Source organism: Moraxella ovis (assembly GCF_900453105.1).
Taxonomy (GTDB): domain Bacteria; phylum Pseudomonadota; class Gammaproteobacteria; order Pseudomonadales; family Moraxellaceae; genus Moraxella; species Moraxella ovis.
In genome coordinates, this window is sequence record NZ_UGPW01000001.1 from 2,133,242 (window position 1) to 2,190,602 (window position 57,361).

At 44.4% G+C, this 57,361-nt stretch carries 58 protein-coding genes and 2 pseudogenes (2 of these 60 cut by a window edge); 26 read left to right on the forward strand and 34 right to left on the reverse strand.

All coding sequences use genetic code 11. The features are described 5' to 3' along the window. A protein-coding gene (locus DYD54_RS10240) for a DUF1615 domain-containing protein (RefSeq protein WP_063514795.1) crosses the window boundary here: on the forward strand, nt 1–259 show its final stretch. Its footprint begins 893 nt before the window's first position; only the last 259 of its 1,152 coding nucleotides appear in the window; its start codon lies off the left edge, out of view; its stop codon occupies nt 257–259. A 2-nt stretch (nt 260–261) separates the two neighbouring features. Beyond that, nucleotides 262–1,284, forward strand: coding sequence for a CobW family GTP-binding protein (locus tag DYD54_RS10245; protein ID WP_063514796.1), 1,023 nt, complete (start codon nt 262–264; stop codon nt 1,282–1,284). An 84-nt stretch (nt 1,285–1,368) separates the two neighbouring features. Here the strand turns inward: DYD54_RS10245 and paeA are convergent, their stop codons facing one another. From paeA to ubiG, 4 genes are all read right to left on the reverse strand, one after another. Continuing rightward, nucleotides 1,369–2,694, reverse strand: a complete 1,326-nt coding sequence (paeA, locus tag DYD54_RS10250; protein ID WP_063514797.1) for a polyamine export protein PaeA — start codon at nt 2,692–2,694, stop codon at nt 1,369–1,371. 136 nt (nt 2,695–2,830) lie between these two features. Continuing rightward, the gene (locus DYD54_RS10255; RefSeq protein ID WP_063514798.1) at nt 2,831–3,604 is read right to left on the reverse strand and encodes a YciK family oxidoreductase; all 774 of its coding nucleotides are present in this window, start codon (nt 3,602–3,604) and stop codon (nt 2,831–2,833) included. A 134-nt stretch (nt 3,605–3,738) separates the two neighbouring features. Then, nucleotides 3,739–4,419: an HAD family hydrolase gene (locus DYD54_RS10260; RefSeq protein WP_063514799.1), complete on the reverse strand. Its 681-nt coding sequence runs from the start codon at nt 4,417–4,419 to the stop codon at nt 3,739–3,741. Continuing rightward, a complete protein-coding gene (ubiG, locus tag DYD54_RS10265; RefSeq protein WP_063514800.1) occupies nt 4,416–5,177 on the reverse strand; it encodes a bifunctional 2-polyprenyl-6-hydroxyphenol methylase/3-demethylubiquinol 3-O-methyltransferase UbiG in 762 nt (253 codons plus the stop codon). The genes DYD54_RS10260 and ubiG overlap by 4 nt, the downstream gene beginning before the upstream one ends. Nucleotides 5,178–5,583: 406 nt before the next feature. Here ubiG and DYD54_RS10270 point away from each other — a divergent pair, with 406 nt between their 5' ends. Beyond that, complete coding sequence (locus DYD54_RS10270; protein WP_370446617.1) at nt 5,584–6,180, forward strand: thiol:disulfide interchange protein DsbA/DsbL; 597 nt, start codon at nt 5,584–5,586, stop codon at nt 6,178–6,180. A 310-nt stretch (nt 6,181–6,490) separates the two neighbouring features. On the opposite strand, the gene yjgA is transcribed toward DYD54_RS10270, so the two are convergent. The 9 genes from yjgA to cysK form a co-directional block, all read right to left on the reverse strand. After that, nucleotides 6,491–6,997 (reverse strand): ribosome biogenesis factor YjgA, encoded by a 507-nt coding sequence (yjgA, locus tag DYD54_RS10275; protein WP_046697285.1) that lies wholly within the window; start codon nt 6,995–6,997, stop codon nt 6,491–6,493. A gap of 22 nt (nt 6,998–7,019) precedes the next feature. After that, nucleotides 7,020–7,898: an RNase adapter RapZ gene (gene rapZ / locus DYD54_RS10280; RefSeq protein ID WP_063514802.1), complete on the reverse strand. Its 879-nt coding sequence runs from the start codon at nt 7,896–7,898 to the stop codon at nt 7,020–7,022. A 9-nt stretch (nt 7,899–7,907) separates the two neighbouring features. Beyond that, nucleotides 7,908–8,759: a pantoate--beta-alanine ligase gene (gene panC / locus DYD54_RS10285; RefSeq protein WP_063514803.1), complete on the reverse strand. Its 852-nt coding sequence runs from the start codon at nt 8,757–8,759 to the stop codon at nt 7,908–7,910. A gap of 19 nt (nt 8,760–8,778) precedes the next feature. Continuing rightward, nucleotides 8,779–9,600 (reverse strand): 3-methyl-2-oxobutanoate hydroxymethyltransferase, encoded by an 822-nt coding sequence (gene panB / locus DYD54_RS10290; protein ID WP_063514804.1) that lies wholly within the window; start codon nt 9,598–9,600, stop codon nt 8,779–8,781. A 41-nt stretch (nt 9,601–9,641) separates the two neighbouring features. Beyond that, nucleotides 9,642–10,160: a 2-amino-4-hydroxy-6-hydroxymethyldihydropteridine diphosphokinase gene (gene folK / locus DYD54_RS10295; protein WP_063514805.1), complete on the reverse strand. Its 519-nt coding sequence runs from the start codon at nt 10,158–10,160 to the stop codon at nt 9,642–9,644. A gap of 29 nt (nt 10,161–10,189) precedes the next feature. Further along, nucleotides 10,190–11,992: a polynucleotide adenylyltransferase PcnB gene (gene pcnB, locus DYD54_RS10300; RefSeq protein WP_063514806.1), complete on the reverse strand. Its 1,803-nt coding sequence runs from the start codon at nt 11,990–11,992 to the stop codon at nt 10,190–10,192. Between the two features lie 104 nt (nt 11,993–12,096). After that, the gene (locus DYD54_RS10305; RefSeq protein ID WP_063514807.1) at nt 12,097–12,450 is read right to left on the reverse strand and encodes a ComEA family DNA-binding protein; all 354 of its coding nucleotides are present in this window, start codon (nt 12,448–12,450) and stop codon (nt 12,097–12,099) included. After that, nucleotides 12,434–13,261 (reverse strand): nucleoside triphosphate pyrophosphohydrolase, encoded by an 828-nt coding sequence (gene mazG / locus DYD54_RS10310; protein WP_063514808.1) that lies wholly within the window; start codon nt 13,259–13,261, stop codon nt 12,434–12,436. Before mazG ends, DYD54_RS10305 begins: the two co-directional genes overlap by 17 nt. Nucleotides 13,262–13,328: 67 nt before the next feature. Then, entirely contained in the window at nt 13,329–14,258 is a 930-nt protein-coding gene (gene cysK, locus DYD54_RS10315) for a cysteine synthase A (protein ID WP_063514809.1), read from the reverse strand. Nucleotides 14,259–14,443: 185 nt separating this feature from the next. Here cysK and DYD54_RS10320 point away from each other — a divergent pair, with 185 nt between their 5' ends. Beyond that, nucleotides 14,444–15,853, forward strand: a complete 1,410-nt coding sequence (locus DYD54_RS10320; protein ID WP_063514810.1) for a phosphohexomutase domain-containing protein — start codon at nt 14,444–14,446, stop codon at nt 15,851–15,853. On the opposite strand, the gene DYD54_RS10325 is transcribed toward DYD54_RS10320, so the two are convergent. Next, nucleotides 15,850–16,809, reverse strand: a complete 960-nt coding sequence (locus DYD54_RS10325; RefSeq protein ID WP_063514811.1) for a LysR substrate-binding domain-containing protein — start codon at nt 16,807–16,809, stop codon at nt 15,850–15,852. The genes DYD54_RS10320 and DYD54_RS10325 overlap by 4 nt on opposite strands. A gap of 231 nt (nt 16,810–17,040) precedes the next feature. Between DYD54_RS10325 and DYD54_RS10330 the strand changes: the two genes are divergently transcribed. From DYD54_RS10330 to DYD54_RS10340, 3 genes are read left to right on the forward strand one after another with little or no spacing between them, the layout of a single operon-like run. Continuing rightward, on the forward strand, nt 17,041–18,243 hold the full coding sequence (locus DYD54_RS10330; RefSeq protein ID WP_063514812.1) for an acyl-CoA dehydrogenase: 1,203 nt from the start codon (nt 17,041–17,043) through the stop codon (nt 18,241–18,243). Between the two features lie 17 nt (nt 18,244–18,260). Further along, nucleotides 18,261–19,493 carry a CaiB/BaiF CoA transferase family protein gene (locus DYD54_RS10335; protein ID WP_063514813.1) on the forward strand — a complete coding sequence of 411 codons (1,233 nt, stop codon included), beginning with the start codon at nt 18,261–18,263 and terminating at the stop codon, nt 19,491–19,493. Between the two features lie 60 nt (nt 19,494–19,553). Beyond that, nucleotides 19,554–20,549, forward strand: coding sequence for a TAXI family TRAP transporter solute-binding subunit (locus DYD54_RS10340; RefSeq protein WP_063514814.1), 996 nt, complete (start codon nt 19,554–19,556; stop codon nt 20,547–20,549). Nucleotides 20,550–20,650: 101 nt separating this feature from the next. On the opposite strand, the gene DYD54_RS10345 is transcribed toward DYD54_RS10340, so the two are convergent. The 7 genes and pseudogenes from DYD54_RS10345 to DYD54_RS10375 form a co-directional block, all read right to left on the reverse strand. Continuing rightward, on the reverse strand, nt 20,651–21,511 hold the full coding sequence (locus tag DYD54_RS10345; RefSeq protein WP_036366933.1) for an SPFH domain-containing protein: 861 nt from the start codon (nt 21,509–21,511) through the stop codon (nt 20,651–20,653). A gap of 54 nt (nt 21,512–21,565) precedes the next feature. Continuing rightward, nucleotides 21,566–22,012 carry an NfeD family protein gene (locus tag DYD54_RS10350; RefSeq protein WP_063514815.1) on the reverse strand — a complete coding sequence of 149 codons (447 nt, stop codon included), beginning with the start codon at nt 22,010–22,012 and terminating at the stop codon, nt 21,566–21,568. A 44-nt stretch (nt 22,013–22,056) separates the two neighbouring features. Next, nucleotides 22,057–22,719: pseudogene (locus DYD54_RS10355) on the reverse strand (YidX family protein). Nucleotides 22,720–22,836: 117 nt separating this feature from the next. Further along, nucleotides 22,837–23,445, reverse strand: a complete 609-nt coding sequence (locus tag DYD54_RS10360; RefSeq protein WP_063514816.1) for a lysophospholipid acyltransferase family protein — start codon at nt 23,443–23,445, stop codon at nt 22,837–22,839. A gap of 1 nt (nt 23,446) precedes the next feature. Further along, nucleotides 23,447–25,339, reverse strand: a complete 1,893-nt coding sequence (gene parE, locus DYD54_RS10365; RefSeq protein WP_063514817.1) for a DNA topoisomerase IV subunit B — start codon at nt 25,337–25,339, stop codon at nt 23,447–23,449. 411 nt (nt 25,340–25,750) lie between these two features. Next, a complete protein-coding gene (locus DYD54_RS10370) occupies nt 25,751–26,404 on the reverse strand; it encodes an NAD(P)H-dependent oxidoreductase (RefSeq protein WP_063514818.1) in 654 nt (217 codons plus the stop codon). A 61-nt stretch (nt 26,405–26,465) separates the two neighbouring features. Next, a pseudogene (locus tag DYD54_RS10375) lies at nt 26,466–27,527 on the reverse strand (NADH:flavin oxidoreductase/NADH oxidase). Nucleotides 27,528–27,709: 182 nt separating this feature from the next. Here DYD54_RS10375 and DYD54_RS10380 point away from each other — a divergent pair. Genes DYD54_RS10380 through DYD54_RS10410 form a run of 7 tightly spaced genes read left to right on the forward strand, consistent with a single transcriptional unit; the run spans nt 27,710 to nt 37,130 of the window. After that, complete coding sequence (locus DYD54_RS10380; RefSeq protein ID WP_063514819.1) at nt 27,710–29,254, forward strand: type I restriction-modification system subunit M; 1,545 nt, start codon at nt 27,710–27,712, stop codon at nt 29,252–29,254. Between the two features lies 1 nt (nt 29,255). Next, nucleotides 29,256–30,278 (forward strand): virulence RhuM family protein, encoded by a 1,023-nt coding sequence (locus tag DYD54_RS10385; protein ID WP_063514820.1) that lies wholly within the window; start codon nt 29,256–29,258, stop codon nt 30,276–30,278. After that, the gene (locus DYD54_RS10390; RefSeq protein ID WP_063514821.1) at nt 30,278–31,411 is read left to right on the forward strand and encodes a restriction endonuclease subunit S; all 1,134 of its coding nucleotides are present in this window, start codon (nt 30,278–30,280) and stop codon (nt 31,409–31,411) included. The genes DYD54_RS10385 and DYD54_RS10390 overlap by 1 nt, the downstream gene beginning before the upstream one ends. A 14-nt stretch (nt 31,412–31,425) precedes the next feature. Beyond that, nucleotides 31,426–32,556, forward strand: a complete 1,131-nt coding sequence (locus DYD54_RS10395) for an ImmA/IrrE family metallo-endopeptidase (RefSeq protein ID WP_063514822.1) — start codon at nt 31,426–31,428, stop codon at nt 32,554–32,556. A 4-nt stretch (nt 32,557–32,560) separates the two neighbouring features. Then, complete coding sequence (locus DYD54_RS10400; protein WP_063514823.1) at nt 32,561–33,067, forward strand: DUF4411 family protein; 507 nt, start codon at nt 32,561–32,563, stop codon at nt 33,065–33,067. A gap of 18 nt (nt 33,068–33,085) precedes the next feature. Beyond that, on the forward strand, nt 33,086–36,220 hold the full coding sequence (locus DYD54_RS10405) for a type I restriction endonuclease subunit R (RefSeq protein WP_063514824.1): 3,135 nt from the start codon (nt 33,086–33,088) through the stop codon (nt 36,218–36,220). A 16-nt stretch (nt 36,221–36,236) separates the two neighbouring features. Continuing rightward, nucleotides 36,237–37,130 (forward strand): LysR family transcriptional regulator, encoded by an 894-nt coding sequence (locus tag DYD54_RS10410; protein ID WP_063514825.1) that lies wholly within the window; start codon nt 36,237–36,239, stop codon nt 37,128–37,130. A gap of 46 nt (nt 37,131–37,176) precedes the next feature. Here the strand turns inward: DYD54_RS10410 and DYD54_RS10415 are convergent, their stop codons facing one another. From DYD54_RS10415 to DYD54_RS10425, 3 genes are all read right to left on the reverse strand, one after another. Further along, the gene (locus tag DYD54_RS10415; RefSeq protein WP_063514826.1) at nt 37,177–37,596 is read right to left on the reverse strand and encodes a hypothetical protein; all 420 of its coding nucleotides are present in this window, start codon (nt 37,594–37,596) and stop codon (nt 37,177–37,179) included. Nucleotides 37,597–37,683: 87 nt separating this feature from the next. Further along, nucleotides 37,684–38,277, reverse strand: a complete 594-nt coding sequence (locus tag DYD54_RS10420; RefSeq protein WP_063514827.1) for a hypothetical protein — start codon at nt 38,275–38,277, stop codon at nt 37,684–37,686. 176 nt (nt 38,278–38,453) lie between these two features. Further along, complete coding sequence (locus tag DYD54_RS10425; protein WP_228703558.1) at nt 38,454–39,245, reverse strand: LLM class flavin-dependent oxidoreductase; 792 nt, start codon at nt 39,243–39,245, stop codon at nt 38,454–38,456. A gap of 353 nt (nt 39,246–39,598) precedes the next feature. On the opposite strand from DYD54_RS10425, the gene DYD54_RS10430 reads away from it, so the two are divergent. Together DYD54_RS10430 and DYD54_RS10435 are read left to right on the forward strand one after the other, a co-directional pair. After that, a complete protein-coding gene (locus tag DYD54_RS10430) occupies nt 39,599–40,861 on the forward strand; it encodes an AAA family ATPase (protein WP_063514828.1) in 1,263 nt (420 codons plus the stop codon). Nucleotides 40,862–40,864: 3 nt separating this feature from the next. Further along, nucleotides 40,865–41,560: an RloB family protein gene (locus tag DYD54_RS10435; RefSeq protein WP_063514829.1), complete on the forward strand. Its 696-nt coding sequence runs from the start codon at nt 40,865–40,867 to the stop codon at nt 41,558–41,560. On the opposite strand, the gene DYD54_RS10440 is transcribed toward DYD54_RS10435, so the two are convergent. Together DYD54_RS10440 and DYD54_RS10445 are read right to left on the reverse strand one after the other, a co-directional pair. Next, the gene (locus DYD54_RS10440; RefSeq protein WP_063514830.1) at nt 41,557–42,207 is read right to left on the reverse strand and encodes an IS1595-like element ISMov1 family transposase; all 651 of its coding nucleotides are present in this window, start codon (nt 42,205–42,207) and stop codon (nt 41,557–41,559) included. The two genes, DYD54_RS10435 and DYD54_RS10440, sit on opposite strands and share 4 nt — an antisense overlap. 345 nt (nt 42,208–42,552) lie before the next feature. Further along, nucleotides 42,553–43,452: a zinc-dependent alcohol dehydrogenase family protein gene (locus tag DYD54_RS10445; RefSeq protein WP_228703559.1), complete on the reverse strand. Its 900-nt coding sequence runs from the start codon at nt 43,450–43,452 to the stop codon at nt 42,553–42,555. Between the two features lie 260 nt (nt 43,453–43,712). On the opposite strand from DYD54_RS10445, the gene DYD54_RS10450 reads away from it, so the two are divergent. From DYD54_RS10450 to arsB (DYD54_RS10460), 3 genes are all read left to right on the forward strand, one after another. Continuing rightward, a complete protein-coding gene (locus tag DYD54_RS10450) occupies nt 43,713–44,015 on the forward strand; it encodes an ArsR/SmtB family transcription factor (RefSeq protein ID WP_014550505.1) in 303 nt (100 codons plus the stop codon). Nucleotides 44,016–44,079: 64 nt separating this feature from the next. Then, entirely contained in the window at nt 44,080–44,484 is a 405-nt protein-coding gene (gene arsC, locus DYD54_RS10455; protein ID WP_005628499.1) for an arsenate reductase (glutaredoxin), read from the forward strand. Between the two features lie 3 nt (nt 44,485–44,487). Further along, nucleotides 44,488–45,504 (forward strand): ACR3 family arsenite efflux transporter, encoded by a 1,017-nt coding sequence (arsB, locus tag DYD54_RS10460; RefSeq protein WP_063514831.1) that lies wholly within the window; start codon nt 44,488–44,490, stop codon nt 45,502–45,504. A gap of 83 nt (nt 45,505–45,587) precedes the next feature. Here arsB (DYD54_RS10460) and DYD54_RS10465 read toward each other — a convergent pair whose 3' ends face one another. After that, on the reverse strand, nt 45,588–46,202 hold the full coding sequence (locus DYD54_RS10465; protein WP_039195096.1) for a cation diffusion facilitator family transporter: 615 nt from the start codon (nt 46,200–46,202) through the stop codon (nt 45,588–45,590). Between the two features lie 73 nt (nt 46,203–46,275). Here DYD54_RS10465 and DYD54_RS10470 point away from each other — a divergent pair, with 73 nt between their 5' ends. After that, entirely contained in the window at nt 46,276–46,674 is a 399-nt protein-coding gene (locus DYD54_RS10470; protein WP_063514832.1) for a Cd(II)/Pb(II)-responsive transcriptional regulator, read from the forward strand. 194 nt (nt 46,675–46,868) lie between these two features. Here DYD54_RS10470 and DYD54_RS10475 read toward each other — a convergent pair whose 3' ends face one another. After that, a complete protein-coding gene (locus DYD54_RS10475) occupies nt 46,869–47,597 on the reverse strand; it encodes an MBL fold metallo-hydrolase (protein WP_218563660.1) in 729 nt (242 codons plus the stop codon). A gap of 44 nt (nt 47,598–47,641) precedes the next feature. Then, nucleotides 47,642–47,890, reverse strand: a complete 249-nt coding sequence (locus DYD54_RS11635; RefSeq protein WP_218563661.1) for a hypothetical protein — start codon at nt 47,888–47,890, stop codon at nt 47,642–47,644. A gap of 232 nt (nt 47,891–48,122) precedes the next feature. Between DYD54_RS11635 and DYD54_RS10480 the strand changes: the two genes are divergently transcribed. Further along, on the forward strand, nt 48,123–48,821 hold the full coding sequence (locus DYD54_RS10480) for an alpha/beta fold hydrolase (protein WP_063514833.1): 699 nt from the start codon (nt 48,123–48,125) through the stop codon (nt 48,819–48,821). A 39-nt stretch (nt 48,822–48,860) separates the two neighbouring features. Here the strand turns inward: DYD54_RS10480 and DYD54_RS10485 are convergent, their stop codons facing one another. Next, on the reverse strand, nt 48,861–49,649 hold the full coding sequence (locus tag DYD54_RS10485; protein WP_228703560.1) for a TSUP family transporter: 789 nt from the start codon (nt 49,647–49,649) through the stop codon (nt 48,861–48,863). Nucleotides 49,650–49,654: 5 nt separating this feature from the next. Then, entirely contained in the window at nt 49,655–50,707 is a 1,053-nt protein-coding gene (locus tag DYD54_RS10490) for a hypothetical protein (RefSeq protein ID WP_063514834.1), read from the reverse strand. A 111-nt stretch (nt 50,708–50,818) separates the two neighbouring features. On the opposite strand from DYD54_RS10490, the gene DYD54_RS10495 reads away from it, so the two are divergent. After that, entirely contained in the window at nt 50,819–51,799 is a 981-nt protein-coding gene (locus DYD54_RS10495) for a LysR family transcriptional regulator (RefSeq protein WP_063514835.1), read from the forward strand. Between the two features lie 70 nt (nt 51,800–51,869). On the opposite strand, the gene DYD54_RS10500 is transcribed toward DYD54_RS10495, so the two are convergent. Then, a complete protein-coding gene (locus DYD54_RS10500; protein WP_218563662.1) occupies nt 51,870–53,183 on the reverse strand; it encodes an NtaA/DmoA family FMN-dependent monooxygenase in 1,314 nt (437 codons plus the stop codon). Nucleotides 53,184–53,403: 220 nt separating this feature from the next. Between DYD54_RS10500 and DYD54_RS10505 the strand changes: the two genes are divergently transcribed. The 3 genes from DYD54_RS10505 to arsB (DYD54_RS10515) are packed head-to-tail and all read left to right on the forward strand — an operon-like array spanning nt 53,404 to nt 55,210. Next, nucleotides 53,404–53,733, forward strand: a complete 330-nt coding sequence (locus DYD54_RS10505; protein ID WP_227713007.1) for an ArsR/SmtB family transcription factor — start codon at nt 53,404–53,406, stop codon at nt 53,731–53,733. Nucleotides 53,734–53,784: 51 nt separating this feature from the next. Next, nucleotides 53,785–54,195: an arsenate reductase (glutaredoxin) gene (arsC, locus tag DYD54_RS10510; RefSeq protein WP_063514837.1), complete on the forward strand. Its 411-nt coding sequence runs from the start codon at nt 53,785–53,787 to the stop codon at nt 54,193–54,195. 1 nt (nt 54,196) lies between these two features. After that, entirely contained in the window at nt 54,197–55,210 is a 1,014-nt protein-coding gene (gene arsB / locus DYD54_RS10515) for an ACR3 family arsenite efflux transporter (RefSeq protein ID WP_063514838.1), read from the forward strand. A 75-nt stretch (nt 55,211–55,285) separates the two neighbouring features. Here the strand turns inward: arsB (DYD54_RS10515) and DYD54_RS10520 are convergent, their stop codons facing one another. Beyond that, nucleotides 55,286–56,227 (reverse strand): alpha/beta hydrolase, encoded by a 942-nt coding sequence (locus DYD54_RS10520; RefSeq protein WP_218563663.1) that lies wholly within the window; start codon nt 56,225–56,227, stop codon nt 55,286–55,288. 451 nt (nt 56,228–56,678) lie between these two features. On the opposite strand from DYD54_RS10520, the gene DYD54_RS10525 reads away from it, so the two are divergent. After that, nucleotides 56,679–57,272: a glutathione S-transferase N-terminal domain-containing protein gene (locus DYD54_RS10525; protein ID WP_063514839.1), complete on the forward strand. Its 594-nt coding sequence runs from the start codon at nt 56,679–56,681 to the stop codon at nt 57,270–57,272. A gap of 71 nt (nt 57,273–57,343) precedes the next feature. Here DYD54_RS10525 and DYD54_RS10530 read toward each other — a convergent pair whose 3' ends face one another. Beyond that, a protein-coding gene (locus DYD54_RS10530) for an NAD(P)H-dependent flavin oxidoreductase (protein ID WP_218563664.1) crosses the window boundary here: on the reverse strand, nt 57,344–57,361 show its 3' end. It continues 723 nt past the right edge of the window; only the last 18 of its 741 coding nucleotides appear in the window; the start codon falls outside the window, past its right edge — the gene reads right to left on this strand; its stop codon occupies nt 57,344–57,346.

Below are 57,361 nucleotides of genomic sequence, written 5' to 3' on the forward strand. Positions count from 1 at the left end.
CATTAGCGAACGCCAAATCCGCAGCGACCTAAAAAAAGAAAAAACCAAAAGCTTTGAAGACACTCAAAGCTACCGCGCGATCAGTGAGATGTTCAAGAAAAAATACGGACGCGACCCGAGCTACGCCATCATGCCACAAGTCGTCATCTCAGGGCCGAAGCTAAGCCGAGATTATAATACCAACTGGTTCGCCACCCGAGTCGATAAGCGCTATCAGACGTGCATGGCGACCGCCAAACAGCATAAGATCGAGATCTAACCATGACCATCGTCGCACGCACACCAACCACGATCATCACAGGCTTTCTGGGCGCGGGCAAGACCACGTTTATTAATGTCTTGCTGACTCACAAAAACGCCTTGAACATGGCGGACAAATGGGCGATCTTGGTGAATGAGTTTGGTAAGATTGGCATTGATGGCAAGCTTTTTACCGATAATGATGTCGCAATCAAAGAAGTGAGCGGCGGATGCATCTGCTGTACCAATCAGCTACCGCTACAGATCGCCTTGGTTCGCTTACTCTTTGATCATAAGCCCAGTCATCTGATCATCGAGCCTACGGGTCTTGCCCATCCTGATGAGCTATTAAGTCAGCTGGGCGCACCGCATTGGCAGACCAGTCTTGACTTACGCGCCACCATTTGCGTCCTAAATGCCGCCCAATGGCAAGAAGCGCATTATCGCAATCACGATGGCTATCAAGTGCACGTCAAATTCTCAGACATCGTCGTCATCAACCGCACCGAGACGCTCAGCACTGATCAATATCAGGCGCTGAATGATTGGATCGGTAGCATTCACCCTGATGTGCAGATCATTGACATGAACACCACTTCTGCCGATGAGCTTATGACATTACTTGGCAAAATGCCAACGCCCAAGCTGCAGCCCATCAAAGTTGCCCTAAATCCTTTGGCTGTCAAGCCTGCAACCACAAACACAAACACAACCAACGACACAGACAGCACCGAGCTGCCCTATCGCTATCATGATAAGATGGCAAGCTTTCACGTGGGCGGATGGCGACTGCCAAAAGAATGGCGATTCGATGGTCATGAACTACAAAAATGGCTACTAAACCTCCCTCATTATGCTCGTATCAAAGGCATCATTCACACTCAAGATGGTTGGATTAGCCTAAACATCACCCAAGAGAGCATCAGCATCCAAGACAGCGATGCACAGGGTGACAGCCGTCTAGAGCTCATCCTACATCAAAAGATAGATTGGGATGAGATGGATAACGAGCTGACAGGATTGATAATCAGCTCAATCAAATGACTTAATAAGCCAACCAGAACCCAATAAAAAAACAGTCAAATCATGCCATTTGACTGTTTTTTGTTCGTAGTTATGTTTAAAGATTTACATCCAATCCCTATCTGCCGTCTCTTCAATGTTATCAGGCAGACGAGTCACTAGCACTTGGTCAATCTTATAATGGTCAATGTCCACCACTTCAAATTTAAGATTTTCATGCACAACAAAATCGGCAGGGCGCGGAATCTTACGCAAGCGATACATGATAAAGCCCGCCAGCGTCTCATAATGATCCCAATCTTCAAATTCCACCACATCAAGCGCATGCTTGACATCATCAATGGGCGTACTACCATCGATGAGCCAAGAATTCTCATCACGGCGGATGATCTGCTGTTCTTCTTCGATGGGCGACCCCCAGTCCCCCATGACCGTCATCATGATGTCGGACAATGTGATGACCCCGACCACCCACGCATATTCGTTGATGACGACCGCGAATTTTTCTTTACTGGCACGAAATTTATCCAAAAGCTCAGAAAGGGTCAGCGTATCAGGGATAATCAGCACGTTACGAATGGTAGATTCGTTTAACTGCACAAAAGACTGATTATTCAAGAATCTCACCAAAATATCCTTGGTATCAACATAACCAATCACTTGATCGATGGTCTCGCTACACACCAAGAACTTCGAATAAGGATACTCGGCGATTTTTTGGCGGATGGAATCTTCAGATTCCCCCAAGGTAAAATACACCACGTCTTCACGCACGGTCATTGATGACGGCACGGTACGCTCTTCTAGCTCAAACACATTTTCAATAAAATGCTGCTCTTGTTGTAGTACCACGCCCGCTTCTGCGCCTGCGTCCATGATGGCAGAGACGTCATCAAAGGTAATACTCTCTTCTCGCACAGTGTTAATCTTGAATAGGCGAAAGGTCACATTGGCAATGCCGTTAATGATCCACACCAAGGGCTTGACCACCTTAATCACCACCAGCATCGGATTAATGACCGCTAGGGCGACCTTTTCGGGGTTAATCATCGCGATGCGCTTGGGGATTAAGTCAGCATATAGAATAAAGACCAGTGTCACTACTGTAAAACTGGTAAAAAAGGCGATGCTCTCCGTCCATTGACCTTGATAAAAATATCCAATCAGCTCGGCAAAATAAGGACGAAGCGCCCCTTCACCCACCGAACCACCAAGGATGGCGACCGCATTTAGTCCGATTTGGCTTGTGGCAAAAAAGTCGGCAGAGTTTTTTTGTAGGTGCATGATCTTATCAGCGCGATTATCGCCACCTTCGGAGATGAGCTTTAATTTGATTTTTCTTGCCCCTGCCAAGGCAATCTCAGAAATTGAGAAAAAGCTTGATACCAAAATCAAGACCAAAATCATCAAAAGATGTTGTAATAACTCCACGGCAATTCCAATCATTGAAATTTAAAAATATGTGATAAATTTTATCGGGTGTGCGTACAAAATTCAAGTGCAGCCCTGTTTTCATTCGGCCTTAGCCAAAAGCACTAAAAAGACGGCATTCACGCCGCCTTTGGGTTTATTTGGGCTGACAGTGTACCACTTGCCCTTTGATGCCACTTGCCTCATCTGTCATCAGATAGACATAGGCCGGCATGATGTCTTCAGGTGTCTTTAGCGTATATGGATCTTCGCCTGGGAATGCATGGGCGCGCATGTTGGTGCGGGTCGCGCCAGGATTGATGCAGTTGAAGCGTAGCGCAGTCAGACGCTGTGTCTCTTGGGTGAAAATCTCGCTCATGCCTTCGATGGCTTGTTTTGATAACGCGTACGCCCCCCAAAATGCTCGCACTTGTGCCACGCCTGAACTTGTGAATACCACCGAGCCGCTTTGAGCGGTTTTTAATAACGGTAACAAGGCTTGAGTCAGCATAAATACGGCCGTGGTGTTAATATGCATCACCTGCTCAAAGGTGATCGGGTCATACATCTCCAAAGGCGTCAGCGCCCCAAGAATTGCCGCGTTATGCAGCACCCCATCCAAGCAACCAAATTCCTTCTCGATAAGCGTGGCAAGCTCATTCATCTGGGCAAAAGTTGCTTTCTCCAGATCCATCGGCAAGATGGCAGGGGTTGGCAAGCCTAGGTCCTCGATCTCATCGTACACCGCCTCAAGCTTAGCTTGGGTCTTACCTAATAATAATACCGTCGCCCCGCATTTGGCATAAGTTAAGGCGGCAACCTTACCAATGCCGTCGCCTGCGCCGGTTACTAGGATGATTTTATCTTGCAGACTGTCCGCTTTTGGCGTGAAATTTAAAATCTCTTCATGATTAATTTGTGCACTTTGCATGTGTATTCCGTATTGTTTTATCTTGATTTATCAGTAATAAATTTGGGCGACGACTCATTAGGTGTTTTTATACAATCTCCAAATGCCCACCCCGTTAGCAATGACAGGCTTAATTTATGATGCAATCCTAGCCGTCACACCAGTCTATTCAGTAGCACCGCCAAATCATCAGGTGTCGCCACCACAAAATCCGCATCCCATTCTCTCGGATCTTCCTCAGGGACGATATAGCCAAATGCCACCGCCACCGTCTGCATACCCGATGCGCGCCCTGCCTGTATGTCTCGGATGTGATCGCCCACATAGATGGCGTCTTTTGGGGTGATGCCAAGCTGATCACATGCCAGATGCATCGGCTCAGGGTCAGGCTTGGTGTTGGTCACATCATCAGGGCATACTAATACCGAACAGCGATCAGCAAGGTCTAATTTATCCAGCAGTTGCTCTGCCAAATAACGCGGCTTATTGGTAACAATACCCCAACAAATCCCCGCATCTTCAAAAGATTTTAACAGCTCGTCAAACCCATCGAACAGTCGGCTATCAACACAGATGTCCTGCTCGTATAGATCCAAGAATTCTTGACGATAACCAAGCAGCTTAGGATCGGTATCTGCCACCTCGCCCAACTCATCGCCAAACATCAGTCGCACCATCGCACGTGCACCTGCCGATACCTGCTCACGGATGGCCATGTCGCTTGGACAAGGATGGTTGTGCTTGGCGCACATGTCCTTGATGATGCGAATAAAATCAGGCGCGGTATCAATGAGCGTACCATCTAGATCAAACAGAACCGCCTTTAATGCACTCATTGTACCACCTTGTCAGCTGCTGCCTTAGTGAACGACATCATGTAATTGACATCAACATTGCGATTCGACAACCAAAAATGCTTTGTAATCGGATTATAATGCAAGCCTGTCATGTCTTGACGCTCAAAGCCTGCACGAATTGCCATCTGATCAAGCTCGGCAGGTGTGATGAACTTGTTATAATCATGCGTGCCTTTATCCACCAAGCGCAGTACATACTCCGCGCCCACAATGGCAAATAGGTATGACTTAGGGTTACGGTTAATGGTCGAGGTTACAAACACTCCGCCTGGCTTTAATAATTTAAAACACGCTTCAATGATCGCCGATGGATCAGGAACGTGCTCTAGCATCTCCATGCACGTGACAACATCATAGGTTTCTGGCTGCTCTTTTGCCAATTCTTCGATCGCCACACAGCGAAATGACAAGGTCTCACTCATGCCCGTCTTATTAGCGTGGATACTCGCTGCCTGTAGATTCTCATTGCCCAGATCCACGCCAAGCACATTCGCGCCACGCACCGCCATCGAATGCGATAAAATACCACCGCCACAGCCAACATCTAGGATGCTCTTACCCATCAAAGGCGAACCATAGCACTCATGCACGCGGTCTTCGATCCAGTTTAGGCGTAACGGATTGATGTCATGCAGTGATTTAAATGCGCCATTTCTGTCCCACCACTCATTCGCCAAGGTGGTAAATTTACCAATTTCATCGTAATCGACGTTCACATTTTGGGTGGTTGTTTGCATAATTTTTCGCTTATTTTGTCATCAAAAATTACTTGCTATCTTATCACTTTCACGCCAAATTTGCTATACAACCACGAACATAAGCAGCTGATTTTGATACAATGAACACCTTGTATCGCTAAGTTTTGCGCAATTTTTAAGATTATGGATCGATTTACAAAGATTTGTGCAAAATCAAAACACTTTGCAAGGCAAGCTTAATAAATCTGTTACCATTTCTGCCAAAAAATAGGCTAAACTATGGCATATTTTTATTTAAACATTTAAATCATGGCTCGTTTTTGGTAGAATTAGCCAAATTTAGCATTCATTTTAATCAATAGTACGAAAAAGCAAGCACGACTCGCTGCTTGTTGATGTGTTTTATAAGGATTTCATCATGAAATACACCCTAACATTCACCGCCATGGCGGCTGCCATCGGTCTTGCCAGCAGCGCTTTTGCCGCTGATTTCGTAGAAGGTCGCGATTACCAAAAAGTTGCAAATCCAGAAAATATCGCAGGCGATGTGATTGTGGTGCGTGAATTCTTCTGGTATGGCTGCCCACATTGCTACAACCTAGAGCCACACATGCAAGAATGGGCAAAAACCCGCGCCGAAGACGTGGCGTTTTTCCGCACGCCTGCGGCCATGAACCCTGTATGGGAAGTGCCTGCACGTGGCTTCTATGCTGCACAGCAGATGGGTCTTGAGAACAAAACCCACCAAGCTCTTTTTGATGCTGTTCACAAAGATGGCAAGCGTAACATCATCGCCAACCAAAACAACTTGGCTGATTGGTACGCATCGCAAGGCGCTGACAAAGCCAAATTCGACAGCTTCTATAACTCATTCTCAGTCAGCACTAAGATCGAACGCGCCAAGCAAGGTGCGGCTCGTTATCAGTTGACAGGCGTTCCTGCCATCGTGGTTCACGGCACTTATGTGGTGTCAGGCAATGGCGAGAAAGCCACGCAAGTTGTTGACTTCCTAGTTAATAAAGTCCGCGACGAAAAGAAATAAGCAAAGATAAGATTATTATCTTAAAAATCCGCACCACAGTGTGCGGATTTTTTTATCAAAGCGCAAGGCAGCCCATGTAAGCGATTGCTTACAAACATTGACGATATTGGCTAATTGCTGCGATAGGGCTGATTTGGCATAATACACCCAAGCAGCAAGGATACTGCAAATGGAATCGCCAACATGGATGAATGCTGTCACTATGGATGAAACGCATGGATTAAGTGCTTGCACTTAAAGCAAGGAACACCAAAAAAGCCACATGAGCAATCATGTGGCTTTTGCTTTTTGGAATTTATCCGATTAATCATTAGGTGGATAAGATCGCTACTTCTCTGACATAGCTTTCAAAGTCCGCCAAGCTCTCATCCAGCAGCTCATCATCCTGTAAATGCTCAGCATAGGCAATCCACAGCAGCAGCTGATACACGCTGTTAAATTCACTGGCATTGAACTGCTTCACGAATTGCTTGATCGTGCTTTCATCATGCAACTGCAAGCGGCTTAGCCATGTTTCGATTTTGGTTATCTGCTCTTTGGTGAACTTAATTTCAAACAGCGCGCGCGTCAGACTATGACGATCTTCTTCAATGATAAGCTTGCCCACACGCTTGATCTGGCGGTTCTTCGCTGCCGCGCTGGTGATGTCTGATAAGTGTTTTAATTCATCTAAGAAATAATCACTAACTGGCAAAGTAGCGAGTTGTTTTTTTGACAAATTTGCCAGTGGCGTAGCCAGTGCCTGCAAGCGCTCGTGTGATTTTTTGATTTCGGTGCGAGAGACTCGCATGTCTTGTTTTGACCAGTCAATATTCATAACATACTCTTGTATTAATGGGTTACCAGTGGCGTTTTTCACGGTGCTTGATGCGCACCTTTAGATGCTCAGGCAGTCCGAGAGCCAAGGCCTTTTCTATTTTTTCGCTAACGTAGACTGAGCGGTGTTTGCCGCCGGTGCAGCCGATGGCAACCGTCATGTTATGGCGGTTATTGTCTGCAAATTTGGGCAGCCATTTTAGAAGATAGGCCGTGATGTCCTCTGCCATCTCATCAACCTCGGGAGATTGAGCGAAGAAGGCTTTTACTGCGTCGTCCTGCCCCGTCAATATTCTTAATTCCTCGTGCCAATGCGGGTTTGGCAATATTCTCATGTCAAATACTAGATCAGCATCCAATGGCACGCCATACTTAAAACCAAAGGACAGTAGATTAACATTAATCTTATTTTCAAACCCAAGATAATCACGAACCTTTTCTTTTAATTCGTGAACATTTAGCAAACTTGTATCCATCTTAATGTCCGCCAGACTTGCGATGGGTTCAAGCAGTGCGATCTCGCTATGGATGGCGTTCGGTAGGTTACCTTTGGTTGCCATCAAAGGATGCACACGTCTCGTCGAACCAAATCGCGCCACCAGCACACGCTCTTCGGCGGTGGCATACAGCACCGTCACTGCCTGTTCGCCATATTCCTTGATGAGCGCTTGATGTAACACTGGGAAATTTGATAAATCTGCAAGCGGCAGACGGCTGTCAATCCCAAGCGCGATCTTATGAATGCTATCATCCAGCGTTAGCCGTCTAATAGCGCTATCCACCAACGACAATGGCAAATTATCAATCACATAATACCCAAAATCCTCTAGGATATTTAATACCGATGTCTTGCCCGAGCCTGAACGCCCCGAGACGATAACGATAGAGATTGAATCGCTCATGATCATCCTTTAAGTTAGGTGAATTTCGATATTATCCAACAGTCTTGCTTTGCCAAGGTTGCTTGCAGTTAGAATCACCAAATTTTTATCTTGATTGCTAGGCGGCGTCAGTCTATCGGTCAGCACCTCTAGATAATCCACCGTAAATCCTGAAGCATTGATCCGATCGCGATATTTTTGGGTGAGCTCGTTTAACCGCAGAATATTAAAATCAGCTCTTAATTCATCAGCAAAGTCACATAGCGCCTGATGCAGCCTTGGAGCGACGGCCAATTCATCAGCGGTCAGGTAGCCATTTCTAGAAGATAATGCCAAACCGCTATCCGCACGCACGATCTCACCGCCAATGATCTTGATGCCAAAGTTTAGCTCATCGTTCAGCTTACGAATGATGGCAAGCTGTTGATAGTCTTTTTTGCCAAAGATCGCCACATCAGGACGCACAATATTAAACAGCTTACTGACGACTAATCCCACACCGTCAAAGTGCGTCAGGCGAGTTTTACCACATAGAATCTTGGTAATCTCGCCAGAGAGCACCTGAATCTGCGGCGGGTAAGTAGGATACATCTCATCCACGCTCGGCGCAAAAACCATGTCGCACGCCACACTCCGAAGCTTAGCACAATCCTCATCCAGCGTGCGCGGATAACTGTCAAAATCCTCACCCACCCCGAACTGCGTGGGATTCACAAAGATACTCGCCACAACGATGTCAGCATGCTCCTTGGCGATATTTACAAGTGACAGATGACCATCATGCAGATTACCCATGGTCGGCACTAAGGCGATGATTTTGCCATCTTTGCGGCATGCCTGCAGAGCTGATTGTAATTCTTTGATATTGTGAAAAATGTGCATGTCGTTCGCTCCATACTAGCTAATTGAAACTGTGCTCAGCAGCTGGAAAAGACCCCTCTTTGACCTGCTTATGATACAACTCAAACGCGCCAAGTACGCCATTGTCGTTCGCATCATCACCCAAGAAGTCTTTGACAAACTTGGCAGGCTTACGCGTGTAAACGCCCAACATGTCATGCATGACCAATACCTGACCATCCGTATCAGCACCCGCACCAATGCCAATGACAGGGACATTCACACTTTGGGTAACCATCTTAGCAAGAGCGGCGGGCACACATTCTAATAACAGCATGCTTGCGCCTGCCTGAACGAGTTTCTGGCAGTCATCTAAGAGTTTTTTGGCCTGTTCATCCGTTCTGCCTTGTACTTTATAACCGCCAAATACATTCACCGCCTGCGGTGTCAGTCCCAAATGTGCGCACACCGGTACGCCATTTTTGGCAAGTACGGAGATGATCTGGCACAAGCCATCATCCCCTTCTATCTTAACCACATTCGCCCCCGCTTGCATCACCGCACGGCTACTATTGATGGCGTCTTCTAAAGTAGCATAACTCATGAATGGCAAATCAGCCATAATCAGGGCGTGGCTGTTACCTCGGGCGATGTTGGCAGTGTGATACACCATGTCGCCAAGCGTGACGGGCAGTGTGGATGACTGCCCCTGCACGACCATGCCAAGGCTATCACCTACCAAAATTACCTCAATGCCCGCTGTCCGCATGAGACTGGCAAAGCTGGCATCATAACAAGTCAAGCAGCTAAACTTCTCGCCAGAGGCTTTGTATTTATTTAAGGTTGATAACGTGATGGGTGCTGTTTGGGTCAGATAACTCATAAACATCCTTTTATTTTAATCGTCTGCACTTAAACACGCGCTTATAAATGAGACAAAGATCCGTTTGTGATTTTTGTCAATTCGGACATATCATGCGCCAATGCCAAATCATTGATTTTTTGCCCATTGATAACAAGGTCTTGGCTAAGCTCTAGCAGCGGCACCAAAACGAAACTTCTTTCAAAGATGCCTGCATGCGGTACGGTCAGTCGATCATTTTTGATAATTTGATCATCATAAAGCAGCACATCCACATCAAGCGAGCGCTCGCCCCAACGTCTAAGGCGCACTCGCCCCGCACTGCTTTCAAGACTTTGGCAAAAATCAAGCAAGCTCATGGGGTCTAAATTCGTCTTGGCAGACAATACCGCATTCACAAAATCAGGCTGATCAATCACGCCAAATGGCTTTGATGAATACAGCGATGACAATCTCACCTCTATAAAGCGATCATCACTCTGCAGACATTCGAGCACCGATAAAATATGACTCGTAGGATCACCAAGCTCATTGGCGATGTTGCCACCAAGTCCTAAGTATATCTGTACAAATTTACTCATCTGGTCAGCCTTATGACTCGTGCGCCCACCTATTCGCTCGCTCGCGGCTTGGCGTTTGATTTTTTACGCCGTCTGGGCTTGGGCGCATCCGCATGGCTTGATTGAGCTTTGGCGGTTTTTGGTTTTGATTTGGGTTTTGGTGTGCGTTTCTTGATAGCTGCCTGAGGAGCATCCTCTTCAGTCATGCCTTGCTCACGCTCTTTGATTGACAGCGTTGATGATGGGCGACGCTTACGATAGCGAGTCGCAGGAATGTACGGCTCGTCGTTATTGAGTAGCTTTAAGAACTCTGCCTCACCATAATTCACCTGCTCAAACACGGGAACGATCACATCACGACGGCGCGGAATGGGTCTATTAGCAGACTGCTCGGGTTTATTTGGCAAAAATTCATCAGCATTATCAACGACGAATAACGGCTTTGGCGTCTTAGAGCTGGGCTCTTCATCGCGGCTTGATAACTGCTGAAGCTGCAGTAGCTCATCGCTGGTATTGCCGCCACGATTACGTCTGCGTGATGACAATCCTGCCGCACTGCCACCACTGGCAAAGCTCTCTACCATCTGAGTGCGAGTGCCTGCATCGGCATCCTGATAGCGCGTCCACCACACGCCCATGTTATTGGTCGATTCGGACAGCTCGTGCCTATCATGCGCCTCACGCAGCACAAGAAAATCAAAAGCGGCACGGAATTTCGGGTGGCGCTCTAGATTGACGATGTCACGGACGCGTGGGTTGGCAAGCTTAGGCTGCATGAGCCAAATGCTGGTGATGAATTCTTCGGCGAACTTAGGGATGGCGGTTCTTAGGCGCTGCACATCGACCACTTTTGCGGCGGCTTTGCTCTGCGCCTCATGGAATGGCAAGCCTTTTTTCTTAAACTTGGCCAGCTGATACAGGTAATTTTCCCACAACAATACCGCATAAAAGAACGCAGGATTAGCACCCTTACCCATACCGACGCGCTTATCCGTATTGATGGCGGTGGCAAGCATTAGCGGCGTTGGCTCATTTGGCGCATACGCCATCAGATGATCCATCGCCCCATGCTCGAACAGAATCGGCAACAGCGGGGTCAGATAACCCCCTGAGAACATCTTCTGGGATTCGTCATACAGACGATGCGCCGATACCTGCTCAAGCAGCGCCCAATTATCCTCGTGGAACTGCGCGCCCAAAGCACGATCAAAATCAAAGCCCAACTTCGCCTTAAAACGCAGCGCACGCAGCAGACGTACGGGATCCTCTTCGATGCGAGTCTTAGCATCGCCTAACAGGCGCAGCGTGCGATTTTGGACATCGTCAATCGCGCCACAAAAGTCAAGTACTTCGCCCTTAATCGGCTGATAATACAAGGCATTGATCGAAAAATCACGACGGGCAAAATCTTGATTAATATCACCCCACACATTATCACGGGTAATCATACCCTCTTCGGTAGTGTGGGTGTCATCTTTGGGCGGGGCACGAAAGGTCGCCACCTCAATCATCTCACGCCCAGAATAGACGTGCGCAAGCTGAAAGCGTCGCCCAATGATACGGCAACGACCACCAAAAATCGCCTTAATCTCATGCGGTCGAGCGCTTGTCACTGCATCAAAATCCTTAGGTGCAAGCCCCAAAAGACTGTCGCGCACACCGCCCCCCACGATGTACGCCTCAAAACCCGCCTTATTTAAAGTGCTCACCACCTCAATGATACTGTGCGGCAAGGCAGATTTATTCAGCCCAAGCGCCTTATCACGATGCGTAACAAAGCTTTGGCTCTTTTTGGGCTTTTTATTTCTTGTGGATTTGCTGGATTTCCCAGAGTTCGCTGGCTGATGCGCCATGCTGAATTCTCCCTGTGGGCTGTAAATTTATTTTCTATGTTTAAACCATCTATTTTAACCGTTATTGTCAAAAAAAGCGAACATAACACACATTTTGTGATAATTTAGTCCGAAACGCTTAGTCGATGGCGATTTTTGTCAAGCGTCGCCTGCCCGATGCCTTTGACTTGCATCAGCTCATCCACGTGACGGAATCGTCCTATTTGGGTGCGATGCTTGATGATGCGCTCTGCCGTATTCACCCCAATCCCCTGCAATGTCAAAAAATCACTCGCGGTCGCCGTATTGATATTAATGCGTTCGCCAAGTTTCTTGGTATTTCTTTGCTCATTTTTCATCGCCTGATAAGCACTAACAGCATCAGCGTAGCAGCGATTGCCCACAGAATGCACTTGAGCGAAGCTCGGTAGCATCACCATCATCAATAGCAATATGGCACAGCTACTTATTTTCTGCATCTTTTGCCATATCCCAATAGTTATCCATCTCTGCCAAATCACTCTGTTCAAAGGTTTTGCCCTGCTCCATCAGCGACTTTTCCACAAAAGCAAATCGGCGTTTAAATTTGGCATTGGTATTTTGCAAAGCCATCTCAGCATCAATGTCCAAATGCCGAGCAAGGTTGGTCAAGACAAACAGCACATCGCCAAGCTCGCCTGCAATGTTGTCTTTTTGAGTTTTATCCAATTTATCTGTTTTATACTTAAAATCAGGCGTGGGTAATTCTGCTTGTAATTCGCCAAGCTCCTCTTGGAGCTTCTCCAACACACCGCCTAAATTATCCCAATCAAAACCAACCTTACTCGCCTGTTTTTGTAAGTTTTGGGCGGTCATTAACGCCGTACCTGCCTTGACATCGGATAATAGGCGTTTTGGGCGGTTTTGATTTTCAATCTCTTTAATCTCATCCCAACGGCGTTTGACGTCTTCGTCTGTTTTTAGATTTTCTTTGTCAAACACATGGGGATGTCTGCGGATGAGTTTTTCTTGTAAGGTATAAATCACGTCCGCCATATCAAACCGCCCTTGCTCGGCATACAGATGGGCATGAAAGACAATTTGCAAAAGCACATCACCAAGCTCTCCTTTGATGTCATCGGTGGCAAGGGGGCTTTTGTCGTCGCTTGCAATGGCTTCAATGAGTTCAAAAACTTCTTCGATGGCGTATTTTTGTAGGCTGTCGTTAGTTTGTTTGGCGTCCCACGGGCAATCGGTGCGAAGGCGTGCCATGAGTGCTAACAGGTCAGAGAATTGATTGGTTGGAGTCATGATTATTATCCAAAAATAAACCCCATTATACTAGATAATGGGGTTTTCCACATCGATTTTAGGCGGGTTACTGAGCCAAATCTTCAAACAAGGCTGTAGATAAATAACGCTCGCCCGATGACGGAATCACCACCACGATGAGCTTGCCAGCATTCTCAGGACGGCTTGCCACTTGCAGGGCTGACCATACCGCCGCCCCTGCACTGATGCCCACGAGTAGACCTTCTTTTTCTGCCATTTGGCGAGCGGTAGCAAAGGCGGATTCGGTGGCAACCGTGATGACTTCGTTATAAATGCCTGTATTTAAAATGCTCGGCACAAAACCAGGGGCAAGCCCTTGCAATTTATGAGCTCCTTTTTCGCCACCGCTAAACACAGGCGAATCAGACGGCTCTACCGCCACGATTTGTACGCTGTCTTTTTTGGCTTTTAACACTTCGCCCACGCCTGTAATCGTACCGCCCGTGCCAATCCCTGCCACCACGATGTCCACTTGCCCGTCTGTGTCTCTCCAGATTTCTAGGGCGGTGGTTTCACGGTGGATTTTTGGGTTGGCTAGGTTGTCAAATTGGCGTGGCATGAAATAGCCGTCTTGACTGGCAAGTTCGTTCGCCTTGGCAATCGCCCCGCCCATACCTTCTGATGCAGGAGTTAATACAAGCTCTGCCCCATACGCACGCAGCAGAGCACGGCGTTCTAAGCTCATGCTCTCGGGCATGGTGATGACAAGTTTATAACCCTTGGACGCACACACCATGGCAAGCCCAATGCCTGTATTACCCGATGTCGCTTCCACGATAACGGTGTCGTTATTGATAAGCCCGTCTTTTTCGGCTTCATTTATCATGGATAGGGCAATGCGGTCTTTGACCGAGCTTGCGGGGTTAAAATACTCTAGCTTTGCCACGACACGAGCAGGCAAGCCTTCTGTTAGGCGGTTCAATTCTACCAAGGGTGTGTTACCGATCAGGTCGGTGATGTTTTTGGCAATGTTCATAAAATTTCCCTTGTTAAAGGTTGTCGGTTTAAAATGTTACACGGTTAGCATACCAAATTTTTATAAAAATTTATAGGTAAAAAATGTTAAGCCTTATTCTATTTTGGCATTTAAATAATTTCACAATATCCACGGCTAAATCATGATAAAATTAAGCTGTTTCATGCTCATATTTAGGATAATTTATGACCGCTTTTAACCCCATCACCATCTCTTGCTTTAAAGCCTATGACGTGCGTGGCGAACTTGATGTTAATTTGGACAACGCCATCGCCTACCGTATCGGACGAGCGTTCGCCCAATATCTTAATGACGGCAAAGAAAATCCCGTCATCGTGGTCGGCTCGGACATCCGTCCGTCTAGTGAGAGCCTAAAACAATCCGCCATTGACGGCATCACGGACGCTGGTGTGGACGTGATTGATTTGGGGATGGTTGGCACCGAAGAAGTGTATTTTGCCACAAGCCATTACAATGCCATCGGTGGCATTGAAGTTACCGCAAGCCACAACCCCATCAACTATAACGGCTTAAAAATGGTGCGTGAAAGCTCTCGCCCCATCAGTGGCGATACGGGCTTGGCGGACATTCGTGCCATTGCCGAGCGTGGCGAATTTGTGGTGGCAGACAAAGGCAGGGTTACCCTAAACACCGACAAAACCGCCTATATTGACAAGCTCATGAGCTTTACCAACACCACTAAATTCACCCCCAAAAAAATCGTGGTAAACAGTGGCAACGGTTCGGCAGGGCCTGTGGTTGATGAGCTTGAAAAACGCTTGGGTGATAAGATTGAGCTTATCAAAGTTCATCACACCCCAGACGGCTCATTCCCCAACGGCATTCCCAACCCCATGATTATCACCAACCAAAAAGCGACATCGGAGGCGGTCATCGCTCATGGGGCGGATTTTGGTGTGGCGTTTGATGGCGATTTTGACCGTTGCTTTTTGTTTGATGAAAAAGGGAGATTTATTGAAGGCTCATACATCGTGGGCATGCTTGCCGAAGTGTTTTTGAAAAAACATCAAGGCGAGAGCATCGTCTATGACCCCCGAGTGATTTATAACACCGAGAACGTCATCGCCCAAAATGGCGGTACACCTGCCATCAGTAAATCAGGACATTCGTTCATCAAGCAAGTCATGCGTGAGACGGGGGCGATTTATGGCGGGGAAATGTCGGCTCATCATTACTTCCGTGATTTTGCCTATTGTGATAGTGGCATGATTGTGTGGCTACTGGTGATTGAGCTGTTATCAGTAACAGGTAAAACTTTATCCGAGCTTGTAAACGGCTATGTCAATGATTTTCCAAGTTCAGGCGAGCTAAATTTTCGCTTGGGACAAAAAACCGCCAGCGAAATCGGCGAGCTGTTAGAGCAAAAATACCATTCATCAAATCCTACCAAAAACACCCTAGATGGACTCAGCCTAGATTTTGGCAACTGGCGATTTAATCTACGCTCATCCAACACCGAGCCACTCATTCGCCTAAACATTGAAACCAAAGGCGATAAAGAGCTATTAAAAGAGCGAACCGATGAAATTTTGACAATACTAGATGAATGCGGTGCGGTGAGCGCCAATCACTAAGCCACGAAAAGACCCATAGTATTGGGTCTTTTTTGTAAATAGGATTTAACCCATTTGACAAAACTATCCACCATGGGTGAGATGTCTTGATTGGCGTGCACGATGTAATAGGCTCGATGACTGTCCAAAGTTTTATCGGATATAATAATGAGCTGTCTTGATTGCAGCTCCTGCTCGATGAGCATCTTGGGGATCAGTGCCATACCCATTCCTTGTGCTGCTGCCACTGCCAACATCGAGAACAGCTCATATCGCTGCCCACTAAAAGGACTATAATGATCGATATGATTCGCCAAGAACCATTCCTGCCAGATGGTCGGTCTGGTCGTCTGCTGCAATAGAGGCATTTTGGACAGTTCATTATCCGCCAAGTCACATTCGCCATTCGCCGCTATCACCGACTCTCCAAAACGCTCGATCAGCAATTTAGGCGATGCCACCAGCACAAGCGACTCATCCATCAGATGATGCGCCTGCACCCCTGGCCATTGGCGAATCTGCTGCGGCGTGCCTGCAAAAATTGCCGCATCGAACATGTTCTCACTAAACAAAAAAGGCTTCGTGCTCGTCTCTAGATGCAGATTAATCTTGGGATGTCGCTCATTGAAGTCGTGTAACTTTGGCAAAAGCCAGCGGTTCGCGAACGTCGGCACCACGCCTAATTTTAGAACGCCGCCAAGGCCTTTATGATTCATCAAATCAACTGTTGATCGCTCAAGCCCTAGTAGATGCGAAGTGACACTCTTTAGATACATTCTGCCTGCTGTCGTCAGCTCCACGCCATGCCTGGTTCTGGCAAACAGCGCCACACCCAAGTATTCTTCTAGCTGCTTCACCTGTCTAGACACCGCACTTTGGGTCATGAATAGTGCCTGCGCCGCATGTGTGTGGCTGCCATGTTTGGCAACTGCCTCAAAGCATAATAAGCTTTGCAAAGAAGGAATGGATCGCTTCATAAATTCGTCCGATGAATGATATGCCAAAAACACATACAAGAATATCTTCAATGTCTAAAGACCTAGTATTTATTTGTATTTTAGTCAAAATAATGGGTAAATACTAGGTTTTATCGTTTAAGATATGCATAAAAATCATATCTTGATGAAAATTACTCGTTTGAAATTTTTCGGTTTTCTCAATATTATAAAACTTCCAATCTCATATTCATCAATGCATCGGAGGCACACATGGCTAGCACAAAGGTCACATTCAACTGGGAAGATCCTTTCTTATTAGAAGCGCAACTCACCGAAGAAGAGCGAATGATTCAAAAAGTCGCGCACGATTACTGTCAATCAAAATTACAACCCAGAGTCCTAGAACAGTTCCGCCACGAAAAAACCGACGAAAGCATATTTCGTGAGATGGGCGAGCTTGGGCTATTAGGCCCTACCATCGGCGAACAATATGGCGGTGCAGGGCTAAATTATGTCAGCTATGGTCTGATCGCTCGTGAAATTGAACGCATAGATTCTGGCTATCGCTCTATGGCAAGCGTGCAAAGCTCTCTGGTCATGGTGCCTATTAATGAATTTGGCACCGAAGCACAAAAACAAAAATACCTACCAAAACTTGCCACAGGTGAATATATTGGCTGCTTTGGTCTGACCGAACCAGATCACGGCTCCGACCCTGGCAGCATGATCACACGCGCCAAAAAAGTCGATGGCGGCTACCGTCTAACAGGCTCAAAAATGTGGATCACCAACAGCCCGATCGCTGATGTGTTCGTCGTCTGGGCAAAGGAGGTCTCTGAGTCGGGTGCGGTAGGCGACATTCGCGGCTTCATCCTAGAAAAAGGATGGGAAGGTCTGTCTGCGCCTGCCATTCATGGCAAGGTTGGGCTGCGCGCCTCGATCACAGGCGAGATCGTGATGGACAATGTGTTTGTACCCGAAGAGAATGCTTTTCCTGACATTCGCGGCCTAAAAGGTCCATTTACCTGCCTTAACAGCGCTCGCTATGGTATCGCTTGGGGTGCGATGGGTGCGGCAGAATTCTGTTGGCACACCGCACGTCAATACACACTAGATCGCAAACAATTCGGTCGTCCTCTGGCTGCTAACCAGCTTATCCAAAAGAAACTGGCCGACATGCAAACCGAGATTACCTTAGGACTACAGGTTGCGCTGCGCTTCGGGAGGATGAAAGATGAAGGCATCGCTGCGGTCGAAGGAACATCGCTTATCAAGCGCAATAACTGCAGCAAGGCATTAGACATCGCCCGAACAGCACGCGACATGATGGGTGGCAACGGCATCAGCGATGAATTTGGTGTGGCGCGCCACTTAGTGAACCTTGAGGTGGTGAATACCTACGAAGGCACGCATGACATCCACGCGCTCATTCTAGGGCGGGCACAGACGGGCATCGCTGCGTTCTGTAATTAGTCAGCAAGGAGCTTGCCATGCATGCATTACAAGGGATTAAAGTACTCGACCTAAGTCGGGTACTGGCAGGGCCGTGGTGCAGTCAGATTTTGGCAGATCTTGGTGCTGATGTCATTAAAGTGGAGCGCCCATGCTATGGTGATGATACTCGCACATGGGGGCCACCTTGGATGCCTGACAACCAAGGCAATCAGACCCGTGAATCAGGCTATTTTCAATGCACCAATCGAAATAAGCGCTCTATCGCCATCGACATCACCCACCCTCAAGGTCAGGCATTGATACATGACATCGTCAACGACGTGGATGTGGTCATCGAAAACCACAAAGTCGACTCCCTCAAAAAATACAGCCTAGACTACGATTCATTGCGCCAAATTAACCCACAGCTTGTTTATTGCTCAATCACAGGCTTTGGGCAGGACGGTCCTAGAGCCGATGAGCCGGGTTATGATTTTATCATTCAGGGCATGTCGGGGCTAATGAGCGTGACCGGTGAGTCAGATGATGTGGCAGGCGGCGGCCCGCAGAAAGTCGGTGTGGCACTCGTGGACATCCAGACCGGGCTGTATGCCACGATCGCCATTCAGGCAGCACTGCTGGCACGGACTCACACGCAGCAGGGTCAGCATATTGATATTTCTCTTCTGGATGTGCAGGTCGCCACCTTAGCCAATCAGGGCATGAATTATCTAAGCTCTGGCAATGTACCAAAACGCATGGGTAACAAGCACCCTAACATCGTGCCCTATCAGACGTTCAAGGCAAAAGACAAATCATTCATCATCGCCTGTGGCAACGACAAGCAGTTCGTCGATCTGTGTTTGGCGGTTGGATTGCCCGAGCTTGTTAGTACTGATAAATACCTTAAAAACCAAGATCGGGTTAAGCATCGAGATGAGCTGATTGAACAACTCTCAGCGCATTTTTTGACCCAAAATGCCGAACACTGGGTTGATCGCATTCATGCCGCCAAAGTCCCCGTCGGGTTGATTAATAATATCGAAGAGGCGCTTAATGAGCCGCAGATTCATCATCGGGGCATGGTGGTTAATATACCGCATAACCTCAATAAGGACTTTAAAACCATTGGGTCGCCCATTCGCCTGTCTGGCACACCCGTGACTTATCGTCTTGCCCCGCCCCAGCTGGGTGAGCATACCTTTGAGGTGTTAGCTTCGTTTTGCAATCAGGATCAATTACATTCATTACAGGAACAAGGCATCATCGAGAATCTACGCAAGGATTGATGACAGCGTACTTTAAATGCTACAATGAAATCGCTTTATGAATTTTACAAGGAGTTAATCATGAAACTAATGACCAAACTTATCACCGTCGCTGTATTTGCCTGCTGCCTTGCTGCTTGCCAAGGCGAAAAAGGCGAATCCAACTCACAAACTGCCCAAAGCCAAAACGCCGATCAATTGCAAACCAAGTTTTTGACCATCGGCACAGGTGGTGCATCTGGTCCATTCAACATCATCGGGACTTCACTCTCAGAATTATACGCCCAAAAGTTTGGCGTCAATTCAAAGACCCAAACCACAGGCGCATCTGTTGAGAATCTTAATTTGATCGATCAAAAGAAACTTGAGATGGCGTTCGTGATGAACGACTCGCTCAATGATGCCGTGATGGGCGTGGGCAGCTTCCAGAAGAAAGTGGAAAATGTACGCTCAGTCGCAGCGCTATACCCGAACTACGTGCAGATCGTCGCATCCAGCAAAAGCAACATCAGCTCCATCGAAGACCTTCGTGGTAAGCGCATTGCTGTCGGTGCACACGGTTCAGGCGTGGAGCTGTCCACACGAACGTTGCTTGAGGGCTTTGGGATTACTTATAAAGACATCAGACCTGATTATCTTGGCTTTGCTGAAGCGGCCGATGGGTTAAAATCAGGCAAATTGGATGCAGCATTTTTTACCAGTGGCATGCCCAATTCATCCTTGATGGAATTGCAGCAAGGCTTTGATCTAAAGCTCATCGCCATCCCTACCGATAAGCTGACCGAAGTCGCCAAAACCAAGACTTTCTTTGTGACTGAGACGATCCCCAAAGGCATGTACGGTAATGACGAGGACATACCAACAGCCGCCATCTTAAACACGCTCGTGGTGCGCAGCGACCTAAGTGACGATGACGTCTATACATTAACCAAGGCTTTATTTAAAAACCTAAACAAACTTCAAAACGCCCATCAGGCCGCCAACGGCATTCAGGTTGAAAACGCACAGCAAAACCTCATCGCACCGCTACATCCTGGTGCACAGCGATACTATGATGAAGTGGCTGCAAACAAATAGCCCTAATTAATCAAGAATTAAAAATGGCCACAAGGGCTACCCTGTGGTCATTTTGTTTAGCTGCGATAAAATTAAAATCCAAAATCAGATAACTTTTGGCATTAAGATTTAAGTTTATCGCCCACCAAACCCTTAACAGTGTTTAGAATGTCGGCAGGCAGTACAACGGTTTTAGCATTGTCCGATTGTGCCATCTCGTTCATTGCCTTAATGTACTGCTCACCTAATAGATAGACCACAGGCATCTCTTTGCCATCCATCGCAGATGAGATTAGACGAATTGACTCTTCTGAACCACGTGCTAGGACCACCTGAGCCTCAGCATCACGGCGTGACGCCTCAAGACGACCATCTGCTTCTAAGATTGCCGCTTGTTTTTGACCGTCGGCGCGCGTAACCATGGCACGGCGCTGACGCTCTGCTGCTGCCTGCTCTTCCATCGCCATTTGCATGGTGGGTGATGGTTTGATGTCTTGGATTTCGACGGTTTTTAGGGTGATGCCCCAGTCGCTGATGTCGTCAGAGATGGCGTGTTTGAGTTGTGCTTTGATCTGATCTCGGCTCGATAAAGCATTGTCCAAGTCCATCTCACCGATGATCGAACGCAAGGAAGTCTGCACCAGATTGCGAATACCATGCTCATAATCCTCGATGCCGTACACCGCATGCGCAGGCTGAACGATATTGATGTACGCCACCGCATTGGCGATAATGACGACGTTATCGCGGGTGATGACTTCTTGGCTTGGCACGTCCAGCACGATGTCTTTGGTGGTGACTTTATAGGCGACACTATCAACATAAGGAATGATAAAATTAAGCCCCGGTTCTAGCGTCTGATGGTATTTACCCAGTCGCTGTACGATCCATTTTTCGCCTTGTGATACCATACGCACCCCTTTAAAGATGGTAAATACCACAAAAATAATCAATACAATCAACACACTGCCGAATTCAAACATCTCTCCATCCTATCTTTTTATTATCATAATTAGTGTTCCACGTGGAACTATTGCTTAGCGCTTACCGACAAACAGCTCATTGCCGACAATGCGCTTCACCACGGCACGCTCACCCACCGCGATAACTTCATCGTCATGAGTGCGACACATCCACTCGCTTGAACCAAGCTGTGGTATGTTGAAGCGAATCTTGCCACGAGTGCCGTCTGTAGGCTCGATGATGATGCCAATCTCACCAATGATGGTTGCGCCGCCAAGCCCTGCCTTGGTGCGATTCTTGATGCGTGGCTGAATAAATTTAAACCACAGGGCACAAAATAGCACCGACAACACCAACCACAGCAACACCGATACCGTCACAGACAGACCTAATAGCCAAGACAGCAGCGCCACAATAATCGCTGCCGCCCCAAACCACAACATAAAGAAAGTCGGCACAAACATCTCAGCGATCACCAAGATCACGCCAAATACCAACCAATGCCAAGGTTCTATCGTCATCATAAATCCTTAAAATTCATTATGTTGCGGCGGCTGATGCTCAATTACAACGCGCCCAATACCTGAACAGGGAGCGTCACCACATCAAAGGCAAGCGCAAAAGGCAATAATACCAATTTCTCAGCGCCTGTACGACCACTATTCGTGGTTGTTTGGGTATTCGTATAAATCGACACGCTATAAGGACGAGTCAGCGGACGGAACTGCGAGCACACCAGATCGAAGTTGCTGACCTGCGGATATACCGCACCTTTTAGTGGTACATCAAAGCAAAAACGCTGTGCGTTCATGCGAGTATCGCTCTCGCTTGTGCATTCTTTTGCACCATTTTGGATGAAGAACTGCATGTCGCTACGCTTAAACTCGTCTTGTAGGCGCGCATAGGATAACTTCATCGTGCCCGCGAATTTACCGTCGTTATTGGCAGAATAAAATTCCAATGCATTATCAACGGTGATGTTCTTAGGCTCTAGCTTGGTAAGCAGATTGACAAGCTTCGTGCCGCCTTCAGTTAGGACGTAGCTTTATTTTTCACCAACGATAACCACCGAGCTCGATGCCACGCCTGAATTAGCCGCAGGGCTACCGAACGCCACAACGCGATCGTCGATCAGTGTGGTTCTTTTGTTTTGGGCCTGGGTGGTACGTGTATCATCAATCAAAGATGACGTCGCACAACCAGACAACAAAACTACCCAAGCGCACAAGTTAAGGCAACGCGTTTCATAAACACTCCTAAAATGGATATAGAATACTATAATGGATTTACCAGTTCTTAGCAAGCCACTTGATTGTATTTTAAATTTGGGTTTACAAGTGTATTATTATAAAGGCAGGTTGAAATGATGCGGGTGTTTTGGGGTGATGTCTTGAAAGTAGGCATAAATTTTTGGCAGGTCTTGCTCAATATCGCCCGTCGGGTAGAACGGCGGCAAAAATTGCAGCGTCTTCGTGCGATAATCAAGCGCCGCAGGAATGATTGGCACGCCTGCGCCCACCGCCAGATAATAAAATCCCGTTTTCCATTTGTCCGTGCGCATTCGGGTTCCTTCTGGTGCCAGCCCTAGAAATAGCGGCTCTTTGGTGGCGAAGCGGTCAATATTCGCTTGAAGCACCGAACCTTTCTTGCCTCTATCGATGGGCATGACCCCTGCCCACGTCAGGAACTGCGATAGAATTGGCACTCCGAACAGCTCTTTTTTTGCCAATATCTTAATATCCACACCAAGTTCGACCAGTAGCGGCAGCGCGTACACGCCATCTAAGTTGGAGGTGTGCGGCGCACCGATTACCACAGCCTGATCGATGTTCGGTATCTGGCCCACGGTTCGCCAACCTGTGAGCCGATTAAATAAGCGTGCTATCTTTGGGGTAATTTTACCACCCCTTTTGGGTACAAGATCGCCAAGATCAGCATAGGATAACGGCTGCATCTTACACCGCCAAATCCGCCAAATCGCCCTTGCGTTCTAGCCACGCCTTACGGTCGGACGCTCGTTTTTTGGCAAGTAGCATATCCATCACGCCACTTGTCGAAGTAAAATCATCAATGTCAAGCTGTACCAAACGGCGAGTATCAGGGTTCATGGTCGTCTCACGCAAATGGTCGGGGTTCATCTCGCCCAAGCCCTTAAAGCGGGTGATTTGCGGTTTGCCTTTGGATTTGGTTTTTTTCAAAATGGCGTTCAATTCATCATCGTCCAAGGCATAATGCACGTCCTTGCCAATGTCAATGCGATACAGTGGGGGCATGGCGACAAATAAATGCCCTGCTTCCACAAGTGAACGAAAATGCTTGACAAACAACGCACAAATTAGCGTGGCAATGTGTAAGCCGTCCGAGTCTGCGTCCGCTAGGATACAGATTTTGTCATAGCGTAATTCGGATAAGTCATCAGACGCTGGGTCTACGCCTATGGCAATGGCGATGTCGTGTATCTCTTGGCTGGATAATACGGTGTCGTGTGAAACCTCCCATGTGTTTAGGATTTTGCCACGCAGGGGTAGTATCGCCTGAAAATGGCGGTCTCGGGCTTGTTTGGCAGACCCGCCTGCACTGTCGCCCTCCACCAAAAACAGCTCCGCTCCGTCCTTAAATTCGCCCTTACAATCGGCTAATTTACCTGGTAAGGCAGGGCCTTGGGTGATTTTTTTGCGGGCGACTTTTTGGGCGGATTTGAGCCGTTTGCCTGCTTTACTGATGGCAAGCTCGGCTATGGCTTTGGCGGTGTCGGGGTGGGCATTTAGCCATAGACTAAATGCGTCTTTGGCAAGGGTTTGCACCAGCGGAGATGCTTCACGGCTTGACAGACGTTCTTTGGTTTGACCGCTAAACTGTGGTTCGGCAAATTTTAAGGACAAAATATAATTAACCCCGTCCCACACGTCATCGGCGGTTAGGCGGACGTTTCTGGGTAGTAGGCTATGAATTTCACAAAACTCACGCAGTGCGTCCGTAATGCCTGTGCGTAGCCCATTGACGTGCGTACCGCCTTGTGCGGTAGGGATAAGGTTTACATAGCTTTCCGTGATGGGCGTACCTGATTCTGGTAGCCACGCTATGGCAAAAGTCGCTCCACCACGTTCGCCCCCTGTTGGTTCTTGGCTAAAATAAAATGGCACCTCAGGGATAATGGCAAGCTCGCCAAGCTGTTCGGTCAAATACTGCACCACGCCGTCTGTGTATTGCCAGCTTTCACTGTCGGACGGTTCGGGCTCGCTCACAAAGTCAATTTTTAACCCTGCCGATAGCACGGCTTTGGCTTTTAGGTTGTGTTTTAAAGATTTAATTGAGAATTTGGGATTGTCAAAATACTGCTCATCCACCCAAAATCGCACCTGTGTGCCACGTTTTTTCTTATTAGGGGACGGCTCATGGGTTAGGGACGTTGTCGGTACGCCATTCTCAAAACTCATCTGATACTGCGTGCCGTCTCGCCACACCACCACGTCCACACGCTTAGATAAAGCATTAACCACGCTGATACCCACGCCATGCAGACCGCCACTAATGGCATAATTGTCCGTGCTAAATTTGCCCCCTGCGTGCAGGCGTGTCAAGATGAGCTCCACGCCCGACTGATTAAATTCAGGGTGAATGTCGGTGGGCATACCCCGTCCATCATCAAGTACCGACAGCGAGCCGTCAGCGTGCAAGGTTACGGTAATGTGCTTGGCATGTCCTGCCAACGCCTCGTCCACCGAGTTGTCAATGACTTCTTGGGCAAGGTGGTTGGGGCGTGTGGTGTCGGTGTACATCCCCGGGCGACGGCGGACGGGTTCTAGCCCTTCTAGGACTTCTAGGTTTTGGGTGGTGTAGTTGGTCATTGTTCTTTTATGAATCGATAAAATTAAAGTATTGTAACCGATTTTGGCAGATATTTAAATTTGATGATTAAAATTCTTACCAGTCAGCTAGCCCCCAAAACTTTTCCTAAAACTTTGCGGACTGACACCAAAACGAGCCTTAAACTGCATTCGCAAATTGCTTGCCGTGCCAAAACCTGCCTTCATAAAATATTAGGATATTTGAAGGAATAAAAGTACATGCAAATTTTCACTTAAATAGAATTTTTAACAAAAAAATCACTCCATTACAGACAACCGACCAACCCAAGCTTTTTGCCATGCAGATTTGTCATTGATACAATTGCAAAAAAAATAGCCCGGAATTCTCTTGTTCCAACCTTTAAAGCACCGCCCAAACTTCAACAATTTGGGCGGTGCTTTAATCAAGATTTACTTCACAAACTTCACAACCTGCTCAAAAGTCTTGCGTGCTTTGGGCTTGATCTCTTTGTCGCGATAACCGAAGGTCACCATCACCGATACTTCCCATTCAGCCGGATCAAACAAGCCTTCGTCGGCCAAGATTTGGTTCACTTCTTTATAGGCAAAGCCTTCAATCGGGCAAGAGTCCACGCCAATCATCGCAGCTCCCGTCATCATATTGGCCAGCGCGATGTAGGTTTGTTTGCTCGCCGAGTCGTACAGGCTGCGTTCGGTGTCCAAAATGGCGATGTCTTGTTCTTGGAATTTTTTGTAAATCGCCATGGCTTTGTCTTTGGCTTCCAAGCCGCGGCGCGCCATGATTTCAGCAAAATATTCGCTGTCGTAGCGCGCGTTTTTCTTCGCCAAAATCGCCACGATGTGGCTGGATGTTTCCATGGTTGGAATGCCCCAGCAGTAAGGTTTGATTTTTTGGCGCAAGTCGGCGTTTTGCAATACCAAAAACTGCCACGGCTCCGAGCCGACCGAGCTTGGGCTTAAGCGACCAAGTTCCAAAATATAGTTGAAATCTTCGGCAGGGATTTTGCGACTGCCGTCATACGAGCGGGTAGAAGCGCGGTAATGAAAGGCGTTTAATACATCTTCTTTGTTCAAAAACTGCATGGTTTAACTCCAAATTTAAATCGTTCTATCGTGGTGACGTCCAATCAAGGCCGTCTGAAAATTACATAAAGCCGCGTTGATATTGGCGTGGTACAAACTGCATTTCACTGCTATTCACCCCATTTTGCTGATATTGGGCGTTTAGCACCCAATAGAGGTCTCGCAAAAGCCCACGCCCAATCGCCACCAAATCGGCATCGCCCACGCCCAAAATATGGTCAGCCACCGCCACATTGTCCAGCATTCCGACCGCAATCACGGGCTTGCCTGTCGCTTGTTTGACTTTCCTAGCCAGATCCACTTAGTAGCCGGCATAGAATTCAGGATGGTTGCACGCATGCAGCACGCCATCACCGCCGCCGCTCACGTCGAACACATCGGCACCGGCTTCTAAGAAGCGCTTGGCAATTTGTACGCCATAATCGCTGTCAAAACCGTCTTTGCCATATTCTTGGGCGGAAATTCGCACGATTAGGGGCATATCGGCAGGCATTACTTTTTTGGCGGCAGCAATCACTTCCACGCCAAACAAGGCTTTGTCTTGACCGTATTCATCGGTGCGAGTATTGGATTTTGGCGAATAAAATTGATGAATCAAATAACCGTGAGCCGCGTGCAATTCAATCGCATCAAACCCTGCGTCCACCGCTCGTTTGACTGAATCGGCAAACGCCCCAACCAACTCTTTGACTTCCTGCGTGGTCAATTCTCGTGGCGTAATCAAATTTTGCCCAGCATAATCCAGCTCGCCATAATGAATGGCAGACGGGGCAACGGCATTCGGCTCATCTTGGGCTTTACGACCTGCGTGGGCGATTTGCACGGCAATTTTCGCCCCGTGTGCGTGTACGCTGTCCACGATTTTTTTGAACGCGTCTTTTTGCGTATCATTCCACAGCCCCAAGCAATTTGGGCTAATGCGACCGTTGGGGGCGACATTGGTCATCTCCACGATAATGAGGCCCACGCCAACAATCGCACGGCTGGTGTAATGCACAAAATGCCAATCGTTTGGCACACCGTCGGTGGCGGAATATTGGCACATCGGTGGCATCACGACGCGGTTTTTGAGTTCGAGATTTTTTAGGCTATACGGGGTTAATAATTTACGAAATTTTGCCATGTTAAACTGCTCCAATGGGCTCTATGATGATGCTATTTTAGGCAAAGCATGTTATTATTACAAATTGATTATTATGATAGTCAGGTATCATCATGGCTGATAGTAAGACGCCCCACCTGATTACTCTAATCAATACCATCCACACCACGCAGCTGCCTGCACGCTAAAGAAAAGGACACATCATGACCGGCATTCAACAACGCGCCGAACTACAACGCCGCATCTGGCAAATCGCCAACGAAGTACGCGGCTCGGTGGACGGCTGGGATTTTAAGCAATACGTTCTCGGCACACTGTTTTACCGCTTCATCAGCGAGAACTTCGCCGCCTATATCGAAGCGGGCGATGGCAGCGTGGATTATGCCAGCTTCCCCGATGACAGCCCAATCTTAGAACAAATCAAAGAAGACACCATCAAGACCAAAGGCTACTTCATCTACCCTAGCCAACTGTTCAAAAACGTCGCCGCCAAAGCCCATCAGAACGATCAGCTCAACACCGACCTAAAGGCGATCTTCGATGCCATCGAATCATCTGCCAACGGCTACGATTCCGAGCGCGACATCAAAGGCTTGTTTGCCGATTTTGATACCACGTCCAACCGCCTAGGCAACACCGTCGCCGATAAGAACAAACGCCTGTCAGCCGTCCTAAAAGGCGTGGCAGAGCTGAACTTTGGCAACTTTGAGCACAACCAAATCGACCTGTTCGGCGATGCCTATGAATTCTTGATCTCAAACTATGCCGCCAACGCAGGCAAATCAGGCGGCGAATTCTTCACGCCGCAACACGTATCTAAGCTCATCGCCAAGCTTGCCATGCACGGTCAGAGCAGCATCAACAAAATCTACGACCCCGCCGCAGGCTCGGGCAGCTTGCTATTACAAGCCAAAAAGCAATTCGACGAACACATCATCCAAGATGGCTTCTTCGGGCAAGAGATTAACCACACCACCTACAACCTTGCTCGTATGAATATGTTTTTGCATAACATCAATTATGACAAGTTTGAAATTGCTTTGGGCGATACTCTACTAACACCAGAGTTTGGTGATGGCAAGCCCTTTGACGCCATCGTCTCCAATCCGCCTTATTCTATCAACTGGATAGGCTCAGGCGACCCCACGCTCATCAATGACGAGCGTTTTGCCCCTGCTGGCGTACTCGCCCCCAAGTCAAAAGCCGATTTTGCTTTTATTATGCACGCTTTAAATTATCTGTCTGCCAAAGGGCGGGCGGCGATTGTTACTTTTCCGGGGATTTTTTATCGTGGCGGAGCAGAAGCCAAAATCCGCAAATATTTGGTTGATAATAATTTTGTAGAAACCGTGATTGCCCTTGCCCCCAATTTATTTTTTGGGACGAGCATTGCGGTCAATATTTTGGTTTTGTCCAAACACAAAACAAACAATCAAATTCAATTTATTGATGCCAGCAAACTGTTCAAAAAAGAAACCAATAACAATGTTTTGACCGATGAGAATATCGCCCAAATTCTCCAAATCTTTGCCGACAAAAGTGAAATCGCCCATTTTAGTGCCAATGTCGCAAGTAGCCAAATTGCCGAAAATGATTACAATCTTTCGGTATCCAGTTATGTTGAAGCCGAAGACACCAGAGAAGTGATTGATATTGCGGTATTAAATGACCAAATCCGCCAAACGGTCAGTAAAATTAGCGCTTTACGCCAAAGTATTGATGAGATTGTCAAAGAGATTGAGATGTAAGATGGACATTGTTTTATATACAACCAATGATGGCAAGTCACAGTTTTCCTTGCAACGCTTTGATGAACAAATATGGCTAACACAAGCCCAAATTGCTAAGCTTTACCAAACCACACCACAAGCGATTACACAGCATATTAAGGCAATTTACCAAGAGGGCGAACTTGATGAAATCTCAACTTGTAAGCAACACTTACAAGTTCAAACCGAAGGCAGTCGTCAAGTCAGTCGGCAAAAGAAGTTCTATGCCCTGCCTGTGATTATCGCCATTGGTTATCGTGTGCGTTCCACACGAGGTACAGAGTTTCGTAAGTGGGCAACCGAACGATTGAGCGAATACCTTGTCAAAGGCTTTACAATGGACGATGAACGCCTAAAAGGAGCAGGCGGAGGAGATTATTGGCTAGAATTATTAAACCGCATTCGAGACATTCGTTCTAGTGAAAAAGCGTTATATCGGCAAGTTTTGGATTTATATGCAACCAGTCAAGATTATGACCCAAGAAGCGAAAAAAGTTCATTATTTTTTAAAACCGTCCAAAATAAATTGCACTATGCGGTTCACGAACATACAGCACCAGAAATTATTTATCAGCGAGCGGATAGTTCAAAAGATTTTATGGGATTAACAACTTTTAAAGGGGCAATACCAACTTTAAATGAAACCAAAATCGCAAAAAATTATTTAACAGAAGATGAACTGTTTCGCCTTAATCGCTTGGTCTCAGCTTTTTTTGACTTGGCAGAAATCAAAGCCAGTGAACGAGTGCCAATGTATATGCAAGATTGGATTGATGAATTAGATAAGTTTGTCACCACTTATGGCAAAGGGGTATTGCAAGGTACTGGCATGGTTAGTCGTGAGATGGCTAATAAAAAAGCATTGGCAGAATATCGGGCATATCAAGCCAGAACCTTATCATCTGTGGAAATGGCATATCTAGAAAGCGCGGGCTTAGCTGATGATGAATTAAATCAACTAAAATCCCTAGAACGACAAGCCAAAAAAGCGAGTAAAAAATAATGCACACCTTTATTAAAAATCTCTTAAATGGGCAGTCAGTGGAATGGAAACCGTTGGGGGAGGTTTTGGTTCGCACAAAAGGCACGAAAATTACCGCAGGACAAATGAAAGAATTGCATCAAGAAAATGCACCAATTAAAATTTTTGCTGGCGGTAAGACTTTTGCAATGGTTGATTATGGCGATATACCAGAAAAGGATATTAACCAAAAACCGTCAATTATCGTCAAATCTCGTGGGATTATTGAATTTGAATATTATGATAAGCCTTTTTCACATAAAAATGAAATGTGGGCATATCACTCCATAGATAAGAATATTGATATTAAATTTGTATATTATTTTTTAAAACTAAATGAACCATTTTTTCAAAACTTGGGTTCAAAAATGCAAATGCCACAAATTGCTACACCTGATACAGATAAATTTAAAATCCCAATCCCACCTCTAGAAATTCAACAAAAAATCGTCCAAATTTTGGACGCATTTACCACCGTAACCGCCGAGCTAACCGCCGAGTATAACCTAAGAGTTAAGCAATATCAATACTATCGTGATTTATTATTGGATTTTAATCATTTAAAAAACCCTTTTGCAAATGGGTTAAATGTAGAATGGAAGGGTTTGGGGGAAGTGGCTAAAAAAATTTATTCGGGAAAAAATAAAGAAAAAACTGCAAATGGCATTTATTCCATATATGGCTCAACAGGCATTATTGGAAAAACGAATATAAAAGCTCATGAAGGAGAGAAAATATTAGTAGCACGTGTTGGAGCAAATGCTGGTTTTGTCCATATTGCACAAGGTGAATATGATGTTTCTGATAACACTTTAGTGATTGAAGAAGATAGAAGCCAATTAATTCTCAAATATTTATATTACGTATTAGAGGGCATGAATTTAAATCAATTTGCAAAAGGTGCGGGGCAGCCGTTAATCACTGGGGGATATTTAAAATCCATCACAATCCCAATCCCACCCCTAGAAATTCAAACCAAAATCGTAGAGATATTGGATAAATTTGAAACGCTGACCCACTCCATTAGCGAAGGTTTGCCCCGTGAAATCCAGTTGCGTCAAAAGCAATATGAATATTATCGGGAGTTGCTTTTGAATTTTGATACTCAAAAATAATTAGGAATATTATTATGTCATTAACTATCAATACCAGCACATTAAGCAGTTATGTGCTTGGTTCGCAAGTGCCATTATCTGAACTTAGAGCTAAAATTAAGCATCTAGATAAGTTTATGAGTGGCGAGAAACAGCCAACTTTTAATCAGTTGTCTGAAATTGCCAAAAAAATTAATATACCAACTGGACTACTTTTGTTGGATAGAAAAATAGACACCCAAAGTGTCAAATTGGAGTTTAGAACACTTAATTCCGATGGGCTTTTATCGCCAATGAGCGAAGAGCTAAAAAACACCATACAGGAAATGCAAGAAAAGCAAGAATTTTTGAAAAACGAAATTGATGAAGAGTTGGATTTTATTGGAACATTTAGCATAGATGATGATATTTTTGAAACCGCAGAGGCAATTAGAGAAAAATTAGGGATACCAGTTTTTTTTCAAAAAGAGTGTAAAAATAATCCGTTAGCTTATTTTAGAAATAAGGTTAATGGGTTGGGTGTTTTTGTATTTTTTAATGGTAAGGTAAAAAGCAATACCCACCGTCCATTAAATTTGGGTGAATTTCGTGGTTTTGTCCTGTTAGACAAAAAAGCACCGATTATATTTATCAACCAAAAAGACAGTAAAAATGGACAACTTTTTACTTTGGTTCACGAGTTGGTACATTTATTTATTGGTGAAAATGCTATTTTTAATATTGTCGATACTGGTGAATATCAGTTTGATAGAACCGAGACTTTTGTTAATAGGGTTACAGCAGAGTTATTGACACCAAGACAAGTTTTTTTGGAAAAAGTCAAAGATAATAGAGATATAAAAGCCTTGGCAAACTTATTTAAGGTAAGTGAGTTTGTTATTGTTCGTCGTCTGTTGGATTTAGGCATTATTGCAAAAGATGAATATAAAGAACATATTAGAATATTGGAAGATAAATTAAAAGAAATTGAATTTTATAATGCCAGCCCTGACGAAGAAAAAAAATCTAATGGCAATTATCATCAGAATATAAAATTTATGTATGACCCAAGATTTGTACATTATGTGCGTATTGCTGTTAATAATCGCAAGATTTCTTATACAGACGCATTTCGCATTATCGGCGTTGGATATAGCGGATACAAAACCCTGGTTGGGGAGAAATGATTAAATGAAAAAATATATTTTGGATAGTAATATCTATATTAATTTTTATGACAGATATTATCGTTTTGGTATATTTCCTAGTTTTTGGTATAAATTTAAAGAAATTATGAATGGTTCTATTGTTTTACCAAAAGTTGTATTGGAAGAAAATGTCCAAGATGACAATTTTCGCCAATGGATTAAAGACAACTATAATGGAAACATTCTTAATCATAAAGATTATGCAGAGTGCTGGGCAGAAGTTATTAATCATCTTGCTAATCACGCTTGTTACAACGACAAAGTATTAACAAGCGATAAAAGTTGGGCACACGAAAATATTGCTGATGGTTGGCTGATTGCGATTGCCAAAAAAGAAAACTTGGTTATTGTTACTGATGAATTAAGAAATTACAATCTCAACAAAAATTACCCTGCTAAATCTGCAAAAATTCCAGACATTGCTGATGATTTTGGAGTACGCTGTATTAATATGAATGAATTTTTTGAAGAAATTGACTTAGTAATTTAATTTTAAAGAGCAATAGTTATGACCACCCAAACCACCCCCATCGCCGAAACCAACCACTTTATCGTCCTAGACAGCTACGATAAAATCGACCAGTCAGGTGCAGCCTATCAGAGCGAGAGCGATTTGGAGCGCGAGCTGGTGGCGGATTTGCAGGCGCAGGGCTACGAATACCGCCGCGACTTGAACACGCATGATAAGCTGCTGGCCAATGTGCGCGAGCAGCTAGAGCGGCTCAATGCGATGGCGTTCTCAGATGGCGAATGGGCGCGCTTCGTGCTTGAGTATCTTGATAGGCCGTCTGAGAACATGATTGAAAAAACGCGCAAAATCCATGACAATCATGTCTGCGATTTTGTGTTTGATGATGGGCATATCCAAAATATCTACCTCGTTGATAAGAAGAACATCACCCGCAACCACTTGCAGGTGATCAACCAATTCGCCCAAACCGGCAGCCACGCCAACCGCTATGACGTGACGGTCTTGGTGAATGGTCTGCCTTTGATACAGATTGAGCTTAAAAAACGCGGCATGGCGATTCGTGAAGCGTTCAATCAGGTGCACCGCTACACCAAAGAAAGCTTTAATCACGACAATTCTTTATTTAAGTTTCTGCAGATTTTTGTGATCAGCAACGGCACAGATACGCGCTATTTCGCCAATACTACCCGCCGCGATAAGAACAGCTTTGACTTTACGATGAATTGGGCGCGTGCGGACAATACACCGATTAAGGATTTAAAAGACTTTACCGCCACGTTCTTTCAGAAAAACACCCTGTTGTCGGTGCTGCTGCGCTATTCGGTGTTCGATGTGTCGAACACGCTACTGATCATGCGTCCTTATCAGATTGCCGCAGCGGAACGGATTTTATGGAAAATCAGAAGTTCCGCTCAAGCCAAGAACTGGAGCACGACCGAGAGCGGCGGTTTTATTTGGCACACCACAGGCAGTGGCAAAACGCTGACCAGCTTTAAGGCGGCGCGTCTTGCGACCGAATTGGAATTTATCGATAAAGTGTTTTTTGTGGTGGACAGAAAGGATCTTGATTATCAGACCATGAAGGAATACCAACGCTTTTCGCCCGATAGTGTCAATGGTTCGGAGAGCACAGCAGGATTGAAGCTCAATCTGGATAAAGACGACAACAAAATCATCGTCACCACCATTCAAAAGCTAAATAACCTGATGAAGTCGGAAGACAATCTGCCGATTTATCACAAGCAAGTAGTGTTTATCTTTGATGAATGCCACCGCTCACAATTTGGCGAAGCGCAGAAAAATCTGAAGAAGAAATTTAAAAAATTCTGCCAATTTGGTTTTACTGGCACGCCGATTTTTCCGGAAAACGCCTTGGGCGCGGAAACCACAGCGTCGGTATTTGGACGCGAGCTGCATTCTTATGTGATTACCGATGCGATCCGCGATGAGAAAGTATTGAAGTTCAAGGTTGATTACAACGATGTCCGCCCACAGTTCAAATCTTTAGAGAAAGAGCAGGATTTGGACAAACTATCCGCTGCGGAAAACAAACAAGCACTCTTGCATCCCGAGCGCATCCGCGAGATTACTCAGTATATTTTGGATAATTTTAGATACAAAACCCACCGCTTACATGCAGGTGGTAAGGGCTTTAATGCGATGTTTGCCGTGAGCAGCGTGGATGCCGCCAAAGCCTATTATGAGGCTTTTAAAGCATTGCAAAAAGAGCAAGAAAAACCTTTAAAAATAGCGACCATTTTTTCATTTTCTGCCAATGAAGCCCAAGACGCAGTTGACGATATTGAAGATGAGGGTTTTGAACCAAGTGCAATGAATAGCAGTGCCAAAGAGTTTTTGGATATGGCGATTGCAGATTATAACACACGCTATAAAACCAATTACAGCACTGAAAGTAAATCTTTTCAAAACTACTATAAAGATTTGTCAAAGCGTGTTAAAGGCAAAGATGATTATGGTAAACCGTTGCCAGAAGCGGAGAAAGTGGATTTGCTCATTGTGGTTGGTATGTTTTTAACCGGCTTTGATGCGCCGACGCTAAACACCTTATTCGTGGATAAAAACCTGCGTTATCACGGTTTAATGCAAGCTTATTCACGCACCAACCGCATTTATGACGCTACCAAGTCATTTGGCAATATCGTCACCTTCCGCGACTTGGAGCAGGCGACCATTGATGCCATTACCCTATTCGGTGACAAAAACACCAAAAACGTGGTGCTAGAGAAAAGCTACGAAGAATATATGGAGGGCTACACCGACCAGCAAACCGGTGAAGCACGACGCGGCTACCTGGAGGTGGTGCAGGAATTAAACACCCGTTTCCCTGATCCTGACAGCATCGTCACCGAGAAGGACAAAAAAGAATTCGCCAAACTATTCGGCGAATACCTGCGTGTGGAAAATGTTTTACAGAATTACGATGAATTTACCGCACTCAAAGAAATACAGACGGTTAATCTCGATGATGACGCTGCAGTAGCAGAATTTAAAGAAAAGTTCCATTTAAGCGATGATGATTTCACTGCTATCCAGAGCGTACCGATGCCGTCTGAAAGAGTGGTGCAGGATTATCGTTCTACCTATAACGACATCCGCGATTGGCTACGCCAGCAAAAAGAATCAGAGAAGCAAAACCAGAGCCAAATCGATTGGGATGATGTGGTTTTTGAAGTGGATTTGTTAAAATCACAAGAAATCAACTTGGACTATATTTTGGAGCTGATTTTTGAACACAATAAAAAAATCAAAGACAAAAGCGCTTTGGTGGAAGAAATCCGCCGTACCATCCGCGCCAGTATCGGCAACCGCGCCAAAGAAACTTTGGTGGTGGATTTCATCAATGAAACCAATTTGGATGCCATCGAAGACAAGCCGTCTATTCTGGATGAATTTTACCAGTTCGCTCAAGGAAAACAGCAACAAGAAGCAGAAGCCCTGATTGAAGAGAATGGTTTAAATACCGAGGCGGCCAAGCGCTACCTGATGCTCTCGCTCAAGCGCGAATATGCCAGCGAGAATGGTACGGATTTAAATAGTGTCTTACCCAGAATGAGCCCACTCAACCCCAACTATTTGACCGCCAAACAAAGTATTTTCCAAAAAATTGCTAATTTTGTGGAGAAATTCAAAGGTATCGGTGGAAAATTGTAATTAAGTAAATACAAAAATGACCGACATCAGAACCCTAGATCTAAACCTACTCAAGGCCTTTGTTGTCCTGCTGGACGAATGCAATGTCAGCCGTGCCGCTCATCGTCTGTCTGTCACTCAGCCTGCGATGAGTGGCATCTTAAATCGTCTGCGAGACAGTTTTGACGATCCTTTATTTGTACGCGTTCAGCATGGCATGCAGCCCACCGATCGGGCGGTTGCGCTTGGGCAGATCGCACGCAAAGTATTGCAAGATGTCGGCTCGATGCTGTCACCGCCAAAGCTAGAACCTGAGAAGCTAGACATAACTCTTCGCATCGCGGCGATGGATTATGTGCAGCAGATCATCGCCCTGCCTTTAATTCTAAGGCTGAGACGGCTTGCCCCGAATGTGAAGGCCGCCCTATTGCCCGTACAGGGGCACAACATCAAAACGCTGTTCGAGAAGAACAAAATCGATCTGGCATTGGTGAGTCAAAACCACCTAAGCAGCGACATGTTCCAGTCCGTGCTATACGAAGAGACCTACGTCTGCGCGATGAGTAAATCCCACCCCATGGCGAATACCACATTGACGCTGGATGAGTTCTGTGAACTGCCCTTCGCGATGCTGTCCTATAACGGCGGCGAGTTCAGCGGTGCGACCGACATCGCCTTACAACGACTGGGACGAACACGCAACGTCATGGTGTCGGTCAATCACATCTCGCTATTGCCGCAGCTGCTACAAGAATCCGATCTGGTGGCGGTACTGCCCAAGCACCTAGCCCAGACCCTGCCGAACGTTCATCTGCAAAGCCCACCAATCCCTGTTGATGGCTTTACCATGATGATGACATGGCACGAGCGCACCGAACACGACATAGCGCATCGCTGGCTTCGGGATGTCGTACTGAATGCATTAAAATGATCACAAAAACAAAACACCGCCCATTTGGACGGTATTTTGTTTTTTGCTATTTACCTTCAAAATACGCCATTTTATCTCTATAAAACGAGCCTAGATAATAAGTATTATCCATCATTAGCACAGTCGAAACCCCACTAAAATCGGCAGTATATTTACCTTGATAAAGTGATTTTACCGCTAAATTATCAGGATTAATGATCGTAACGTGAAAATCTTTTAGGCAATCATAGGTCATCGTTTGACCGCAGTTTTGGGTTCTTGATCCTGCGGTGATGAGTTTGTCACCCACCCAATGCAGATTATCAAACACGCCATAATCAAGCTGTGCAGTTGCCACGACTGTGGTAGGGTTGGTGTTGGTGAGTTTACTCATGTTTTTCATGTGGGCGACATAGATGTGCTTTTCGTCTTTGGATAGCTCAATGCCGTTATTACCGCTAAACTCCGAACCTTGTAATTTTTTCAAATTTTTGTGTGGTCGGTGTCCAGCGATACACCGCCCCTGTGATTTTGCCTGCAATCATTTCTGTTAAATTGTGTTCTGGGTGCATCATCACGGTGGTGTAAATCGCCCCGTCCGCCCCTGACACCACGCTGTTACCTGCCAAATTCTGCCCTTGTCGTCTTTGGGCATTGGTACATTGCCAAGCCAAGTGATGGTCGGTGTGGCGGTGCTTGTATTTACTTCAAAAATTTCAATGGTTTCACGCGTGATGTTTTTGTCAAAACCATTGTGATTGACCGCATACAAAAGCGACTTGCCAGAGCCAATCGCACGAATGCTCAAACCGTGAATTTGCATTTCATCGGCGTGCGGTTGTGGCTGGCTGTTTTGAAATTGGCTGTACGGTTTATCGGCTTTTGGGGCGATTAAGCGTTGGGCGGTTTTTGTTTGGCTGTCAATCAAATACAAACCGCTGTGGTGCGTCATTCCGCTGGCGATAATCCATTTGGAATTGGGGATTTGCACCAAATCTTCGGGGCTTTTTAGATTTTCAATATAGCTTAATTGAGCAACTTCTTTGGCGGTGTCAATGGTTGCCGTCTGAATGCGTGGTGTGGCGTGGATTGTTTGGTTGATTGGCGTGCACGCTACGCCCAATGTGGCAAGGGTTAGGGCAAGGGCGGTGCTGGCGAATTTTTTCATAAAATTTTCTCTTTAAAATAAATGGAATGGGCGTATTATAAGATTCAATTTTTAAAATTTGAATGGCAAAAAATGGGAAGTTGGTTTTCTTTTTTGGAAAGATTATTTAAAATCCATTTTCAGGCTGGCTGAAAACAAAAATATCGTCTGAAATATTTTTCAAACGGCATTGTTACTCAAAACCGACTTAACACACATTCCGCCAATTCCGTCAGCACTTCATCGGCTGGTCTTTGCGTGGGTTTTAAATTTAACGCCAAATGCGTTACGCCTTTTTCTTGTTCTTTTGCCCAAAAATCCGCCAAGCCGTTTGCTCCGCCACGCAAATAAATGTTGTCAAACAACTGGGCTTTTGCGTTTTTATCCGCCAACACTTCCACAAATTGAGCATAGCCAAAGGCGGTTGGCGTCTCTTTTTGGCATAAATCGTCAAGCGTTTTGATGATGTTTGCCGTGTCATCGGGGTTCACACCGTGCCATAGCCACGCATCAGGCACATTGGCAAGCCAGTCCATTTCCTGCCTTGCTCGCCCAATCGCCACGACTGGCAAGGGACAATCAGGCTTGGGGAGCAAATCCAAATTCCCTGTCAAATCGCCATAATACTTGCCGTTAAAATGGGGAAAATCCTGTTCGGTCAAGGTTTTAATCAACTCAATGCTTTCACGAAAACGCTCGCTACGAGAGGCAAAATCAGCCCCAAATGCAGGGTATTCCACAGGTCTGTCGCCAGAGGATAAGCCCAATAAAAACCGTCCATGACTCAAACTATCCACACTTGTCGCCATTTTGGCAATGTGAATGGGACTACGCAAAGGGGCAATCAACCCTGCCGTGCCAAGGGCGATTTTTTGGGTGTGGGCGGACAAAAACGCCAGCGTAACCATTGGGTCAAGCCCCTGCCCGACATCGCCAAAATGGGGGTCGTAAAACGGCACATCTCGCACCCACAATGCCGAAAAACCCAAGTTTTCAGCCAGCCTTCATTGTCGGCAATGGCGGTCAAATTGTCTGGAATGTGGCTTTGATAGCCCATAAAGGGGGCGATTAAGCCAAACGAGAGCGTATGGGCTTGAAAAACTTGATTGAAAATGGGCGATAAGTTCATTGTTTTGCCTTAAAAATAATGAGAATGGGCGTATTTTAAGGGATTTTTGGTTTTGTAAAAATAGCAAGAATATCAAAAATCTTTTGCCAGATTGGTATAAATCAATAAAAATTTTCACACGGATTGACTTAAACATGAGAAGTGTCCACTTGATTTTTGTTAAATTGCATGATATTTTATGGAAAATTTTTCCAAAAAATAGCTTGAAAATATATGTTAATTGAATTTAGCGTGGCAAATTGCCTGTCTTTTGATGAAAGACAAACTTTAAGTATGGTTAAATCGCACAGCGATGAGTTGCCAGATAACGCCTATTCGGTTGTAAAGGCAAAGGATTTGCATTTGCTACATTCAGTTGCCATTTACGGTGCAAATGCCAGTGGCAAATCCAATTTCATTAAGGCTTTCCGCTTGATGGAACAGATTGTAACAACCACATCACAGCGTGGCGATGAACTTGATGTAACACCTTTTAAACTTAATCAAAAAAACATCACAGAACCATCTGAGTTTGAAGTGGTTTTTGTCATTGATGGTGTCCGCTATCAGTACGGTTTTTCAGCAGATAAATATCAAATTTATGATGAATGGCTTTATGCCTATCCAAAAAATCGCCCACAAAAATGGTTTGAACGGGTTTGGGTTAATGATGAAAAACGCCATACTTGGCAATTTAGTTCATTATTTTTGGGTAACAAACGCTTGTGGCAAGAATCTACAAGAGATAACGCCTTATTTTTATCTACTGCGGTGCAATTAAATAGTGAGCAATTAAAGCCTTTATTTGATTGGTTTGATAAAACATTGGCATTTATTGGTGTTGATGGGTTAAGCCCAAGTTACACCGCTCAGCTATGCACTAAAGAACAAAAAAATGAAATCATTCGCCTGCTAAGGACTGCTGATTTTAATATTCATGATATTAAAGTTCAAATTGAGGATTTTGATGAATCCAAACTGCCTGACGATATGCCTCCCGAGTTAAAAAATCATTTAGTGAAAGCCTTAAAAGGAACCAAACAAATTGATAGCATTGAATTGTTGCATTATGATGATTTGGGTAATCCTGTTTATTTTGATTTTGATGAAGAGTCAGATGGCACACAAAAATTCTTTGCTTTTTCTGGTCCCATTTTAGATATTTTAATGAATGGCAGGATTTTATTTATTGATGAATTAAATCAAAATCTACACCCTAAATTAGTACAATTTTTGGTTGATTTATTTCATAATCCCAAGTCCAACCCAAGACACGCCCAACTTATTTTTACAACGCATGAAACTTCTATTCTAAATCAAAATATCTTTCGTAGAGACCAAATTTGGTTTTGCGAACGCAGCAAGCAACAATCATCTATTTTGTATCCTTTATCTGATTTTAGCCCCAAAAAAGGCAAAGAAAACTTAGAAAATGTTTATTTGTCGGGCGGATATGGAGCAGTGCCATTTATTGACCATTTTATTTTGGAGCAATAAATAATGGGTAGTGATGATTTATTTAAAAAACGCAAATTACGAGCCGCCAAAGAAAAACGCAAGAAAACTGAAAGAAAAAATCATGATAGAGTTTTGATTGTTTGTGAAGGTGAGAAAACAGAACCATTTTATTTTAATGGTTTGCGTTCGGCTTATAAATTGGATACCGCAAACATTAAGATAACAGGTGATTGCGGTTCTGACCCAATGAGTATCGTTGATAAAGCCATTAAAGAGTATGAAAAATCCAAACAAGATGGGAATTGTTTTGATAGGGTTTATTGTGTGTTTGATAAAGATGCGCACCCAAAATATCAAGATGCCATCAATAAAATCAAACAATTATCAACAGGGAAAAACAAAAAGCCATTCTTTGTAGTTTGTTCTGTTCCTTGTTTTGAGTATTGGTTATTATTACATTTTGTTTATACAACACAGCCATTTTCAGCATCTGGTAAAAATAGTATTGCCGATAATGTTATTAAAGAGCTTAAAAAATATATTCCAACCTATGAAAAGGGACAAAATGATATATTTGTATTATTGAAAGATAAACTAAATTTTGCCATTCAAAATACCAAAAGAGTCAATCAAGAATCGGTGGAAAATAATACAGACAATCCGAGTACGACTATTGTTGGATTGGTTGAATATCTGATTGGGTTGAGTAAAACAAATGGGGCTGTCCTAGATAACTAACCCAAACTGCCCTTAAATAATTGTTTTAAAATGGAAATTTGAGATTTAAGGTCACTGTTATTAAAATGCCATTCGCATTCTTTAAGATAAAGCTCAAAGTGTTCTTTGGGAACACCGTTAAATTTGCGTAAATGGCGTTTTGCCTGATTCCAAAAATTCTCTATTCCGTTAATGTGATTTTGTTTTTCTGCAAAGTGCGTACTGTGATTGATTCCAAAGTGATTAAATTCACTAACATCAAGCACATCATAGCTTTCGTAGAAATCTGTGTAAACAATGCTGTCAGGCTTTACTTTTTCTCGTATAATGGGCAATAAAGTGGCTGACTTTGTATTAGGTACGGCAACGGTATAAACCTTGCCATTTCGCTTTAATAAGCCAAATACCGCAGTCTTACCGCTTGCACCACGACCACACTTACCTTTGCGTGTTCCGCCAAAATAGCTCTCATCAGCTTCAACTTCGCCATCTAGCATTTCTAGGTGCTGACTGTGTTGATAGATGAGTAGGCGTAATCGGTGAAAATAGTAAGCAGCTGTTGTTTTATTTACATTGGCTAATTGAGCTGCCGTTCTTGCAGTAACACCTGCAACAAACAGCTCAATGAGTTTGTTTTGTTTGTACTGACTTAGACGACTTTTTCTCACTGGGTTATTTTAACCTAAATGGAGTTTTTAGTCATTATCTAGGACAGCCCCAAATAAAATAAATAATAGTTATGTATTTATAGTTATTTTAACAAGATAAAGACATTGCTTGTTTTTCAGTATAATTTATTGAACTGTTTTATTCCCAAATCAATGTTATTGGTTTGGTCATCATTTTTTACTGTTAACAAATAATTATAATTGCTAGTATCTTAAAACTAATAACTTAATGGTGATTTTTGTAAATTTATTTTTCAAAAATTGAAATTTTGAATTTTAACTAGCCCAAAAAAACAAAAACACCGCCTGAAACATTGTTCAAACGGCATTTCACTTAAAAATCAATCAAACCTTCACCACAATCTTCCCAATCTGCTGATTGCTTGCCATATATTCGTGGGCTTTAACCATTTCATCAAAGGCAAAGATTTTGTCAATTTCAGGGCGTAACTGACCGTTTGCCAAGCCGTCATAGACAAAGGTTTTGGCTTGTGCCAATTTTTCAGGCACGGTGGTAATTTCAAAAAGTTCATACCCCCGCACGGTCAAATGCTTGCCCAAAATTGGGAACACAGGCACAGCGATGTCATCGTGGCTTAACGCCCCATAAATGATGTAGCGACCGTCTTGTGCCATTGCGTGAAAAATTTTGGACGCTTCTTGCCCGCCCACAGGGTCAAACACCACATTGATGCCTTTGCCGTTTGTGATTTCAAACAGTTTGGCGGTTACATCGTCTTCGCTTGTGGCAATCACAAAATCCGCCCCTTTTTCCAAAAGCACATCGCCTTTGGCGTGGGTGCGAGACAAGGCAATCACGGTTGCCCCTTGCATTTTGGCGATTTGGATACTGGCTAAACCAACCGAACTGGTTGCACCGCCCAGCACCACCACATCGCCTTTTTGCATTTTGCCAAACTCAATCAGTCCGCCATAAGCGGTAATAAACGCCATCCAACTGGCGGACGCTTGTTCCATTGATAAATTATCAGGGTGCTTAACGACTGCGTGTTTGGGCATATTGACAATCTCGCCATAAGTGCCGTATTCGGTAAACATAAAGGACGGAATGACGCTGACCTTATCGCCAATGGCAACTTCGTTCACACCCTCGCCAATAGCCACAACCACGCTTGCCCCTTCATAACCCAAAGTCGCAGGGAATACAGGGTCAATCACATACGCCCCTTCTCGGTACATCATTTCGGCACGGTTTAAGCCTATGGCTTGGATTTGGATTTGCACTTCGCCCGATTTTGGGCGGGGATTTGTACATCAACGATTTGCAGGACATCAGGCGAACCTGTTTGGGTGAATTGGATTTGTTTGGTCATTTTTTTACCTTATTTATGAAATGGAATGAGCGTATTTTAATGTATTGAAATTAGGATAAGAATAGCGAAAAATGGGAAGTGGGTTTTCGTATTTGGAAAGGTGGCTTCGGGCAATTAAAAAACACTTCAATCATACTTGAAATATTGAAATTTCTTGTTATAATTACGCCTATGAATACGATACAAGCAAGCAAACTCTTTGAGAGCCTGTCTTCTCCGATAAGACTGGCGATTTTTCAACAACTTACCGCCGCAGGCAGTACTGGCATGATTGCTGGCGACTTGGCAAAACAGCTTAACCTTGCCCCGAATAATGTGTCTTTTCATCTAAAAAGCCTGTTGCATTCGGGGCTTGTGCGTGTGGTGCAGGAAGGACGGCACATGCGTTATTTTGCCGAGCTGGATTTGATGATGGCATTGACCCATTTTCTGACCCAAAACTGCTGTTCTCAAACAGGCGAATCTTGCCAGTGATTTTCAGGCAGCCTGAAAAATTATTGCCAAATATTTCTATATTTCTTGAAAGATTGGAGTAACTATGAACATCACCATTTATCACAACCCAAACTGCGGTACTTCACGCAATGTACTAGCACTCATCCGCCACGCTGGTATTGAGCCACAAGTGATTGAATATTTGAAAAATCCGCCAAGTGAAACGACTTTGCGTGATTTAATCAAACGCATGGGCATCACGCCTCGCCAATTGCTGCGAACCAATGTGCCTCCGTATGAAACGTTTGATTTGCAAAATGAAAAATTAAGCGATGACGAGCTCATTTCCGCCATGCTTCGTGAACCGATTTTAATCAATCGTCCGATTGTGGTGAGTGAAAAAGGTGTGAAATTATGCCGTCCGTCCGAAACAGTTTTGGCATTTTTACCGCCTTTTGCGACCCCGTTTGTCAAAGAAGACGGCGAAATTATTAATCATAAGGAGTAAATCATGGGTTTGTTTGAACGTTTTTTAAGCCTTTGGGTGGCGTTGGCGATTGTGCTGGGCGTGGTTTTGGGTGTTTGGTTTCCCAATGTATTTCAATGGGTTGCATCTTTGGAAGTGGCTCATGTGAATTTGCCTGTGGCGATACTGATTTGGCTGATGATTTATCCGATGATGATTCAGATTGATTGGTCGGCAATCAAAGACGTGGGCAAAAAACCAAAGGGCTTATTTTTAACCTTATTTATCAACTGGTTGGTCAAGCCGTTTACGATGGCGATGTTCGGCTGGTTATTTTTTCGGGTGTTTTTTGCAGGTTGGGTGGACGCACAGTCGGCACAAGAATACATTGCCGGCATGATTTTGCTGGGCGTGGCACCGTGTACGGCAATGGTGTTTGTGTGGTCGCAACTGGTCAAAGGCGACCCCAATTACACTTTGGTGCAGGTTTCGGTCAATGATTTGATTATGATTGTGGCGTATGCTCCGATTGCAGGCGTATTGCTCGGCGTAAGCGACATAGAGATTCCGTGGAATACCTTGATTTTAAGCACGGTTTTATATGTGCTGTTGCCCTTGCTGGCAGGCTGGCTTACCCGCTCTTATTTACAAAAATCGGGTAAATCGGTGGCACAATTTTCAGGCAGCCTAAAACCCTTTTCCGTGATGGGCTTGATTTTGACGGTGGTGTTGCTATTCGCCTTTCAAGCCCAAACCATTATTGCCAACCCTTTGATTATTCTGCTGATTGCTATTCCCCTGCTGGCACAGACTTACGGCATTTTTGCCTTGACTCACGTTTTGGCAAAATGGCTCAAATTACCACACGAAATTTCCGCCCCTGCGTGCTTGATTGGCACGAGTAATTTTTTTGAATTGGCGGTGGCGGTGGCAATTTCTTTGTTCGGTTTGCACTCGGGGGCGGCATTGGCAACGGTGGTCGGTGTGCTGGTGGAAGTGCCTGTGATGTTGTCGCTGGTGTGGTGGATAAACCGAAAATCGCTGGGGAATAAAGGGGTGTAGGTTTTTCAGGCAGCCTGAAAGTTATTTTGCAAAATTTAAAAATAAAAACACCGCTTGAACATCAATCCAAACGGTGTTTTAAATTAACTGACTTTTAATTCCGCCCAAGCCCTTTTGATGATTTCTTGACTGGCTTGTAATGCCAAAAATGCCAAAACAAACGCCACAATTAAATCAGGATATTTTGATTGAAAGAAATAAACTGCCATACCCGCCAAAATTACCGCCACATTACCAATCGCATCGTTTCGGGAACACACCCACACACTGCGGACATTGCTGTCGCCATCACGAAATTTTAATAATATCAACAATGCCGACACATTGACCAATAACGCCAAAAATCCCACAATGCTCATTTCAGAATAACTGGGCATTTCCCCATAAAACACACGATAAATGGTCGTCATTAAAATAAATAAACCAAAACCGCCCATCGTTAGCCCCTTAACCATAGATGCTTTGGCTCGGTAACTTAACGCCATTGGCAAAACAATCAAACTTATCAAATAATTGGCACTGTCGCCCAAGAAATCCAAACTGTCCGACAACAGCGAAGTTGAACCTGATTTAACCCCCATCACAATTTCCACAAAAAACATTGATAAATTTAATATCAAGACAATCCACAAGGCTTTTTTGTACTTGGGCGATTGATGAATGGGCTGATTTGAACCACAACAATTTTGGCACGCCATTTTTTTTGCTCCTGTTTTAAGATGAAAATTTGCTATACTATAAACTCCGTAGTCATTACAGGGTCAAGCCAAAATGTCAAAATTTTTTAAAATAAAACAAGCCAGCGAACAGACAGGCGTGCATTTGGAAACCATTCGTTATTATGAAAAACAAGGCTTAATCAGCCCCACGCACCAACAAAATGGCTATCGTGTATTTGACGAACAAACACTTGCTCAATTACGCTTTATCAAAGCCTGTCGCAATATCGGTTTTTCTTTAAATAACATCAAAACACTGTTGCAATTACAACAAACGCCTACCAAACAATGCAATGAAGTCAATGCACTTGCTGAGCAACATTTGGCATATTTGGACGAACAAATCACAGAACTACAACAAGTTAAAACTTTTTTAATGCAATTTGTGGGTTGTGAAAATAAAACGGTTGATAAGTGTCAGATTATTCAAGGTATTAAAGAAAAAGAATAGCGGAATATTTTTCAGGCTGTCAGAAAAGGTTATTTTGTAAAATTTTAAAAGAAAAACACCGTTTGAATTGCTCAACCACTTTTGCCAAATTGGCATAAATGGACTTTCAGGCTGCCTGAAAAACGGTTTTGCCGATTTTGCAAAGAAAAACACCGCTTGAACCTTCATTCAAACGGTGTGGTATCTAATGAATATTAATATTCAAGCGGTTTATATTCAACCGGCACCCAAGAGAAACCTTTGGCTTCTTTGCGCAGATGTCCTAAACCGGGGAATGGAAGGTGTGCACCTGCAATCCACACTTTGCGCTCGGCTAATTGTGGCAGAATGTCTAAACGAGCTTGTCTTGCCCCTTTTGCATCGACATCAAATTCCGCAGCGACCTCAGGTTCAGGTAATTGCAAGGCGTGATTATGCAATAAATCACCCCATACAAATAAGCTTTCGCCATTGGAAGTCACTTCTACGCTGGAATGCCCCGGAGTATGCCCTGTGGTTGCCACCGATTTGAAATTCGGTATAATCTCATCGCCCAAATTATAATACTTCACACGCCCTGCCACCGCATAAGGGGCGATTGCATCTCGTGTCCACTGTGCATATTTCTGCGTATGCTCGGGCATTTCTTTGATTGGTGTATCTAACCAAAACGCTTTTTCTTGATTAGCGATATAAACCGTTGCATTAGGAAATTCCATTTTGCCATTGCGAGTTACGCCACTAAAATGGTCAAAATGCAAACGCGTTGGAATGATAATATCCACCTGTTCAGGACGATAGCCTGATTTAATCAAACTTTCGGCTAATTTACCCACTTTATCGTCAAACACATCGCCAGAACCTGCGTCAAGTAGCACCAAATTTTTGCCTGTGTTAATCAAATATCCCGTAACAGCCGTTTGCACGCCACCATCTGGAAGCATTGGACGAAATTGCCCTGAAATCAACTCATCTAATTGTTTTTTGGTCAATCTGGTGAATTTTGATAAGCAGGAACGCCAATGGACAAATAGCCGTCATACAAAGCGGTAACTTCATAATCGCCAAGCATCATACGATAGTAGCCGTCCACTTGGGTGCGTTTTTGTGCTACGGCATTTTCTGTGGGTTGATAAACTGCGTGTGAATGCGAATGCGTACCGTGAGCCATTGCCACTGAGCTAAAAAGCGAGCCTGCAAGCAATAACGCCGTGCTGATTTTGGATAATGTTTTCATAAAAAACCTTATTAAAATAATGAATAATAGATAAAGCCAAATGCCCTATCCTGTGAAGTGAGCATATTGTAATGGCTTTTTAAATTTTGTTAAAATAACAACAATCACATAACACTTTTGCCAATTTAGCACAAATGAACCTCAAAATTGGTTTACAACCCATATAAAATCAAGCAAAATAACCTTTTTGTGGGTATAACCCTAAGCAGTTAATAGAATAATATGAATATTGATGGCGAATATACAAATGTTTAAAAAATACTTGATTTCGTATCAAAATGAGATTTTGTCTGCCAGACATTATATAGGTGTTGGCGATACAATCATATTATTGCACGGTGCAGGAGAAACCAATCAATCTGTATTAGAACCTGTGGCAAAAATATTACAAAACCACAATTACAATGTGATTAGCTTTGATTATTCAGGACACGGAGAAAGTAGTCATCATAATCCGTCATCTGTTGCTATTAAAACAGAGCAAGCATTAACGGTCATCAATTATTTTAAATGTTTAAATATACATTTATTTGCTTGGAGTATGAGTGGGCAAATTGCAGTAAATTTATTGAAATATTTTCCAAATATTCAATCGCTTACTTTATTTTCCCCTGCTTTATATGCCAAAGATATTATGGATATTGAATTTGGTGAAAATTTTAAACTCGCATTGAGAGAACAGGGTAACTGGCATAGAACAAATGCCAAAGATTTATTACCAAAATTTCAAGGAAAATTAACTTTAATTCGCCCAAAGTATGACCCGGTTATCCCAAATGGAGTCAGTCAAATCTATAAAGAATATAGCAATCCTGATTTATTTCAAGAAATTATTTTAGAAAATGCTCCACATACTTTGGGTGCTTGGTTTAATGAAAATCCTAATCAGTTTTTGGAAATATTTAAAATTATTAGATATAGATTAAAATAAAATTACCCCTACGAGCTATTGTGCTTGCAGGGGTATAACTTAATTCAAAAGAGTGATGATATATTGGTACATTGGATTATTTTTATCAAAAAGCAATTTGAGAGCCATTGAAATACTGATAATGATAAGTAATGGCTTTATAAGCTTTGAGCCAAATTTAACCGCAAACCTCGCCCCCAAATTAGCACCAATATAAGCACCAACTGCCATTGTGATGGCGACAGGAAAAATAATTGCTCCATAAAATAAAAATACAGACAGCGAGCCAAAGTTACAAGCAACATTAGCAAGTTTAGTATAAGACATTGCATTAAGTAATTTGCAGCCCAGCAATACAATAAACGCTATTAGGAAAAATGAACCTACACCTGGACCGAATATGCCATCATAAAATCCCAATACAGGAGCAATAATTAGACTGAATAAAAAATACGATATTTTTGCCTGCCCTTCCTTGCTGTCATCCAATTTTGGTGAAAACATAAAATAAATAGCAACACATATCAATAAAATCGGCACTATTGTTAATAGTATGTGTTTGGGAATAAGATTGACTGATACAGCACCAATCGCTCCGCCCAAAAAAGACATTAACGCAATAGGCAAGCCTTTTTTCCAGTCAATCAAACCCTTGCGAGCAAAAGAAATAGTTGCAGACAAGGTTGCAGCAGCAGCTTGTAGCTTATTGGTTGCAATGGCAGATACAGGTGGAACACCAGCTAGCAACAAGGCAGGAAGCGTAATAAGCCCGCCCCCACCCGCAATAGCATCAATAAAACCAGCTACCATTGCAACAAAGCCTAATATTGTAATAATATATAAATCCACTTCTATTATCCTTGTACTAGTGCTGGATTATCTTGCAATTTTATGCATTCAATATTATTTTTATACCCAAAAATACGAATTAGCAATCTTCTATTATCTTGGATAACATCACGACAATCAAGTGCTAATGTATTATTTATAATCATACAAGTACTTGGTTGAAGATTGATTTTATAAGCTGCGGCATTATCAATCAAAGAATTAAATTTATCTAATGCTAATTTAACTTCTTCAGGTGCATTTGTATTAGCTGTAAAACGATAAGAATTATATTTAATACCGATAACACCATCGTCATTAAATTCCACAATAGCTACTTTTGAACCACCAGTACCTTTTCCGTCAGTAAAAGTTTCACTACGAGTAAAATCAAAATTATTAGTTGTTAATGCTAACAACTCCATATAATGTAATTGTTCTAATATTGGTTGTAACGGAATGACGGTAGTTGGCTCTGATAGTGGATTATAGCGTGCAGTCAAAACCAATGATGATGGAGCAGGAGAATGACTATCTACAACTTTTGTAGCAGAATGATAGGGTGCCTCTGTGTGAGCACCCAATGCAATACCAGAATGAGAACTTTTATCTGCCTTACTTGCGTCTTCATTGGCTAATTTAGTTGCTCCGCCACCTTTGAAGTTGCCAACCAAACGCATAATTTTTCCATAATTATCAATATCGTAAGCAAAAGCAAATTGCTCTACTGTTGCTAACAAAATTTGATTAGAGGCAGATAATTTTAAACACTCCAAATCAGTTTCCAGTGTCTGCATAGACGGTAAACTACTAGGTAGTTCAATATTAGAACCGTCTATATTTTTATCATAGAGATTTTCAAAAACAATCACACAAGTTTCCTGTTTGATAAATTTTTGAATTTCTAACTTTTGAATTTCATTAAAATGAGTGCTAAGCAAGATATTAGCGGTCTCTTGTGCTAATTGCTTTGCCTCCACCGCCTGACAGCCACCAAGTTTCGCAATCTTTGTAGCAACCTCCTGTACAAGCAAAGCTGCTTGCTCCGATAAATGGATTGATGATTTAAACTGTTTCATAAAAAACTTCTCAATATTAAATTATTTTATAATATAACATAACATTAGTTACCAATAAAGAACTTAAAAAAAACAATTTTTAGGATTTTTTTCGCAGTCATATCATCAAATATGTTAAAATCACACCAATCACAAAATACTTTTCCTAATTTTGCACAAAGGAACCCTAAAAACATCACCTTTTACGCCCTAGAACTCTTTTTAGCCGTTGCCAAAGAAAAGAATTTTTCCGAAGTGGTTCGTCGTTACGATGTGGCAAGTTCGGTCATTTCTCGGCAAATCAAACAGCTTGAAGATGATTTTGGGCAAACGCTGTTTTACCGAAACACCCGTGCGATGAGTTTGACCCAAGCGGGTGAACAGTTTGCCAAGCACGCTCATGCAATGTTGAGCCAGTTCCAGAGCCTAAATGAAGAACTTCATCGTAGCAACCAAGAGCCGCACGGCATTATTCGCCTGAATGCACCGGTATTCTTCGGGCAGAAACATATTGCACCCCACTTGGCGGAGTTGCACCGCCGTTATCCGAAATTGCATATTCAGCTCACCCAGACCGATGATTTTATCGATCCGTATAGTGAAACGGCGGACGTGATTTTTCGGGTATCGGCATTGGTGGACAGTAATCTGAAACTGCGGATCATTGCCCCGCAACGCCATTTTCTGCTTGCCTCACCGAGCTATCTCGCCCAACACGGCACGCTCAAGCAGTTGAGCGATTTGCCTCAACATCAAGGCTTGTTTTATCGAGGGCAGTTGGGCGTGTTACATTGGCGGTTTGGCAAACAAGGGAAGCAGATTGAGGCACAGCCGATGCTGATCAGCAACAATGCCAACAGCTTGATTGAAACAGCGGTAAACGGCGGCGGTTTGCTGATGATGCCGGATTGGGCGGTGCATCACGAGCTACGCAACGGCACGCTGGTGCAAGTGCTGCCCGACCAGCTGATTTCCAGCCAAGAGAGCGAGATTTTTATCTCAATGCTCACCCCACAAAGCACCTATCGCCCAGTGAATGTGCAAGCGGTGATGGATTTTTTTATCGAGAAATTAGACGGTGGGAAGTGTTGGCAGGTGGAAAGTGCGGTCTAAATTTGCAAAGTTTTGAGGAAAAAGACCGCTTGCGTGTAGCAAACGGTCAGTTTGTTTTCAAACATAAAGGCTATGCTTTTAGCCCATACTGATAACCCACGCCCAAATGCTCACGTAAGGTATCCCCTTCATAATCAAGATGATAAATGCCTCGCTCTTGCAAAATCGGCACGACTTTTTCCACAAAATCGCTTACCCCTTTTTGGCTGTCCGGAGCGAGCGAAAAGCCGTCCGTTGCCCCTGCCTTAAACCATTCTTCCATAAAATCCGCCACATCGCTTGCCGTACCCACCACCACAGGGTGATAGTTAATCACGCCATTTGCCAGCACTTCTTTGGGCGACATTCCACGCTGAATCAGCTCCACCGCTCTTGGCGAACGCGGGTCGTGGGGGTGTGGGCTTGCCTGATTTTGTAGATATTCCGGCAAAGGCTCATTCACATCTCGCCCTGTCAAATCCACCCCAATCATCGCCGATAAATAGCGAATTTGCCCATTAAATTCCTCATCACTCATAAAATCAAGGAGCTGCATACGGCGAGCGAGCGCTTCTTCATAACTGTCGCCAATGGTAAACATAAATCCACTAAACATATTGATTTCATCAGGATTTCTGCCGTGAGCCAAAGCGCTTTGTTTTAACACATTGCGGTAACTTCTTGCCTCATCAATGCTAAACGGATTGGCATACACGCCACTGGCAAAGCGTCCTGCCAGCTCCACCCCCTCAGGACTTGGACCTGCCTGAAAAATCGGCGGTTGACCTTGTGGTGTGACTGGAATCGGCAATGCCCCTTTGACTTGATAATGCTTGCCTTGATAATTGGCAGGCTTGATTTGGCTCATATCGGCAAATTGTCCTGACACTTTGTCGGTGATGTAGGCATTTTCGCCAAAAGTCCCCCACAGCGTTTGCACCGCTTCTACCATTTCGTGTGCCATCTCATAACGAGTGGTGGTGTCAGGCAAGGGCTTATTGCCAAAATTGTACGCCACTTCTCTTGTGCCTGTGGTTACGGCATTCCAACCGATACGCCCACCACTGATGATGTCCAGCGTTTTGAGTTGGCGTGCCAAATTATAGGGCAGGTTGTAGGTCGTGGAATAAGTCGCCACCAAGCCGATTTTTTGGGTGTGTGTGGCAATGGCGGAAAAAATGGTCATCGGCTCCAACACAAACATCGGCGATTTACGGGCAAAATCGCCACTCACGCCCGCCCCAACCATTGCAGGGGTATCGGCAATAAACAGGGTGTGGATTTTGCCTTGTTCGGCAATTTGAGCCAGTTTGATGTAGTTATTGATGTCAGTGTAGGCGCGCTCGTTGCTATCGGCAAGTCGCCACGCATAAGATTCGTTGCCATAACCTGTGACAAACATCATCGCCAGTTTCATTTGTTTGAATTGTCAAGATAATCGCTCATTTTGTTCTCCAATTTAAGTTTATGGGCGTATTATAAGATTTTGAAATTGGGAATAGAATGGCGATTATTGGGAAGATGGGTTTTGGATTTGGAAAGGTTTTTTGTTAGGCAACCTCGACACACAAAATCATTTCAATTCTTATTGAAATGAAAAATACATCCTGCTATACTAATCGCCTATGAATATGAACACCGAACACGCCAGCAAACTGTTTGAAAGTCTTGCTTCGCCCACACGCCTTGCCATTTTCCAAGCCCTGACCGCCGAAGGGGGGCGTGGTATGGTGGCGGGCGATTTGGCAAAACAGCTCAATCTTGCCCCCAATAATCTGTCGTTTCACTTAAAAACTTTGGCAAACGCCAACCTTGTTTACAGTGAACAGCAGGGAAAATTTGTCCGTTATTTCGCCAATTTAGCGATGATGAACGGCTTGATTGAATTTTTATTGCATCGCTGTTGTGAAAACGCAAGCGGTGGCGATTGCGAAAAATTTTGCCAATCGTGTTAGCAAATTTTTTTGCTTATTCATTTCAATAACTCTTGAAATAAGGAACATACTATGCACCAAATCAGCATTTATCACAATCCTAATTGTGGTACTTCTCGCAACACGCTGGCTTTGATTCGCCATTTGGGCATTGAGCCGACCATTATTCATTATCTGGACACCCCGCCCGATGAACGCACATTACGCCAATTGATTGAGCAAATGAACATCACGCCCAGAGAGCTTTTGCGAAGTAATGTGCCTGAATATCAACAATTTAATTTGGACAACGATGTGAGCGACGACGACATCATCAAGGCAATGCTAAATGCTCCCATTTTAATCAACCGCCCGATTGTCATCACCGAAAAAGGCGTGCGTTTGTGCCGTCCGAGCGAAGTATTTTTGAGCATTTCACCTGTGGCATTGCAAAGTGATTTTATCAAAGAAGACGGCGAAATCATCCGTGTACAAGGGGCATAAAATGGGCATTTTTGAACGATTTTTGAGTGTGTGGGTGGGGTTGGCGATTTTGCTTGGCGTGGGGCTGGGTATTTGGTTTACGCCTTATTTTCAATGGATTGCCACAATGCAAGTGGCTCAAATCAATTTGCCGATTGCGGTGCTGATTTGGCTGATGATTTATCCAATGATGATACAAATTGACTGGCTTGCCATTAAAAATATCCGCCACAATCCCAAAGGGCTGTGGCTGACTTTAACGGTAAATTGGTTGATTAAGCCTTTTACTATGGCACTTGTGGGCTGGTTGTTTTTTAAGATGCTTTTTGCTGGCTGGGTAGATGAACAATCGGCAAGCGAGTACATTGCAGGTATGATTTTGCTTGGGGTTGCACCTTGTACGGCAATGGTTTTTGTTTGGTCTCAACTGGTCAAAGGCGACCCCAATTACACGCTGGTGCAAGTGTCCTTAAATGATGTGATTATGATTTTTGCCTTTGCTCCGATTACAGGGCTTTTGCTTGGTATGAACGACATCACAATCCCGTGGGACACGCTGTTTTTTAGCGTGTTGCTGTATTTGGTGTTGCCTTTGCTTGTGGGAGTTGCCACTCGCAAATCTTTGCAAGATGAACACAAAATTCGCCAATTCAGCCAGCGTTTTAAGCCTTTGTCTATTTTGGGATTGTTATTGACGGTGGTGCTGTTGTTTGCGTTTCAGGCACAAACCATTGTGGATAAGCCGATGATTATCCTGCTGATTGCCATTCCTTTATTGGTGCAGACTTACGGCATTTTTGCACTCAGTGCGATTTGGGCAAAATGGCTTAAATTGCCCCACGCCATTTCCGCCCCTGCTTGCTTAATCGGCACGAGCAATTTTTTTGAATTGGCGGTGGCGGTGGCGATTGCTTTATTTGGTTTAAATTCAGGGGCGGCATTGGCAACGGTGGTGGGTGTGTTGGTTGAAGTGCCTGTGATGTTGTCGCTGGTGTGGTGGATAAACCGAAAATCGCTAAAAAATAAAGAGGCGTAGGCTTTCAGGCTGGCTGAAATTTTACACAATTTCAATAAAAACACCGTTTCCCAAAAAACGGTGTTTTTTATCAGCTTATTTTGCTCGCTCCCCAATCCATTCCACCACATCATCATTAATTTTCTGCCCACCCTTTTCCAACATCAACAAATGCCCAAAATTGGGATATAAAATCAAACTTTTATCTAACGAGTTGGTTTCATTATAAAAATCAATGGCATCTTTGGGTACGACAAACAAATCTTTGTTACCGCTAATCAAAAGTACAGGGGCGACAAATTTGTCGTCATTGTCTTTTAGATACTGTATGCCTTCTTTAAAACTGTTGGGGAATGAAACGGAGAATTTGTCTAACATCAACGGATCGCCACCCAGCGATAACCCCTCGCCATTAAAGGGTAAATTCAGTGTGGTCATCGCCACCATTCCGCTGACAAAACTGTCCGCAGGTTCGGGTCGTGGCAAATGCCCAAAATTCATTTGGTTATACCGCAAAACACCTGCCGCCAAAATAAAGCCGTCCGCCCCTTGTGGGTATTTTGTGCCATAGAGTGCGGCAATGTGTCCGCCCATTGAATGCCCCAACACAAACACAGGTGTGTTTGGATTTTCACGCTTGGCTTTTTCTACCACCAAACGCAAATCCTCCACCATTTCAAAATAGCTTTTGATGTGAATGCTGTCCCGACCGTCCGATTTGCCGTGCCCTCGGTGATCAAAGCGGTAAACGGCAATGCCGTTTTGGTTCATCGTTTTGGCAAACTCGCCAAACACCCCAGAATGGCTCGCCAAACCGTGCGAAATCACGACAATGGCTTTGGGTTTGGTGTTTGGAATGTCTTTTTGCAGGTGCAATTTTAAGCCGTCTTGGGTGCGAATATGGGTGATGACGGATTGGGATTGAACGGCCGCTGCGGCAGATGTCACAGGCACATCAGCATGGGCAACGCCGCCAAAGGCCAGTGCTAGAGATAAAGATAATGCCAGAGCAATGGATTTGATTGAATGTTTCATCATGGACTCACTTAGTTCTATTATTGGAAAGTAAGTTCATTATAGATTTTTATAATTAATAAAAGAGTAGTCAGTATTGGAAAAGATATTTTTAAATTTGAAAAAAACCACCCTAGTTCGGGCGGTTTTTGACTGATGCAGTCCTTAGATGCTGATTAAATTTTGCCAACCACCCATAAGAATGACAAGAACATCACCCCCGTCAGGACGGAGCTGGTGACGATGATAAATAGATAAGGGTAGGCTACTTTAAAGGCGTTGATGAGTGCTTTCATGATGACCTCCTTGTAAAGTTCAGTCATGGATTATAGGCTAGGATATATCATTCGGATTCTTTTTTCAATCGTCATTTACACCATCAAAGTTACCCGGACCAACCCGACTAGCACTACCCTGCATACCCAAAACCATGCTATACTAAGCCCACCCCCCCCCTCTACAAAAAGGACACCTCATGCAAACCCTATATATCAGCACCACATCGCCTTATACTCGTATGCTTCTTATGATTGCATACACCAAAAACATTGAGCTTGCCCTGCGGTTTGTTGTGCCGTGGGAGAACCCAAGCGAGCTTGTCGCCGTCAATTCATTTAGCCAAGTCCCTGCATTGGCGTGGCAAAATGGCGATACCATCACCGAGACCCCGCTAATCATTCAGGCACTCGCACCCGATGTGTACACGGACAACCCTGCCTACAACCTGCCACGCATTGCCAAGGCGTTAGGCATTACCGCACAAGGTGTGCGAGCCTATTCCACTCAAATTTTTGGCAAAGATACGCCCCACCCTTTTGTGGCACGCTCTACCGATATTTTGACCAGTGCCTTACCTGCCCTGCCTACGCTTTCGGCAGATAGCGATGAATGGGGCGATAAGCTTTTGCTTTGTTCGCTGATTTGGATTGGCATTCGCCTGCCCCATGTTTTTGAGACACTAAGTGATGACAACAAAAAAGCGGTGTCGGAATTTAGCCAAACACCACTTATGCAAAAACTCACCACCGAAATGCTAGAAAATATGCCAAAAACGGTGCAGGATTTGTGATTTAAAGTTGTAATTTAAAGTTGTGATTTAAAAAAATGCAGGGAAAATATTCGCCCTGCATTTTATTTGAATTAGCTCATCAACTCATC

Bases quoted from the DNA above. Each gene is read 5' to 3' on its own strand.
- DYD54_RS10245 (WP_063514796.1), top strand. From the start codon at position 262: ATGACCATCGTCGCACGCACACCAACCACGATCATCACAGGCTTTCTG.
- DYD54_RS10255 (WP_063514798.1), bottom strand. From the start codon at position 3,604: ATGCAAAGTGCACAAATTAATCATGAAGAGATTTTAAATTTCACGCCA.
- DYD54_RS10260 (WP_063514799.1), bottom strand. From the start codon at position 4,419: ATGAGTGCATTAAAGGCGGTTCTGTTTGATCTAGATGGTACGCTCATT.
- ubiG (WP_063514800.1), bottom strand. From the start codon at position 5,177: ATGCAAACAACCACCCAAAATGTGAACGTCGATTACGATGAAATTGGT.
- DYD54_RS10270 (WP_370446617.1), top strand. From the start codon at position 5,584: ATGGCGGCTGCCATCGGTCTTGCCAGCAGCGCTTTTGCCGCTGATTTC.
- yjgA (WP_046697285.1), bottom strand. From the start codon at position 6,997: ATGAATATTGACTGGTCAAAACAAGACATGCGAGTCTCTCGCACCGAA.
- rapZ (WP_063514802.1), bottom strand. From the start codon at position 7,898: ATGAGCGATTCAATCTCTATCGTTATCGTCTCGGGGCGTTCAGGCTCG.
- panC (WP_063514803.1), bottom strand. From the start codon at position 8,759: ATGCACATTTTTCACAATATCAAAGAATTACAATCAGCTCTGCAGGCA.
- panB (WP_063514804.1), bottom strand. From the start codon at position 9,600: ATGAGTTATCTGACCCAAACAGCACCCATCACGTTATCAACCTTAAAT.
- folK (WP_063514805.1), bottom strand. From the start codon at position 10,160: ATGAGTAAATTTGTACAGATATACTTAGGACTTGGTGGCAACATCGCC.
- pcnB (WP_063514806.1), bottom strand. From the start codon at position 11,992: ATGGCGCATCAGCCAGCGAACTCTGGGAAATCCAGCAAATCCACAAGA.
- DYD54_RS10305 (WP_063514807.1), bottom strand. From the start codon at position 12,450: ATGCAGAAAATAAGTAGCTGTGCCATATTGCTATTGATGATGGTGATG.
- mazG (WP_063514808.1), bottom strand. From the start codon at position 13,261: ATGACTCCAACCAATCAATTCTCTGACCTGTTAGCACTCATGGCACGC.
- cysK (WP_063514809.1), bottom strand. From the start codon at position 14,258: ATGAACATTGCCAAAAACATCACCGACCTGATCGGTAACACACCCTTG.
- DYD54_RS10320 (WP_063514810.1), top strand. From the start codon at position 14,444: ATGACCGCTTTTAACCCCATCACCATCTCTTGCTTTAAAGCCTATGAC.
- DYD54_RS10325 (WP_063514811.1), bottom strand. From the start codon at position 16,809: ATGAAGCGATCCATTCCTTCTTTGCAAAGCTTATTATGCTTTGAGGCA.
- DYD54_RS10330 (WP_063514812.1), top strand. From the start codon at position 17,041: ATGGCTAGCACAAAGGTCACATTCAACTGGGAAGATCCTTTCTTATTA.
- DYD54_RS10335 (WP_063514813.1), top strand. From the start codon at position 18,261: ATGCATGCATTACAAGGGATTAAAGTACTCGACCTAAGTCGGGTACTG.
- DYD54_RS10340 (WP_063514814.1), top strand. From the start codon at position 19,554: ATGAAACTAATGACCAAACTTATCACCGTCGCTGTATTTGCCTGCTGC.
- DYD54_RS10345 (WP_036366933.1), bottom strand. From the start codon at position 21,511: ATGTTTGAATTCGGCAGTGTGTTGATTGTATTGATTATTTTTGTGGTA.
- DYD54_RS10350 (WP_063514815.1), bottom strand. From the start codon at position 22,012: ATGACGATAGAACCTTGGCATTGGTTGGTATTTGGCGTGATCTTGGTG.
- DYD54_RS10360 (WP_063514816.1), bottom strand. From the start codon at position 23,445: ATGCAGCCGTTATCCTATGCTGATCTTGGCGATCTTGTACCCAAAAGG.
- parE (WP_063514817.1), bottom strand. From the start codon at position 25,339: ATGACCAACTACACCACCCAAAACCTAGAAGTCCTAGAAGGGCTAGAA.
- DYD54_RS10370 (WP_063514818.1), bottom strand. From the start codon at position 26,404: ATGCAGTTTTTGAACAAAGAAGATGTATTAAACGCCTTTCATTACCGC.
- DYD54_RS10380 (WP_063514819.1), top strand. From the start codon at position 27,710: ATGACCGGCATTCAACAACGCGCCGAACTACAACGCCGCATCTGGCAA.
- DYD54_RS10385 (WP_063514820.1), top strand. From the start codon at position 29,256: ATGGACATTGTTTTATATACAACCAATGATGGCAAGTCACAGTTTTCC.
- DYD54_RS10390 (WP_063514821.1), top strand. From the start codon at position 30,278: ATGCACACCTTTATTAAAAATCTCTTAAATGGGCAGTCAGTGGAATGG.
- DYD54_RS10395 (WP_063514822.1), top strand. From the start codon at position 31,426: ATGTCATTAACTATCAATACCAGCACATTAAGCAGTTATGTGCTTGGT.
- DYD54_RS10400 (WP_063514823.1), top strand. From the start codon at position 32,561: ATGAAAAAATATATTTTGGATAGTAATATCTATATTAATTTTTATGAC.
- DYD54_RS10405 (WP_063514824.1), top strand. From the start codon at position 33,086: ATGACCACCCAAACCACCCCCATCGCCGAAACCAACCACTTTATCGTC.
- DYD54_RS10410 (WP_063514825.1), top strand. From the start codon at position 36,237: ATGACCGACATCAGAACCCTAGATCTAAACCTACTCAAGGCCTTTGTT.
- DYD54_RS10420 (WP_063514827.1), bottom strand. From the start codon at position 38,277: ATGAAAAAATTCGCCAGCACCGCCCTTGCCCTAACCCTTGCCACATTG.
- DYD54_RS10430 (WP_063514828.1), top strand. From the start codon at position 39,599: ATGTTAATTGAATTTAGCGTGGCAAATTGCCTGTCTTTTGATGAAAGA.
- DYD54_RS10435 (WP_063514829.1), top strand. From the start codon at position 40,865: ATGGGTAGTGATGATTTATTTAAAAAACGCAAATTACGAGCCGCCAAA.
- DYD54_RS10450 (WP_014550505.1), top strand. From the start codon at position 43,713: ATGAATACGATACAAGCAAGCAAACTCTTTGAGAGCCTGTCTTCTCCG.
- arsC (WP_005628499.1), top strand. From the start codon at position 44,080: ATGAACATCACCATTTATCACAACCCAAACTGCGGTACTTCACGCAAT.
- arsB (WP_063514831.1), top strand. From the start codon at position 44,488: ATGGGTTTGTTTGAACGTTTTTTAAGCCTTTGGGTGGCGTTGGCGATT.
- DYD54_RS10465 (WP_039195096.1), bottom strand. From the start codon at position 46,202: ATGGCGTGCCAAAATTGTTGTGGTTCAAATCAGCCCATTCATCAATCG.
- DYD54_RS10470 (WP_063514832.1), top strand. From the start codon at position 46,276: ATGTCAAAATTTTTTAAAATAAAACAAGCCAGCGAACAGACAGGCGTG.
- DYD54_RS10475 (WP_218563660.1), bottom strand. From the start codon at position 47,597: ATGCTTCCAGATGGTGGCGTGCAAACGGCTGTTACGGGATATTTGATT.
- DYD54_RS11635 (WP_218563661.1), bottom strand. From the start codon at position 47,890: ATGAAAACATTATCCAAAATCAGCACGGCGTTATTGCTTGCAGGCTCG.
- DYD54_RS10480 (WP_063514833.1), top strand. From the start codon at position 48,123: ATGGCGAATATACAAATGTTTAAAAAATACTTGATTTCGTATCAAAAT.
- DYD54_RS10490 (WP_063514834.1), bottom strand. From the start codon at position 50,707: ATGAAACAGTTTAAATCATCAATCCATTTATCGGAGCAAGCAGCTTTG.
- DYD54_RS10495 (WP_063514835.1), top strand. From the start codon at position 50,819: ATGTTAAAATCACACCAATCACAAAATACTTTTCCTAATTTTGCACAA.
- DYD54_RS10500 (WP_218563662.1), bottom strand. From the start codon at position 53,183: ATGATGTTTGTCACAGGTTATGGCAACGAATCTTATGCGTGGCGACTT.
- DYD54_RS10505 (WP_227713007.1), top strand. From the start codon at position 53,404: ATGAATATGAACACCGAACACGCCAGCAAACTGTTTGAAAGTCTTGCT.
- arsC (WP_063514837.1), top strand. From the start codon at position 53,785: ATGCACCAAATCAGCATTTATCACAATCCTAATTGTGGTACTTCTCGC.
- arsB (WP_063514838.1), top strand. From the start codon at position 54,197: ATGGGCATTTTTGAACGATTTTTGAGTGTGTGGGTGGGGTTGGCGATT.
- DYD54_RS10520 (WP_218563663.1), bottom strand. From the start codon at position 56,227: ATGATGAAACATTCAATCAAATCCATTGCTCTGGCATTATCTTTATCT.
- DYD54_RS10525 (WP_063514839.1), top strand. From the start codon at position 56,679: ATGCAAACCCTATATATCAGCACCACATCGCCTTATACTCGTATGCTT.